Below are 51,766 nucleotides of genomic sequence, written 5' to 3'. Positions count from 1 at the left end.
TTACAAAATGTCCATCTTTGCAGGGCCGTGAAAATAATACCAGCGCACAAACGCAGCAATGCCATCAATCAGCTCCGTTTGGGGCTGCCAGCCCGTTAGCTGGCGGATGGCTGCAATATCGGCCCATGTTTTTTCCACATCGGCTGCGGGGCGAGGGAGAAGGTGGATATTGGCTTTGATCTCCAGCACCTCCTCCAGCACATCTATAAGCGTGCGCACGCTATGTGGCCGCTGGCTACCCACGTTGAGCACACGGGCGGTGCCTTGCCGGGGTGGTTTGTCAAACACGGCCAGCACGGCGGATACAACATCGGCAATATAGGTAAAATCGCGGGCAAGGGATTTGCCATCGTACAGGGTAACAGGCCGCCCCTCCATTATGGCGCGTGTAAAGCTGTAATACGCCATATCTGGCCGCCCCCACGGACCGTAAACGGTAAAAAACCGCAGGCCGGTCTGGGGAATGCCATAAAGGTAACTATAGGTGGCGGACGCAAGCTCCGCGCTGCGTTTGCTTACGGCATAGAACGAACCGGGCTGGTCTACGGGGTCTGTCTCGGTAAAAGGCAGCTTGTTGTTGCGGCCATACACGGAAGAGGATGAGGCATAGACCAGATGCTCCAGCCTTGGTTGCCTGCGGGCAAACTCCAGCACGCCAACATGGCCCTTCACATTGGTATCGGCAAAGGCATAAGGGTTCTGGAGCGAGTGGCCGACCCCGGCCTGCGCGGCAAAATGGAAAATACCGCGAATGTGCGGTTCCCTGGCTGCCAGTGCCATAAGCTGGTCTGGCTGGCAGATATCGACCCCATAGCAAAAAAATCCGGGGTATTGCTCCAGTAACAGCAGGCGGCTTTTTTTCAGGCGGGGGTCAAGGCAGGAGGTCAGGTTATCAATACCGACCACCCGCTCACCCCGCTCCAGCAGCGCGCGTGCAACATGAAAACCAATAAAACCGGCCGCACCGGTTACCAGAAATGCCAAAATTCCGCCCCGTACCCTAGGGGCACGCACGCTCCACCAGCCCTGTGCCCAACGGGGCCGTTCTAGCGGAGCTTGCGTGGCACGTCAGGGCGTTTTTGTGGTTGGCTGTTCTGTTCTGGGTTGGGTAACAGGCACAGGAGGGGCCAGCGTGGCTGATTCCACCTTATCCCCCACCACAATACCCAGCTTGGCGGTTACACCCCCTGCCAGCTCCAGCGTAGCCAGTGCCGGTCCATGGCTGCTGATATGGGCCAGACTCTGCGGTACTGCATTTTCCACAATAGCCTGCACCCGCCGGTCGGGACCAATAAAGACGATATCGAGCGGAACAAGAGTGTTTTCCATCCACATATCGCTCTGCTGGGGCACACCCCATGGGAACAACATGCCTCCATCGGCAGGCACCTGCGTGCGGAACATCTCGCCCACCTGCTGCTGGCGTGGGGTTTTGGCCAGTTCTACCGAAAAGACATGCGACCCCGTGGCAGAAACAATGGTCAGCGATTCCTTGGGCAGGACCGGCTGGGCCTGTGTGGGTTCCCCCGAATCTTCTGCCAGAGCGGGCAAACCCCATGCCACGCCCGCACTACCAAGCAGCGCGGCCATAAGCAGCCCGAACAGTTGTTTGTTCTTCACGTCCTGTTTTCTCCTGCACTCAAGACTCGTCTTGCAAGAACGGGTTAGCCGTCCGCTCCGCACCTAATGTGGACAGTCCACCATGACCGGGCACTATCACAATATCATCCCCTAGCGGCAGCAGCTTTTCGCGTATGCCCTGCACAAGCTGCGGGCCATTGCCATAGGCAAAATCCGTGCGGCCAATGGAACCACGGAACAGCACATCCCCCACAAAAGCAAACCGGGCCTGTTCGTCCACCAGCACAACATGGCCCGGCGTATGCCCCGGCACATGCACAACACGCAACTGGCAGCCCAAATAATCCAGCACCTCGCCATCGCGCACAAAACGATCGACCGAGGCATTCTCCAACCCTGAAAGGCCAAAATGCCGGGCCTGATCGGTTATGGAAGAAAGCAGAAAACCATCCCGCTCATCCGGTCCGATAACAGCAGGGCGCGGCTTGCCCTGTGCCTCCAGCCCACGGCACAGGGCCGCCACGCCGCCTGCGTGGTCCAGGTGCCCGTGGGTAAGCAGAATGGCCTCCAACGCCAGAGATTTGCGCTGCAAAAAGTCCAGCAGCATATCCGCATCCCCGCCCACATCGACCATGAGGCACCGCCCCGTATCCGCATTCCACAAGATGGAGCAGTTCTGCCGGAAAGGCGTAACCGGAACGATCCGTAACTGCATGCCGGGATAGGAAACCTGCATATGTGACCCCTTATTTGCGCCGTGTTTTGGCCAGTATGCCAAAAAAAAGCTGCCAGACGGAACCATTAAGGAACCATCTGGCAGCTCTGACTGATGGTGTTGTGGGCTTTATTTAGCCCGGCAGCACCCAGCCGGTAGCCGGAATATCAAAATGCTTGTGCAGTTCGTGGGCCGGAATGTTGGTCAGATCCTTGATCAGGGTCTTGATCACCTTGGCTTCCGCAGGCTTGCTCAGGTGTGCACGAATGTCGTGCATGATTGGTGCCGGAGCGGCAATAACAAAGCCTGCCACCTTGGCACCATGGGCCACCATGGCGTTAATCCGGTCAGCCACGTTACGGGCAAAACCTTCCTTGGCGGCCGTGCGGGGGTCCGTTTCGGGCGGGAGCTTGCCGGGGGTATCTTCGTGGCCATCAGCGTTAATGTCGCTCACGTCGCGCATTTCGCCCTGCGCATCATGCAAAAAGCGGACTTTGCCACCATCTGCCACAACGTAAACAACCTGGCCGTCTCTTTCTTCAGTCATAAAAATATGTCCTTTTTCAAAATCGTGCAGCCCGTCCCCATTGTGTGCTGTGCAGTCACGCGGCTTCTGGCCTGTTCTGCTGCCAATGGGCAGTCTGTGTGCACAGTGATATAGGCAACGATCATGACAGTTCCAGCCCCCCCTCCCCAACTCCTGACACCACTGGACCACGCACTGGCATGGGCACGGGCCGGAGAGCCGGTTGCCCTTGCCACCGTAACCGGCACATGGGGCAGCTCCCCCCGCCCTGCGGGAAGCTGCATGGCCATCAGTGCAAACGGAGCGGTTGAAGGCTCGGTCAGCGGGGGGTGTGTGGAAACAGATGTAATGACCCACGCGCAGGACATTATGGCCGGAAGCCCCGCACAAACGCTGGAATATGGCGTAAGCAGCGCCCGCGCGTGGGAGGTCGGGCTGGCCTGTGGCGGCAGGCTGGACGTGCAGGTCGAAGCCATAAAATCCACCGCCTGCCCCACCGGCACCCTGCCTCTGGCCCTGCTGGAACAGGCCTGTGCGTGCATGGCAAACCGGCAGGCGGCGGCTCTTGTACGCCTCCCCAATGGCGTGCAGCACGCACTTGTTGTGCAAACCGAGCAGGGCAGCACTGTGCAATCCGGCACCTGCCCGCCCGAAATCTGCCAGGCCGCACAGACCCGGATGCAGCATGGCCGCAGTGGAGAAGAATCGGATGCCCAGGGGCAGCTCTGGTTTGTGCAGCCACTGGTGCCTGCCCCGCGCCTGCTTATTGTTGGGGCTGTGCACATAGCCCAGTCCCTTGCCCGCATGGCCAGCATGGTCGGGCTGGCCCCCGTGGTCATTGACCCGCGCACGGCACTGGCCACGGTCCAGCGTTTTCCCGGCCTTGTACCCGGCCAGACCTTGCTGACCGACTGGCCGGATGAGGCCATGCAGGCTTTGGGCATAGACCGCATGACCGCCATTGCCACCCTGACGCACGATGCCAAGCTGGATGACCCCACGCTGGAGGTCGCGCTGCGCAGTCCCGCTTTTTATATTGGCGCGCTCGGGTCGCGCACAACACAGGCCAGCCGCATGGAACGCCTGAGCGGGCTGGGCTTTGGGGCGGAGGCACTGGCCCGCATCCGTGGCCCCATAGGGCTGGCCATTGGCGCAGTTGGGGCTGAGGAAATAGCCTTGTCCATTCTGGCCGACATTATTGCCGTGCGCAGGCAGGCCCCGCTGGCAGAGGCACGTGGATGGTAGCGGAACTGGCAGGCACGCTGGCCATTGTTCTGGCGGCTGGCCAGTCCTCCCGCACGGGGGCGCAGCATAAACTTCTAGCCCCGGATGCCACGGGTTGCCCCATGCTGGCCCGGACCCTGCACAATACCCTGTGCAGTGCCGCAGCCCATGTGCTGGTGCTACTCCCCCCCGACCGTTCTGACCTTGCCGCCATCCCCCATGCCATGGCCGCCTACGGCACACGCCTGAGCACCCGGCAGATGGACAATGCCGCCAGCGGCCTGTCCGCCTCGCTCCATGCGGGGGTGCGCGCTGCACAGGCCATGCAGGCCAGCAGCCTGCTTGTCTGCCTTGGGGATATGCCGCTCGTCCCCACCCATCTGCTCAACGCCCTGTTATACGAACAGCACACCACACAGGCCCCCGTTGTGGCTGCACAGCGGAACGGCAGGCCCGGCAACCCCGTAGTCTGGTCCAGCACCCTGTTTACGCAGTTGCTAACGGTTACGGGGGATCAAGGGGGGCGCCAGATCCTGCGCGCACTTGGCCCCGCCGTGCGCCTGCTCCCGGCCCCGGCAGACCTGCTGGAAGATTTTGATACGCCAGACAGGCTGGCCCAGTTTGCACGTATGGCACCACCCGCCTGTTGACCGCGGGCGCGTTCGCTCCGAAAACTAGCAGACCGCATGAACGCTGTGTTCGTGCGCCATAGGGCTGATGATCCCCAAGGACGTGTTTTATGAGCAAAATCCTGCGTACCAACCCCAACCCGATTCTGTCCGCCGCAGTGGAATACCATGGCTTTGTGTTCACTCAGGGTGTGGTTGCCCGTGATCTGGAACAGGACGTGGAAGGCCAGACCCGCGACGTACTGGAACAGCTGGACACCCTGCTGGAACAGCACGGCACGGACAAGACCCGCCTGCTTCAGGCCCAGATCTGGCTGAAGGACATTAACGACCGCGACAAGCTGAACAACCTGTGGAGCGTATGGCTGCCAGAAGGTCAGGCTCCGGCCCGCGCCTGTGTGCAGGGCATTCTGGCTGACCCGCGGATGCTGGTCGAAATCATGCTTGTGACCACAAAATAAACCCCACACCCCCGCCGGGCTGGCACTGCAACAGGCGTGGTTTTTTAGCCACAGATCCACCGAATCAGAATCAGCCCGGCTTTTCCTCCCCATTCCCTTACGCACGCCCCGCAACGCGGATTAAGGCAATCTGGTGACAGATGATAGGAATTTATTCCTATTTTTCATTTTCAACCGAGGTCTTTTTAGCAAACAGTCACTTTCGCGTTTTTGCTGCGCAATGAGCGCTTGCCTGATCTGCATGGTTGTTTATACCTGATTCCAGAACATGCAGCTGACCTAAACTAAAGCAAGCCAGGGAAAGGCAGACACGATGCGGGATGGACGGTCTAAAAAGCTAAAACTTACGCTGGCCGTCGTGTCCTTTGTTACTGCTTCCTTCCTGACCTGCGGCGCTCAGGCCCGCAGCAGCCACACCGCCCGGCACCATAGCCACGGTATCCGCCTTGCATCCTCCCACCATCACCACCGCAGCTCCGGCCATGTGATCCAGTGTGTAGCCTATGCCAAGTCCGCATCCGATGTGGTGCTGCGCGGCAATGCGCGGGACTGGTGGCACAATGCCGCAGGCGTTTACGAACGTGGGCTTGAACCCAAAGCTGGCAGCGTGCTCAACTTCCGCGCCACACGCCGTATGCCGCTTGGCCATGTTGCCGTTGTGCGCAACATTGTGGACAACCGCACCATTGTTATTGACCAGTCACACTGGGCGCAGGCTGGCATAAGCCATAATGTGTCCGTCATTGACGTGTCTCCCAACAACGACTGGTCCGCTGTGCGTGTTGCCCTTAACGGCAACAACGGCAGCTACGGCTCCATCTACCCCACCTACGGGTTTATTTACCCCCGTTCGGCTGGCAAGAACGCCGCCCCTGCCAGCCTGAGGCAGGAAGTTATGACCGCATGGGCCAACAAAACACCTGCCACTCAGCTGGCACAGGCCCCTGCAACAGCTCACCCCATTACGGCTGGTGCGCAGGACAACTCTGTGACTTTTCAGGAACAGAAGTAACCTCTACCTTGACCTGAATGATAAAGCATAAACCCCGGTCAGGTTGCCTGATCGGGGATTTTTTTGCACAATAACCCCGCATACCGCACCAGCAGACGTGTAGCAGCATGAGTATAGCGCCCATGATTGAGCATTTTGCCGCATTGGATATACGCATTGGCACCATACTGGCAGCAGAGGCTTTTCCGCAGGCCCGCAAACCAGCATGGAAATTAAAAATCGATTTTGGAGCAGAACTGGGGGTTAAAAACTCCAGCGCGCAGATCACCGCCCTTTACACCCCAGAGACGCTGGTAGGGCGGCAGGTGGTGTGCGTGGTCAACCTTGGTCCGCGCCAGATTGGTCCATTTATTTCCGAAGTGCTGGTGCTGGGTGCGCCGGATGCGCAAGGCCATATTGTGCTGCTTGCGCCCGAACGCAGCGTGCCCAACGGGCAAAAAATTTCCTGACCTGCCCACAACAACGGCCTTGAGAGCCGCTATGAGGGCGACCATGCAGGCGTTAAAAACCGCCCTTTGCCCCTTGCCCATTGCCCTAGGCTGGTGGGCCAGAAGCAATGCGGACCCGCACCGCACTGGCAAGCACGTTCCAGCTTGCTTCAAAAAAACGATCTTTGTCTTCATCCGACTTAAAGGGCTTATGCCCGCTCAGCATCTGGTGCAGGGGCCAGCCAGTAACCAGCCCGCGCAGGCTCATTTCCAGCATCGCAACCTCGGCCCGGTTTGCAGGAGTATCCGGCCAACCCAGCACCTGCCCCAGCAAATAGGTCATACGCTGGTGGAGCGGTTCTATAGCTCTGTCCAGATCTGCGGTTATGCTGGCAAACTGCTGGCAGTCCATAATAAGGATACGGTAGGTTTCCACCGTTTCAGGCACCAGCAAAAAGTCCAGAAAGCGGCGGAGCATATCCTTTATGGCATCCATGGGGTCCGCTATGCCCCCCGACTGGTTATGCAGAATGGCAACCATATGCTGGCACCGCTCGTGCACCACAGCCCGGAACAGTTCTTTTTTGGAAGGGTAACGCCGGTAAATGGTTGCCTTGGAGCACCCTATGACCTTGGCAATATGCTCCACGGAAGTTGCCGCGTATCCCCCCCGCATAAACTCTGCCGTGGCCACTGCAATAACCGTGCGATCCAGTTCCTCCGCCGCCTCGTGCGAGGGGCGACCGCCCGCATGTACAACTCCGTCTGCCATCAATCCCTGTAAACCCGTCCCTGTTTGTCCCAACACGCGATGCGCCAAGCATAGCCCCTTCCCCCCGAACAGGGAAATGACAACCACGCTGGCCTCTCCCCCACTCCGGGCGTGCAATGGGGGCAGGCTGGTGCTCAGTCGGGCAGGAGTTCCATATCCAACCGTGCAACCTGCCACGACATTAAAACACCCTGCGCCTGTTCGGACAGGTGAACATCCACGCCATGTGCGTTTTCCATCAGCAGCATACCGTGGCCATGCCCGGCCACGGCCGCACCACCAGTAGTCCAGTAGGTTCCGCTAAAATCCTCGGGGCGGGTAATGTTGCGCACACACCCCGTAGCCTGAAAAACCGCCTGCCCCACGGCCAGCATTCCCCCGCCGCGAGCAACAATCTGGTAAGTGTGACCGCCCAGTTCCAGCGTGCCGCGCCCCCACTGGTAGCCTACCATGGCCCCCAGTTCTTTGACCTTAAGGGTCAACCGCCCATCCTGCGCCCCACAAGGCAGGTTTTGCGGCCCGGATTGGGGCTGTTGGGGCTGTTGGGGCTGTTGGGGCTGTTGGGGCTGCGCATACACAGGGGTCATGCCCAGCCAAAGAGCGGCCCCAGCCACAACCATGCACCGGCCGTTCAGGGCGGAGCAACGCAAAGCCCAACGCCTCCAGCCCCCGCTCAACCGCTGTTGGGGCGCGTAAGTGGGCAGCGCACGCTGGGGGGTGGCACAACTGGATATATCAGCCAACACTGGCACGGAACCTTGCATCCTTTGGCATAGGGCAGGCTGCTCGGCAGAGCCCCCCGTAAATGGCCGAAATTTGAGAAACGGAACTGTTTCGTTTTATAAGAGCGCCCAGCCTCTGTCAAACTCCACATACACCTGCCCGGCCTCCCGCCATGCCGCGTGCTTCCCCCCCGCTTGAATGCACCAGAGCGCCACCCTTGCCCGCCCCAACCATGTGCGCCAGAAGGGCGCCGAGCAAAAAGGCGCGCAAAAACAAAGGGCGGCTGGAGCATCAACTCCAGCCGCCCTTGTGCAGCACCCGGATCAGGGGAATGGATTATTCCATCCACTCCGCAATATCGGGGCAGGAACAGACAAGGTTGCGGTCCCCGTAAACATTGTCGATCCGGGCAACGTTGGGCCAGTATTTGGTGGCCGGGTTAACACCGGGTGGAAAGCACGCCTGCCTGCGGGTGTACGGATGCGCCCATTCCTCGGCGGTCAGGGCTGTGCCCGTATGGGGGGCGTGGCGCAGCACGGACTGCTCTGCCGTAACCTGCCCGTCTTCCACGGCCTGCACTTCCGCACGAATAGCCAGCATGGCATCGCAAAAACGATCCAGCTCGGCTTTGCCCTCGGATTCCGTGGGTTCGATCATAAAGGTGCCAGCAACGGGAAAACTGACCGTAGGGGCATGGAAGCCGTAGTCCACCAGCCGCTTGGCCATATCGTCCACCGTAATCCCTGCACTCTCCTTGATCGGGCGCAGGTCCAGAATGCACTCGTGCGCCACGCGCCCCTTGGCGCCGCGGTACAGCACCGGATACGCAGCAGACAAACGGCTGACAATATAGTTGGCGTTGAGGATCGCCACCTGCGTTGCCCGCTTCAGCCCTTCATCCCCCATCAGGCGGATATAGGCCCACGAGATGGGCAGAATGGAAGCCGAACCAAACTGCGCAGCACTGACCGCCATGGCATCCGGGTCAGCCGGATTACCGGGCAGGAAGGGCGCAAGGTGGGCGCGCACACCAATTGGCCCCATGCCCGGCCCACCACCCCCGTGGGGAATGCAGAAGGTCTTGTGCAGGTTAAAGTGGCTGACATCCCCGCCGTAATCCGCCGGACGGGCAAGGCCGACCTGTGCGTTCATATTCGCGCCATCCACATACACCTGCCCGCCTGCATCGTGCACCAGATCGCAGATGGCGCGCATGTTCTCCTCGAACACACCGTGGGTGGAGGGATAGGTGATCATAACAGCGGACAGGTCAGCGGCATGGGCCGCCACCTTGTCCTGCATATCTGCCAGATCAATGTTCCCTTCCGCATCGCATTTGACCACCACAACGCGCATCCCCGCCATCTGGGCGGAGGCCGGGTTAGTGCCATGGGCGGAAGCGGGGATAAGGCACACATTGCGCCCACCCTCGCCACGGGCCTGATGGTAGGCCCTGATAGCCAGCAGCCCCGCGTATTCCCCCTGTGCGCCCGAATTGGGCTGGAAGGACACCGCATCATACCCGCTAATGGCGCAGAGCCAGCGCTCCAGATCCTTGAACAGGGTATGGTAACCCTGCGCCTGATCAGACGGAGCAAAAGGGTGCAGGTCACAAAAGCCGGGCCAGGTAATGGGCAGCATTTCCACCGTGGCATTCAGCTTCATGGTGCAGGAGCCAAGCGGGATCATCGTACGATCAAGCGCCAGATCCTTGTCGGCCAGACGGCGCAGGTAGCGCAGCATATCCGTTTCGGACCGGCAGGAGCCAAAAACCGCCTGCTGCATAAAGGCCGTCTGGCGCACCAGTGCATCCGGCACGGCGGCAGGGGCCTGCGCCAGCCTGAGCGCCATATGCCCGATACGGTCCTGATCATCACAGAACACGGACCAGACATCGAGCACCGTGCGCACGCTGCTGGTCTCGTCCAGACTTATGCCAATCCGGCCTTCTCCCGCGTTGCGCAGGTTTATGCCTTTGGCGCACGCGCGGGCCAGCAGGTCGGGTGCTGCGCTGCCTGCATCAACAGTCAGCGTATCAAAAAACGCCGTGGTTTCCACCACCACGCCCAGTTCGCGCAGACCTGCGGCCAGTGTGGCGGTCAGCCCATGCACTCGCCGGGCAATGGCCAGCAGCCCCTGCGGGCCGTGGTACACCGCATACATGCCCGCAATAATGGCCAGCAACACCTGCGCCGTGCAGATGTTGGATGTCGCTTTTTCGCGCCGGATGTGCTGTTCGCGCGTTTGCAGCGCCAGACGGTAAGCCGGACGCCCCTCACTATCGACCGAAACACCAACAAGGCGACCGGGCATACTGCGTTTGTACGCATCCCGCACAGCCATGTACGCCGCGTGGGGGCCACCAAACCCCATGGGAACACCAAAACGCTGGGTGGAGCCAATGGCAATATCCGCTCCCAGCTCGCCGGGGGCGGCCAGCATGGTCAAAGCCAGCAGGTCTGCCGCCATAACCGCAATGCCACCCGCGCCATGCAGCGCATCCACCACCGCACGGGGGTCCGTAATCTGCCCCGAAGAGCCGGGGTACTGGAGCAGGGCACCAAACACGTCCGCCGCATTCAGCTCCGTGGCCGGGTTACCCACCTGCACGGCAAAGCCCATGGGTTCGGCACGGGTTTTAAGCACGGCAATGGTTTGGGGGTGGCAGTCCGCATCCACAAAAAATGTGTTGGAGGTGGATTTGGCAACACGCTTGGCCAGAGCCATGGCCTCGGCTGCTGCCGTTGCCTCATCCAGCAGGGAGGCGTTGGCAATGTCCAGCCCGGTCAGTTCGGTCACCATGGTCTGGAAGTTCAGCAGGGCTTCCAGCCGCCCCTGGCTGATTTCTGGCTGGTAAGGCGTATAAGCCGTGTACCATGCCGGGTTTTCCAGAATATTGCGGCCAATTACGGCTGGCAGCACCGTGCCATAATACCCCTGACCGATCAGGCTGGTCAGGACCCGGTTCTGCCCTGCCAGTTCGCGCAGGCGGGCCAGCACGTCTGTTTCGGTCCAGCCTGCCCCAAGGCCCAGTGGCTTACCAACCCGGATGGCGGATGGCAGGGTCTGGTCCGTCAGCTCATCAAGGGAGCTGGCACCCACCGTTTGCAGCATGGCGGCCTGCTCGGCTGGTGTTGGGCCAATATGCCGGGCGGCAAAGGCCGCACCATCGGCTGTCAGCCCTGCAAAAGCGGGCAGGTTTTCAACTTGGGAGAACATGCAGGCACGATCCTGATTACAGGCGAAAGAACGCAGAACAGACAGGGTATGACCCGCCCCCAGACCACGCAGGCGCAAGCTAGGGAACACCCCTGCCCTGTAACAGGCCGGGGCAGTACGGGTCAGGCGTGGTTAATCAGCCAACAAACGCGGCGTAGGCAGCGGCGTCCATCAGACCTTCCAGCTGGGCGGGGTTGCTCAGGCGGAATTTAACAATCCAGCCAGCACCCTGCGGGTCGGTGCTGACAATGGAGGGGTCATCGCTCAGGGTTGCGTTGCCTTCCACAATCTCACCATCCACAGGGGCGTAAATGTCGGATGCGGCCTTGACCGATTCCACCACGGCTACGGCTTCCGTGGCCTTGACCTGCGTGCCTGCGGGCCGGGTTTCCACAAACACCAGTTCGCCCAGTTCGTCTGCTGCGTGCTGGGTAATGCCGACCACCGCCGTGTCACCATCCACGCGCAGCCATTCATGCTCGGTCGTAAAATACAGGGTCATTGCCGAATACTCCGTAAGGCTCCACGGCGGAGCCTGTTTGAAAAATATGTGAACCTGAAAGCTGGGAAAAACTCAGCGTTTAAAGCGGGCGGGCACCATAGGCATGCTGGCCACACGGGTGGGCACACCACGGCCGCGCAGTTCTGCCACAAGCTCTGTGCCAACGGCGGCATAGGGTGTTGCCACGTAACCCATGGCCACGGGGGCTGCCAGTGTGGGGCCAAATGCACCGGATGTAACCTCGCCCACAGGCTCGGCCAATGCTGCATCCGCATAAAGGGGGGCACCGTGGCGCACAGGGGCGCGGCCTTCTGGCAGCAGCCCCACGCGGCGGCGGGTTACGCCTTTTTCCAACTGCTCCAGAATAATATCCGCCCCCGGAAAACCACCAGCCCGCACACCCCCTGCACGGCGGGATTTTTGGATGGACCATTCCAGAGCCGCTTCCACGGGGGTTGTCGTCTGGTCAATATCCGCCCCGTACAGGCACAGTCCGGCTTCCAGCCGCAGGCTGTCACGCGCGCCAAGGCCGATCAGCCTGACCTGCTGGTGCTGGAGCAACTGGCGGGCCACCCGGTCCGCATCCTTGGCGGAGAGCGAAATTTCGTACCCATCTTCCCCCGTGTAACCGGAGCGGGAAACAAGGCAGCGTGCGCCATCAATTTCGAGCATACACACGTCCATAAAACGCATGGAGGCGGCATCGCCATCAAAGCTGCTCAGCACATCCTGCGCCAGCGGGCCTTGCAGGGCCAGCAAGGCGCGGTCTTCCAGCGGTTCCACCAGACAGTCGGCCAGATTGTCCTGCATATGGGCAAGGTCGGCCTGTTTGCACGCAGCGTTAACCACCAGCAGCAGGCAGTCCTCCTGCGCAATAACCATCAGGTCGTCCAGAATACCACCCGATGCGTTGGTGAACTGCGTATAGCGCTGCCGACCGGGCTTGAGCGCCACAATATCGGCCGGCACAAGGCGCTCCAGCGCGCGGGCTGCATCTTCCACACTGCCAGAACGTGCGCGAATGCGGACCTGCCCCATGTGGGACACATCAAACAGGCCCACCTGTTCGCGCACATGGCGGTGCTCGGCCATAATGCCATCTGCATATTGCAAAGGCATGGCATAGCCTGCAAACGGCACCATTTTGCCGCCAAAGTCCTGATGCAGAGTATAGAGTGGTGTGTAGAGGAGAGAAGAATCGGTGCCCATGCACGCCGCCTTACAAAAAAGGCCCAAACTCCGCGCACACCTTAAGCCGGGCATAAGGCAAAAACACGGAGCTTCGGACCGGACCGTCCGCTGCCCCTTCTGTGCTTTTGCCTGAGATCGCTATCCCGTCGGCGGGTGCGAACGCACCTCTCTCCAGAAGTTTTAGAGCGCAGGGTCCTTTTGCCTGAGAGTTTCCGGGGCGGTTGCTCCTTCGGCGCCAGCTTTTTACGGCTGGTCTCTCCCACTACGCGGCTGCGACCGTGACATTATTTCTCTTCCGAGTCAATCACGGTCGCGGGCGGGCCTTATGCTTTGGCGCCGGGCAGATGCTTGGCAATATAAGGCGGAAGATTGAAGGAACCTGTATGGATTTCTGGCGTCCAGTACTGGGTTTTTCCCAAAATTCCGGCCTGTTCGGCACGGGCGCGCACGGCGGCCGTATCCTGCCCGGCGGGGTTTGGCCCCTTGGAGGCGATGCCCAAAGTCATAAACCCGCCAACATAGGTTGGCACGGCTGCCACATAGGCGGACACATGGGGGAAGTATTTGGCACGGCGGGCGCTGGTTTCGTACAGTTCATCAGCCTGCATAAAGGGCACGCCACACTGGTTGACAATCAGCCCCTCGGCACTGAGCACGCGTGCGCAATGCTGGTAAAAACTGTCGGTAAACAGAACTTCGCCCACACCAATGGGGTCGGTGCTGTCCACAATAATGACGTCAAAAGCACCATCGGCGGCTTTGGCAACGTAATCAATCCCGTCCCCCACAATGACCTGCGCGCGCGGGTTGGTCCATGCGTCGCCCGCAATGGACGGCAGGTATTGTTTGGAAAGTTCGATGACTGCGCCGTCAATTTCCACCATCACGGCCTTTTCCACGCCGGGGTGTTCAAGCACGCGGCGCAGCACGCCACCATCGCCTGCGCCAATAATCAGCACATTGCGGGGGGCCTTGTGCGTAAACAGCGGCACGTGGGTTAGCATTTCCTGATAAACAAATTCATCACGCTCGGTAATCTGCACCACACCATCGAGCAGCAGAACACGGCCGTGAGAATCGCTTTCAAATACTACAATATCCTGAAACGGGCTGCGGGTCCGCGCCAGTTCCTTAACAACACGGAAGCGCTGGCCCCAGTTGTCGTACAGGGTTTCTTCAATCCAGTTTTCAGCCATATCAGCCATCCTTGCCGTACATGGTGCGGCAGGCCCAACCCACCAGCCAGTGGGGCAGACATGCCGTTCTATTACCGGGAAATCTATTACCGGAAAATAAGGCGCGTTCCGGTGCCATACATGCAGGGATTACCCCTGCACGCGGCCACGGCGTTCTTCGCTGACATCCAGTTGCTCGGCCTGAAACAGGCGCTGCATGACCGGAATGGCCAGATGCGGGTCACATGCCCCACACATGAAGATATCCACCGCAGCAAAGTCCCGCTCGGGCCATGTGTGGATGGAAATATGGCTTTCCGCCAGAACCACAACACCCGACACGCCGCCATTGGGTGTAAAATGGTGGAAATGGCTGTGCAGAATGGTTGCCCCTGCCGCCAGAGCCGCTTCACACAGGGTGCTGTCGATCTTTGCGGGATCGTCCAGATTTGTGGCACCCCACATGTCAACCAGCAGGTGTGTCCCTGCAAATTTTTCGCCGTCTTTTTCGACGAAATAATCTTTACGGTCTTCATCTTCGAATGAGACCGGAACAGAAATTGCCTGGTTATTGCTCGGGAGTTCCGAGACCATCCCCAGTTGAGCAAGTGCGTTCATTGACGTACCCCCAAACCAGTAGACAGCCTGTTGGGCGAAATTAATCGCCCCCTTGGGCCAAGAGCGCGCTAACTAGGGCTTTTTGCCCCCCCTATGCAAGAACTATTTTGGCTCTTTAACAGATTTGTCAAATCCGCCGGGTATGGCCACCACCCCTAAGGACACAACCGGCGCTTTTTGCACCTGCCTGAGAAGGGCCGCAAACAGCGCCTGCCGTTCCGCCCCCAGGGGGCGTTTGCCCACCCATGCCTGCAAGTTCCGCAGTGTGGCGGCATCCCCCGCAGCGGCGGCATCGGAGGCGAGGCGAATCACCAGATTGCGTTGTGTGGTGGTCAAATCTCCCTGTTCTGGCAAAGTGCGGCTGGCAAGGCGACCCACCACCAGCACGGCCTGCGCCCACTGCTGGTCCTGCTCGTACAAAGCCCCCCGCACGGACAGGCCCGCATCCGATTCATCATCGGCCAGAAGGGCCTGCGCCCCCTCCCGGTTGCCACTGGCTGCGGCAAGCTGGGCCTCATCATACCTCCGGCGGGCGGCCAGATCTTCGGGCAGATTGGGCAGCGCGCTCCGCTCCAGTGCACGCAGGGCCAGTGGGCGCTGGTTGCTCTGCAAGGCCGCCTGCGCAAGCTGCTCCTCAATATCTGCCCGCATAAGGGGCTCAATAGCCAGCACATCCGCCTGCTGCAAAACCGGAACGGCCTGTGCCGCCTGCCCCTGCGCCACAAGCTGCCGCCCCAACCCCGCCAGCAGCTTGGCCTTGAGCGGGTCATCGGGCACATGCTCCATATTCGCACGTGCCAGCGCAAGGAACTGGGTCCGAACCATAGCCGGAGCACTCTGCGGCCCGGATGGACCAGACACACGCGCCCCAGCCCCCACAGCGTGGGGGCCACGGGCTTTGGCACCATGGGCCGGAGCATCCGCCGTGCCCTGTGCCGGGCCAAAAACCAGCGCGGACAATACCGTGCGCCACGCGGCCTCCAGCCTGTCCCGCGGGGTCGCCTCGGACGGCACCAGTGCTGCCAGCACGCCTACCGCACGCACGGGCTGGCCTGCCTGTGCCAGCGCCTGCGCATAAGCCAGCCGCAGCGAAGCCAGCAGGCCACCCTGCGCACCCACAGCACCACCGGGCTGCGTGCCTTCTGCCCCGCCTTCCGCTCCGTTCGCCTGAGCGCCCTCCGGCGGAGCAGCCTTTGCGCTACCCTTGGGGGCCTGTGCGCCACCAGCACCTTGCGCTGCCAGCAACTGGCCGTAGGCATCCGCTGCCATGTCGGGGCCAATCTGGTCATGCGTCCGTAAAAAATCCACAAGCTGTGCCCGTGCCCGATCCGCCATCTGCTCATCACCCGAAGCGGTCAGGTTTTCCAGCGCTACCCGTGCGGTTTCGGCGTGGCCTGCGCGGGCCTGTAGCAGAATGCGGGGCAGATTATAGGCTGGGTCATCCGGCAGGGTGCCCATAACCGCGCGCTCATCCACCCCGCCAAACTGCGCCAGATACCAGCTGACCCGGGGCATCAGCACGGCCTGCACGGGGGCTGGGTACTGCTCCAGCCGTGCATAGCCCCGTGCAAGCAGAACGGACGTTGGGGCGCTGTCCGCCCCGCTGGCCATCAAATACGCCCCGCGCCACAAGACCATATCCGGCTCCATGGCCCAGTCTGCCGTACCCAGCGGCGCGGCCCCCGCCAGATCTCCGCTTAGTAACGCCGCGCAGGCTCGCAGGGCCAGCGCACCATTCTGTACGCCATGTTCGGGGGGCACCGGCAGGTCACGCAGCAACGCCCATGCCTGTTGTGGGGCACCCGCAGCAAAGGCCGCCTGCGCCGCTGCCACACGCCTGGTCCACAGGCTGGCCGGGTCCTGCCCTGCCTGCCCCAGTGCATCGCGCTGGGTGTGCCATGCCTGCACAAGCTGGAGGACTGATGCCGCTTTAAACCCCAGCCACAGCCAGTCCTGCCCCTGCTGCACGCTGGCGCTGGGGGGGCGTGCGGGCAAACCCACCGGCAATGGCTGGGCGGCTATGGCCTCCAGCACCGGGCCATCGGGCGTGGGCCGCAGGGCCAGTTGTGCGGAATCCGCCGCCACAACCACCCCCAGCACAGCCGGACGTACGGCATACCCCACAGCGGAATGGGGGTCGGGGCTGCCCTCCACCTGCCGGGTTGTGCCAACAAACAGCCTGCCGCCGGTTACGGGGTCCGGCAGGGTAATCACCTGCCCCGGCTGGCTCTGGGCAAACAGTACGCGGGCCGGTTGCGGGCGCACATGCACGGCAGGCTCCTGCACAGCGGGGGCGCACCGCCCCTGCGTGTGCGCCCCTGCAACACACAGTAACCAACCCGCCTTCTGCCGCGCAAAAACAACGTGGGGATGGTCCGGCAGGTAAAGCCGCAGCAGAGTGGCACCGTTAAGGGCCACACGCTCGCGCCGGTCAAATACGCCACCTTCTGCTGGCAGATGGAGCAATGCGGGCAGGGTGCGGTCCACCACCACCATCAGCTCCGCACCGGACCAGAATGCCGCCAGACCTACCGCCCCGTCGCATGGAATAAACAGGCTTGGTTCCGCCTCCGCCACACCCGGCAGGGCATCCACCTGCACATTGGTGACAGGCAGGGCGTGCAATCCATCCGAACGGGCAACATCCTGCACGGCGGGAGCGGTGTTGGCACTTCTGGCCCAAGCAGGCCCATGCGCCAGCACGCCGCAGGCCACACCTGCCAGCAACCCGGCAACCAGCACCCCACGGGTTTTGCGGGCCTGCCCCTGCATGGCACCGTACTGCCTGCCTATAACCCGCCGTTGCCAGTCCGTTACCCGCATGTGTGCCACGTTTGCCGTCTGCCCTTGCTGTGTTGCAGGTTGCCGCCAAGCCCCACAGAATGCGGAGTTACGGAGCAGGCACTGTTTACGGCACCCAACATGACAAAAACAGCCACGAACTGCTAGAACCGATCCACAGAAGACCCGGCACCACCACAGGGGCGGCACCATGCTCGACCGTTTTACCAGTATGCAGGTTTTTGTTAAGGTGGTGCAGCTTGGCAGCTTTAGCGCTGCTGCGCGCGCACTCAGCCTCTCGCCCACCATGGTCACCAAGCACGTTACCGCGCTGGAGGACCGGCTGGGCATTACCCTGTTCCGCCGCAGTACACGCCACCTTTCCCTGACCGAAGCGGGGCGGCTGTTTCTGGAAGGCAGCCAGCGTATTCTGGGGGATATGGAAGAGGTCGAGCTGGCCGTAAGCGAACAGCGGCGCGAACCGCGTGGCCACCTGCGGCTGAATGCCCCCGTCTCCTTTGCCATACGTTATGTGGCCCCTTACCTGCCCGAATTCAGCCGCCTGTACCCCCATGTTACCGTGGAACTCGGCCTGAATGACCGCACCGTGGACCTGATAGACGAAGGCTGGGACCTAACCCTGCGTATTCGCAAAATGCCTTCCAGCACCCTGCGCAGCCGCAGGCTGGCAACCATTCGCATGGTGGTGTGCGCAGCCCCTGCCTACCTGCACCATGCTGGCACCCCTACCCTTGTGGAAGAACTGAGCCAGCACCAGTGCCTTGGCTACACGCTCAGCGGTACCAACAGCGCCAGCCGCTGGAGCTTTGGCGAACGGGGCGAAAAGACCATTCCCGTATCCGGCCCGCTCAGCGCCAATAATGGCGATGTTCTGCGCGAGGCCGCCATAGCCGGTGCGGGCATTGTGTACCAGCCCGTTTTTGTTGTGAGCGAGGAGCTTAAATCTGGCCGCCTGCGCGCGCTGGCGCTGGACATGCCCCCAGCCCCCGGGCCAGACCTGCACGCAGTGTACGCACCGGGCATGACCCTGCCGCTCAAAACCCGCGCCATGATCGACTACCTGACCCAATGCTACACCCCCACCCCTCCGTGGGAGCAGGCTGTGGGCAATATTGCGTAAAAAGGCACATGCTTATGGATCTTGTTCTGGGGGCCAATGGCCATGTTGGCAGCGCCGTAGCCCAAAGGCTGCTGGCACAGGGCCGTGCAGTGACCGTAGCCCTGCGCACCCCGGCCCATGCACAGGCATGGGAACAGCGTGGTGCCCGAACAGCGGTGGTGGATGTGTGCAACACACAGGCACTGACCACCGTGCTGGCACAGGTCAGCCGCGCCTTTGTGCTAAACCCGCCAGCACCCCCCAATGTGGATACGGACAAGGCCGAACGCGCCAGTGCACGCGCCATTGTGGCAGCACTCCGCCAGGTGCGGCTGGAAAAAATTGTTGTGCAGTCCACCTATGGTGCCCAACCGGGGGAGCATTGCGCAGACCTTGGCGTGTTGTATGCCCTTGAGCAGGACGTGCAGAACCTGCCCACCCCCTGCTGCATTGTGCGCGCAGCATATTACATGAGCAACTGGCTGCCACAGGCCGCCACCGCACGCGCAAATGGCGTGCTGCAAAGCCTTATTCCCACCGATCTGGCCGTGCCTATGGTCGCCCCGCAGGACGTGGGGCATTTTGCCGCCAACCTGCTGTGCGCCCCCACAACGGACACTGGCCTTTACGCCATAGAAGGCCCGGCAACCTACACCCCCGCGCAGGTTGGAGCCTGTTTTGCCAGACTGTTCAACAGACCGGTCAGGGTTGAAGCCATACCCCGGAACACATGGAAAGAGCATTATCTGGCCAACGGGTTTTCACAGCAGGCTGCTACGTCCTACGCCAATATGACAGCCATTTTTACCAAGCAGCGCTACGACCAGCCCCAGCAACCACACAAAGGCCCAACGGGGCTTGCAGCCTATCTGGCCTCGGCTCTTGCAGAGTGGCCCCTGTTGGATCCGCCCCGTTAACCTGCGTCCTGCTCAGTCCCACGCAAATGCCACGCCCTGCCCATCCGTAATGACCTGCGGGTGCGGGCGACCCAGATAAAAACCCTGTGCTTCCGAGCAGCCCATTTTGCACACCATCTGTAACTGCGCGGCTGTTTCCACCCCCTCCACGGTTACGGTCATGGCGCGGATGCTGGCAATGCCCAGAATGGCCTGTATGATCTCCTTGGCAGTAGGGTCTGGCAGAGCCTGTATGAAGCTGCGGTCAATCTTGATTTTATCAAACGAGAATTTCCACAAATAGCTAAGCGAGGAATAGCCTGTTCCAAAATCGTCCATGCTGATCTTGCAGCCAAGGGCCTTGAGTTCGCTGAGAATGACGTTTTTGTGCTCGTATTCATCCATCAGCACGCTTTCGGTTATTTCCACCTCCAGCCGTTCGCCTGCCAGTCCGGTTTTTTGCAAAACATCTTTAACAATTTCGGGGAATTTACGATTTTTAAGCTGAAGGGGGGATACGTTGACCGAGACGTTAATATGCCCCGGCCAGTTCTGGGCCTCGCAGCAGGCGAGATGAAGAATACGCGCCCCCAGCTGGTGGATAAGCCCCGTTTCCTCCGCCAGACGGATAAACACATCGGGCGAGATCATCCCCCGTTCAGGGTGGTTCCAGCGGGCCAGTGCCTCGTAGGACTGCACCTTGCGGGCGCGAATGCCGTAAATGGGCTGGTAGTGTAGCAAAAGCCCATCCCCCTCCACCAAACGGTGCAGGGCGGAAACAAGCTCCGCGCGTTCCAGAATTTCGTAACTCAGGTCCGTATCAAACAGCTTGTGCTGGCAGCGGCCAAGGGCCTTGGCGCGGTAGAGCGCCATATCCGCATATTGCAACAGGGTGGTCACATCTGCCGCCTGGGAGGGAAAACCCGCAGCGCCAATGCTGGCACCGGATTTGGCCTCCGCCCCCTGAATGGTGTACGGCAGCCCCAGACTGGTCACCAGTTCCTCCAGCCGGCCTTCAATTTCGGTCAGGGCACCGCAATGCTGCCAGATAACCGCAAATTCATCGCCGCCCAGACGGGCTACAAAATCTTCCTCCCGGCAACAGGCCTTAAGCCGGGCGGCGGCGGCAATCAGCAGTTCATCCCCACCGCTGTGTCCGTACATGTCGTTGATGGATTTAAAATAGTCGAGGTCTATATACAGCAGCACAAACGGGTTGCCGGTATCTTGCGAAAGTTCGGCAAGGCGGATACCCAGATAATATCTGTTGGGCAGGCCGGTCAGGCTGTCATAATGTGCGAGCCGTTCAATCCTGCGCTGGGCCTCGCGGTATTCCGTAATATCGTCCGCCACGCACAGCTCCCAGCGCATATTGCCATCATCATCGGCAATCAGCAGATCATGGCGAGAGACAACGCGCGCACAGCCATCGCGGTCAACCAGCGTTTCCTCCACGGCTCCGGGCTTCTGGTATAGGAACGGGTCTTCCGCCAGCCTGCCATCAAGCTGCAATGGTGCATTGAACGAGGCACCCACATAAGAAGCAGTGGTATGGAGGCCATATTCCTCCGCCGCCTTGTTATGCACAATAATGTCGCCGGTTTTAATATCCCGCACCTGAATGGCTGTTGGAATATTATCCACAATTCCGGAAATAAAAGATTTATCGCGCATGATGGTTTTGTTGGCCTGCCGGAGTTCGCCCGCAATCTTGTTGAGCTCGTTAATGGTATCAATGGCCTGTGCGTGCAGGGAACGCGTAAGGCTTAGTGCGGAACCAAGCCCATAATACTGGCCACCTTCGGTTATAATAAATTCGTTAATCTGATTAAGGGATCGAATATTCAGGATTGTGGCAACAAAGTCGGGAACTTTTTCGTGAACATCCACCAAAATCGGCTCGCACTCCATAAGGAGGGAGATCGGGCGGTTGGCATAGACCTCGTAACCAAAACGCTGCCCCAGCCGCAAAAAAAAGTCCCGCCGCTGCACAATGCCTATGGGCCTGTTGCGCTCATCCACCACGGGAATGCCTGCCAGTTCGGCATTATCCTGAAAAATAGCAAGAACATGCGACCCCGCCTCCGTGGCGTGGACGGGGTCCACCCTGCTTGCAATATCGCGCATCTGGCGTTGGTTGGAATACGCGGGCACGTCCACCTCTAATACATGCAACGTCATGCTTTTTTTCGCCTTAACCCCGCCCGCAAGGTTAGGACAGGAAGATTCTTAACAACCGTTCGACGATACAACAACATGAAATATAACTGTTTTTTTATGAACTTATTATTATTTCCTAAATCAGCCCTTGACCCCCCAAGGTAATTTTTTCCACTCTCCCATAGTGGCCTTTTTCAACTTGTTGAATCTACCCTTCCCCCACGCACCCCCTTGGCCACCCCCACCCCAAAGGGGGGCCAACCGATCACAAGGGGCGGGCGTCCGGCTTTTTTTACTCCATTACCCGGCATGGGCGGCGGGCATCAGGCGGCTATGGCCTGTGCAAACAAGGCCGCGTTGCGTTGCGAGTCCGCAGCACCCAGCGGCGTATTATAAAATTGTTTATGATACGCACTTAAACCCACAGAATCAGTGCCCGCAGGCAAGGGGCTGGGCGCGCGTGCATACACCACGCGCGCCATGGCGCAGGCATACGCCAGATTCCCCACCAGCAAACCGGCGCTGCCCACCCCCGCATCCACCCCGCCAACCCTGCGCACCGCGGCCGCCAGAGCAGGCCGGAAGGCCAGAAAATTCCGCCAGCAGTCATCATGCGTGGCTGGCTCCATCTGCCACAGGCCCAGTGCGGGACCGCCACCATTCTGCCGGAGCCATACCAGCCCACTTTCCACCAGTGCCGTGCCGGTCACCAGCGGTACGGCGGCCGCCCCTGCCAGCCCGATCTGCGCCAGCACCGGGCGCACCAGCAGCGCTTTGAACTGCGCCAGATCAAGGCCCTGCATGGGGCACCCCCTGTTGCGGCATATCCCACGGTTCGCGCAGGTGCAGCCATTGCACCCATATGGTGCTGGCCACCTCCTGATCGGAAAGCAGGGTCGAACCAACCGCCGCCCCCACGGTGCACAAAAGCCCCGCCACCACCGCCAGCTTGCGCCACCGGCGCAGGCTATCTTCCGCAAGCTGGTTCTGCCGCTTTTGCGCGCCTGTGTGTTCGGCAAGCTGCTGGGTCAGGCGGGTCAGGGCGTTGCGCACATCCTGCGCCTGAGCCGCCCTGTTGCGCTCGCGCTCCTGCCCCTGCGCCTCAATCGAAATCAGCCGTTCCATCATGGCGGACTGGCCGGACTTGAGTGTATCCACATCGTCCTCCAGCCCATCAAGGCGGCGGGCGTGGCTGTCCACAATAACGCGCAGGTCATCCCCCGCCGCGCAGGCTCCCGCGCACTGTGTTTGGGTCATTCTTTTATCCGGGCATAAAAAAAACCGCCCTGCCGGGCGGCAAAAATAATCAGCACACTGGTGCGGAGCTAGGCCGTGGCCGTACTCCCCTGTGTGCTGGCTGATGTGCTGGTTGATGTGCCTTGCGCGGCCTCATCCGCTGGAAGCGCGTAGGTCTGCACCTTGCCATCCTTGATGATCTGGTTGACCAGACTACGCGCACTCCACGCGGCATCGGTCTGGGCAACCAGATCGGATGCAGCAGGAAGCCACGCCGGAGCGGAGGAGAACATGGCCACATCCACCCAGCCAACGGTTGGGTCACCCCCAAGTGTTACGGTGGTGTTGGCATAGGCATAGTAGCGGTCAGGGTAGCTTGTGGCCCACCATGGTTTTGAGTCCTGAGTTGTCATCTTACACACCCGTTACAGAAACAGTAATTGTGACCGGCCCGGACCCTACAATGTAAACCTGAAAACCCGTGGCCGTTACGTTATAGACCGCGTTATCCCTGTCCACCCGCTCTCCAATGGTAATCTGGGGTGGAACAGGCGTTGCGGAAAACGCTATGGGGAATGTGACCGTATTCTGGTCACTGACCGATACGGAGAAAGTCTGTGTCAGCACATTACCGATTTTTGTGTAATACCCACCCGCAAGCGTGCCGGATGTGGGCAGGTCGGACAGCACCGCCCCTGTTCCCGCCGGGCAAAGCAGACGCCCCCCATTGTATGCGGTCTGCGGCAGTTCGTAGATGGAAAAATTGGTGCCATCGTAAATATAATGCAGCATGGAATAATGCGACCCCGCATATTCCCGTAGGGCAATCTGGTAGATGGTACCGTTGGGGGATGTCCCCTTGATCAGATCCGTATCGTAGGTGCTGCCTGTAACTTCCGTATAAACACCCACAGTTGCATACTGGTTGCCAGTAATGGTCTGCTGGCCTGTTAGGGTGTTTCCCCCACTCAGGTTGGCTTTTGTGGTGTTCAGCGTATTGTCTGCTGCCTGCCGGGCGGTGGCTTCTGCCGCCACATGGGTTTGCAACGTGGCATCGGCACTGGTCCGGGCGGTTGCCTCGGCTGCCAGACTGCTGGTCAGGGTGGTTATGGCGGATGCACGTGCAGTGGCCTCATCATTAATCTGGCCATGCAAGGTATTATCCGCCAAAAGCCGTGTCTGGGCCTCGGTGTTTATGCTGGACTGCAATGTGGCATCGGCGTTGGTGCGTGCGGTGGTCTCGGCCTCCATCTGCGCGACTGTTGGCAGGGCGAGCCATACCAGACCGTTTGGCCCCACATACCCAAAAACCGGGTTCTCCTCACGCATGAACAGGGAGCGCCCCGCGTAATCGCTGGTTTGCGAAATACCATAGCTGGAGGAGATAAACGCCCCGCCCGCCCAGTCCTGCGTTGCATAACCTGCAAACAGGGACTGCCACGCAGCCCCTGCTGCACCGGGGGTGCTCACATTGGCATCCGCTGTGCTGACCCAAAAAGCACCGGGCGTGCTGCCCCCCACAAGGGCCCCCGCCGGATACCCGCCAATATTCTGGGCAAAGTTTGCATCAAATGGCCCCAGGTAGCCAGTCTGCAACACGCTTATGGCGGAGGAGAGCAGGTTGAGCAGGCCGTTCATATCCTGCCCGCGTGGGGGCTCGCCCCCTGCTGCGCGGGCAACAAAGGTTTCTGGGGGAAAACCAAGAGCAACCGAGGCCTTACCATCCCCCGCCGTTGCCTGTACTGGCGGAATGGTTGCAATATTCCCCGCAGCCGCGGCCGCGCCAATGGGCGTGCCAAACAGCTTGCGATCATCTGTGCTTTTCATGTTCAGTCACTTTGTATGGAGTAAGCCACGCTCACACCGGCAGGGCGGGGCAGAACACCGCTGTTCTGAATAATGCTGACCTGCACGGCAGTTGGCACAAATTTAAAAACGTAGGTTATGGTCATATCGCCATTATCGCGCACATAGGCATCGCCCTGCCCGGCAAACAGCGTGGTCAGGATTGTGTTAAGCGCAATAACCGACCCATCGGATATATTAGCCAGCGCCTTGGCATAAATAAGCTGGCGGTATCCATCGTCCGCCAGCCGGTAATTGTTGGTTGCATCCCCACCGCTGTACCACGGCACCTGCCCAAACCCTTCCTGCGTCAGATCCGAGGATTCAAAAAAACCAAGGTAGGACTGGGCCGATAAGCTCAACACGCGGGGAACACCAACAATACGCCCCCAGACATCCAGCCCGTAACCCTGTGCGGTTTGCAGGTTCCATACCAGCTGGTACCATTGTGCAATCAGGCTCGCGGGGTCCAGCATCTGGTTCCAGCCTGCAATAAGGGTCTGTATGCGTGGCGCATTGGCGTATTGGGAGAGCAGGGTTTGCCGGACATTCTGCATTAGCGCACCACCACACTCACAGTTGCGGCAGAAACAACGGCAATCTGATCCAGCCCCATCTGCACCGTAAACCCGGTAGGATTCTGGGCAAGACCTACGGTAACATCAACAATTTTTATCCACGCCCCCAAACCGGACAGGCTGGCGTAAAAGCGACTGGCATAAACCATGCCCCCAATAGGCACACGCTGTGCACCCACCGCCCCATTAAAGGCCGCCACAATGGCCGCCTGTGCATCCGCCCCGGCAGTGGAGGGCACGTCCGTGCCCGCAGCCAGCACAACCGCCACATACACCGGCACAGCCTGCGCGCGCGTAAACTGCACGGTATAGGCGGGTGGTGTGGCATAGCTGGCGTTCGGGTCCACCACCGTAACTCTGGTTGTGCCTGTGCTGGCGCAACCGGGTGGTTTTTTGCGCAATATGGCAAGGGCCACATCCGCATCCGCCCCACCGTTAACACACACATACAGACTGTGCGCGGGCAGGTTGACCCCACCCACAGTAACAGCCTGGGCCGTGCTGTTATCGGTCACATAAGCATCGCTCACACCTGTAACGGACAGGACCTCCCCCGCCAGTGCATCCAGCGGGCCAACAGCATTGCGGGCAACCGTCTGCTGCCGCCGCTGCTCAAAGGCCTGCCGCCCTTCCACCGCGACCCCGGTTACACCAGCCGCCGCATTGCTGATGCTGGTCAGCCCCACGACCGACTGGTACACTCCAATGCTCTGGGGCGGGCACTCCACAGCCCCCGTTACCGTGCACGAAAACGTGCCAACGCCAGAACCCGTAGCATCAAGCACAATGGCGCTATCGGCCGCATAGGTCCTGGCGCTGCCATCCTGCACCAGTGTGCCTTGCGGCACCGTTGTGCCCGCAGCCCCCAGACACTGGCAGGTCACAACCGTAGCGGTCGCGGGCTTACGGGTCATAAAATACAGATTTCCAATGGCATCCTGCATTCTGCCAGAGGCCCGCTCCGGGTCCACACCGTTGAACAGCGCCAGCATCTGGTCGTACGCATCGCCCACAATAGCGGTCAGCGACATGGCAAGCTGGCCCTGCGGGGTGGACAGGTCGGTGTTGAGCACATTGCCAAAAGCGGCGTTCATATCGGCCAGAACACCAGCCAGAACAGCGCTTTCCGCCGGGGCCACAAAGCCTGCATCGGTCATGGTGGGGGCTGGCACGGACGTAGTGCCCACACTAGCCACATCCAGACTGCTAGAACCCGACATGCTGCACATCCCCCGATGTTGTGGAAACCACAATAGCCCCCGAAAGCTGGCGGTTGGCGCCAAGGCCGGTCAGCACGCACCGGGCGGCGGCAACACCAGCCACGGCACTGGCGGCCTGCTCGGCCTGTAACCGAAAAACCGGAGCCGCCTGTGTGCGGGCCAGAATATGCTGCCGGTATGGCAGGCCAATACCAGTATTGTAGTAACACTCCCCCGCAAAAACCCTTATGGCAGAAGCAACATTCTGGCATATGGCATACGACCCGGTTGCAACGGCCATATTGCCGCTGGCATCGGGCAGCAGGTCCCATGTTGTGCGGTCAAGCAGCAGCGTGTTCATGGTGCCTCAACAAAAAAAGCCGCCCAAAAGGCGGCATGTTGTAAAAAATAAAGGAATAAACAGGTTTTTCCATTAGTGCGGCACACCCGTCTGACCAGACCCGGGCTGCACGCCTGTATGGGTATGGTTGTGCAGGCTGATCTGCCCAGCCTGCACATCCCCTTCGGCGGCAAGGCTGCCTGCTACCTGTGTGGCGCAGTTAATCTGGCACTGTGTGGCGTTTACAATAAAACGTCCGGCTGTGTGCACCACAAAGTCTTCCCCCACCCATCCGGCATATTCCTGCGGGGCGGCATTTAAAAACCCGCCAATATACAGGGAATCTGCGTAATCATGCTGGCGGTAGGAACCGGGGGCCGCGGGCTGGCGTGTGGCCTTTACACTTGCTATATCCCGCCCGCACACAATAATAGCCCCGATATCCCCCACCGCCGGATCACAGATCAGGGCGCGCCGCCCGCCCTGCAGGCGCAGGTAAGGTACATTGTGAATAAGACCATGCGGCACGGTGCGGCCTGCACCATCCTGCTGGTGTACCATGGGCTGCACATCCACCATGCCCACGGGGTCCAGCCCGCTGCCACGCACGGCGCGCACCTGCACCACCGCCGTAGCCCCCAGCATGGCCAGAATCCGCCGAATAGCCGCATTGGTGGCATTAAAGGCACTTGCCCCGTCCTCCGCCCGCAGGGAGCCTACCAGTTTATCTTGCAAAAGCCTGTCCGGCAAAGTCTGGCCTTGCCGCCTCTACTGTTGTGAACCACGCCCCACCCGGTCGCTCGGTTTGCAGGTCGTGGCGCACGTTCTGCACAACCCACAGGCCGCTGGCCGGGACCATAACGCCCGAAGCCCGTGCGCCCTGTGTGAGTGCCCCCTGTGCAGACTGCTGCCCTGCCACGGTCTGTGGGCTGGTAGGCTGGGCGGCCAAAGCTGCCGTGCCAGTTTGCAAACATACCGTATCGCGGTAGCGGATGGAGGGGTTGAACACGGTCTGGAACACCACCCCATACTGGCTGTAACTGGGGTAGCCTACCAGACCGGTCTGCACATTCACCCTTATCGCCTGTGCATCTGCCTGCGCCACCATGGCACCGGGCCATATGGCTAACGCCCCCACCCCAATCTGGTAGGCAATCCGTGCTGCGCGTGCGCAGCTATCCACCTGCTCGGCCACGGAGCCTTTGTAATACACGCCCCCGCGCAACAGGGTCTGCACACCGTAATTGGTAAAATCCAGCCCGGCCTTGGCCGCCAAAAGCTGCATAATGGTCACCACCGGCACATCCTGCGCGAACGATGTGGGGGCAACCGGCACAGCCGCTGGCAATGCGCCAGAAAAAGCCCGCAGCTCAAACGCCACATCCGGACTATTGGCGTAATCCACAAAAGCCTCGACCACACCACCATGGAACACAACCGGCTTTTGCTCCGCCCCCTGCCCCGTGCTTTGCCCGGCCAAAATGGTAACGGTGTTGCGCGTTTGGGCAGCCATACCCGTCTGCAGGACCGAAAGCTGGTTAAGCAATGGCTGGGCCAGCCCTTCCACCCGCAGGGTGCAGGCCATGCCACTTTCCAGACCTGTGCTTGTAATCTGGCAATGTATGCAATACCCGCTCAGGGTTATGGTCTCTGCTCCGTTCTGGCCAAAGCCGTCCTGCGCAAGGGTGAGCACCACATCCACCTGTTTAGCGCTTAATGTGGCATCCTGCGCGTTATCCAACATGGCTGCCCTCCGCATAAACAAGCACAAACCGGCTGCCCAGCCCGCTGTAATCCGGGTCCTGCGTGCCCTGTGTATCGGCAAAGGCCAGATCTCCGGGCAGGGCGCTGGGGGTTTTGCGCACAAGCCATGTGCGGTCCTGGCACAGCACACCAGCCAGCACGGGCTGGTCATCCAGCCAGAGGGAAGCATACAGCCCGGTTGCGCGCTGTTGCAGGTCCAGCCGCACGGCATAGCCAGAAAGGGGAACCCGCAGGCTCTGGTAAGCAACAGCGCTTAAAGGAATAACAACTGCCATTTACTGGTACCCCGTTACGTCCATATTGGACGCAAGTGCCTGCACATGCCCCCCATTGCGCACGGCCTGCCCCTGTGGGTAGGCCGTGCCCGCTACGGTAGCGCTGGCACCCAGCCGCACCTCCTGCACGCTCAGTTCGGCCAGCAGCAGGGTCACACCCTGATGGACCTCACGCCGGAGCCGGTAGCCGGTTACGTTCACATTGGCATAAACGGCTTCGGGCATAACAATGTGGTAAAGCCCAAGATCTGCAACCAGACTATCCAATGCCGCCATAAACAGCGAGCGTGTCTGCAATGTGCTGGAAAAACCATCAAACCCCAGACCACCCAGCAGGTCCCCCAGTGCGCTGGCACTCCCCAGTTCCATACTGGAACCATCGCACAGCATTTCCACCTCGTACAAACCCGGTACCCGCACCTTGTTGTAGGAGAGGAAGGATCCATCCTCCAGCGGTGCGTTGGCAATCTGGCACTGGCTCTGCACCCCCAGCGCGCGCACATGCCCCGATGTAAGGACGGGCCTGTTATCGTTTGTAAAAATGCCCCACTGGCGCTCGGCCTGTGCCAGAAGAGCGGCATCAAACGCGGAGGCAACCGCTGCGGACGCAGAGGCCACCTCCCCCGCTCTGGCGGACTGGCCCAGCAGGGCAGGCACCCCCACAGCCACGGGAACATCCCATACCGAAGGAAGACTGACGGGTAGCAATGGCATGATGGCAAACTCCATCCCTGTAATCATGTGTGGTAATCATGCGGGGTATTGTGCAGCGGGGCCGGGCACAAAAAACAGGCACAAAAAAAGCGGCCATAAGGCCGCGTGCTGTACGGTATGATCTGGCCATACAGGCCGCCTATGGCGCGGGCAGCCGCCACGCCTGCGCCTTGACCGGGTCCGAAACAGCGGGAAACGGGTCCACCCCCACATTGCGGATGAGGGTTTGCACCGTCACCTGGTCGCAATGGGGGTGAACAGGCACGTTCTTGCACACATAAACCCCTGCCCTGTTGCGCGCAGGCGCGTAAACCGCCTTCCAGACCGAACTGGGCACATACACATGGTCATGCCCCACAGTGGCAATGGGCCGTAAATGAAAAGCAGGCCCGGTCACCACGTATAAGGTGCCCTCCCTGCGGGCCAGCAGGCGCACGCGCTTTTCCAGCCGTGCCCATATTCCCTTGTTCAGCACGGAAGCCTGCGGAACAATGTTGGACAGGGCATAGGTCTGGGCCTGTGCCTGCGCGTTTGGCTGGTCGCCACTGGGGGCCATATGCCCGCGTTCGTAGGGTTTGGAGCGGCGGTAATCGCTCAGTTCCGCGCCACCGGGCCATCGGGGGTCTGCATAAAAATGCCCCGAACGCGGCACCTGAGCCGCCTGCGCCAGATCCTGCGCGCGCAAATGCTCCGCCACCCAGAGCGGACCGTGCGATACGGTCGAGGCAAGGGCCGCATACCCGCTATTGCACAACAGGGTTGTTCCCTGCTCCAGCGCAGGGCGGGTCAGTACGGGCAGGCGGTTACCAACCCCGAACGCATCGCACTGCTGTTCTTCCGCCAGAACGGGAGAAACACAAAAACACCATGCCACAAAAGCTAAAAACACACGCATGGGCAAACCATAAACCAGATTGCCCCGCACCAGAATAGCCATACCCCACAAACCCGCCCCAACCGGGCACAAAGCCTAGAACTGCCCCAGATTGGCCTGCCGCGCCTGCATACGCAGTGTGCCCATGCGCCGCTCCAGCTCATCCCCTATGGCCTGTGGCGTGCTGCCGCTGGCGTTAACGGTAATGTGGGCCTGCACGGCCGGGCCGGGCTGCACCTGTGCGGGGGCTGCTGCCATACTGGCGACCTGCACGGCATTTGCGGTCGCACGCAGGTAGTCCATCCCCCACGGAGCAGGCTGCGCCAGACCTGCGCCATTCATTCCCTGTGGCTTCTGCCCCGCAGAAGGTCTTTTTTCATTCAGGCTACGGGGGGGAAGGCCAGAGGCCCTGCCCTGCTCCGCACCGTAGGCCGCCACAAGAGCGGCCGCCAAAGTGGGCGCAAGCATAAACGCCGGAGCGGACGATAAGCCCTGCCGGGGCAAAGCGGCATAAGAAGCCAAAAATTGACGCATGGTTTTCTGCCCCCTCCGGTCTGGTTCATGCGCCACAGCCGCATGGCCAAACAGCATGGCCACGGCATGGTGCCCCGGATCGCCCCAAGGGCGTTGCACCATTCCCCCGGTGCCTGTTCCCCCAGCCCCCGTGTGCAAAACTCCGGGCCAGCGCCCTCCATGGCCCGCGGGCCCATATACGCGCCCACTGGTTGCCCCACTGGCGGCCCCATTGGCCTGCTCATGCGCATCCCCTGTGCCGGGTTGCAGCACCGCTGCCCATACCAAACCCTGCCGCGCCAGCCCCACGGGTAGCACACGTGCAGGCATGGTGCGCGCATGGCCCACAGCCCTACGGCGCAGCCGCCCTGCATGGGCCTGCCGGGGCAGCGGGGCTTCCCCCGTTTTTGCCACAGGCTCCGCTGCCTTCCCCCCAGCTGCGGGGGAACGCCCTGCTGCACCATCTTCCACACTCTGGTCGTCTGGTGCGTGGTCCCCTGCTGCTCTGGTGCGGGTTGGGTGGAGGGGTCTGGGCCTCCTCCGCCCCTCGGCCCCGGTCCGGGCTGGCGGGGCGGAACGGGGCCACAGATGTTGGGCTGATCCGCTGCCTTCCTCCGCCCTGTAGGGTGCATCCACCGCCGCACGCTGCCGCTGGTGGATGGGGGCTGTGGGCCCTGCACGCATAATGGGGCGCATAATCCGCCGCCCCACCACCCGTGCGGGCACACCCTCCACCGCAGGTGGGTCTGCCCGCAAACCAGCCAGAATGGCGGAAACAAGGGCTGCCAGCGCCGTATGCCCATCCGCCCCGCCGCCATGCAGCACAGGCGTAAAAGAAGCCCCCACCAGCACGGACAGCACGGCCCGCATACGGGCGACCTCCGCCATACCCCCTGCGTGACCCGCCTGCGCTCCCCCCTGTGTGGAAGCACGCGCCAACGTGGAGGCAAGCCATTGTGTAAGCGTTGCCATTGCATTTACCTGTTAAATCGTTTGACCAGAGCAAGCTCCAGCAGGTTTTCAAAATCCTCGCTGTCATACACACTCTGGAGGTCATGCAGGCTGGCCAGCCCTTCCATCATCACCAGCGCATATCGCTCGTTGATATTGGGGCATCGGGCAAGGGCACGCTGGTTCCGCTGTGCAGCAGCGCCGACAGAAGGGAAAACAACGGCCCGACGCCCTTGAAAAAATCCACATGCAGGGCAAATGCTTCCTTCTGGAGCCAGCCAACTGTGGGAATTTCTTCCAGATCGCTCTCATCAAGCGGGCGGCGCACCGCCGCGTTGCGGGGGTCTGGCTGCACCGTTACGCACTGCATAAGGCGGGCCAGCAGCCCATCCATCCGCGCGGGGTCCATGGCCCCAAAAATGCCAATGCCCACGGCGGCAAGGCCCGCAAGCCCCGCATCTTCCTCCAGGCCAGGAATATCCGCGCCCGAGGCAATGGCCGCCTGCAGGCAATGCCGCCCCCACTGGTCCGCCTCCATGGCGGACATACGGGTAATAACAAATGTTTTGCCCTTATCCGCCCCTTCCATGGGAACGGTCACGCTCACCTGCCGGATTGCCATTACAGCCCCGCCGGGTAAATAGCCTGCCACAGAATGGAAAAATGCCGGTCTCCCAGCATCCGCCCCGCACCGGGCATGGGCGCCATAGCCTGCAACACGCCATTGACCATGGTGTATTTGCGGCCTGTGGAGGTCAGGGTAATTTCTCCCCCCAAACGGTAGAGCGTGCGTGCGGTCTGCTGGGCGGTCATAATGGCCTCAAACACCAGAACGCTCTCGCTCGCAGCCGAGAGCACAATGGTCTGGTCCACAGGCTCGGGCACAAAACCCGCGTTCAGGTACCCATCGATCGACATCTGGGTCTGTGCGCAGTGTTGTGCCCCTACGTCCCACGCATGGTCGGTCGCAAAGTTCTTGAGTGTGACAGGCGCATTATAAAGCCCCGGCACCGTAATGGTAAAAATGGCATTGGCTGCCGAAATATCGAGCGCCATGGTTACTGCACCTCAACACTGTTCAGGGTAATGGCCTGCACGCTCTGCCCATCCGCGTACCACAGGCGGGCGGGGGGCGTTGTGCGTGCAACACGGTAGGACGCCGCAGCTGTGGCAACATTGGGCTGGAAGTACCACCCCCGCGTAGCCACGCTATCTGCCGCCGTAGCAACGGAAGATGCGTTGTTAATCTGCTGTTTTTGCGTTGTGCTCAACACCACACCGGGCTGGATGGCCCCAAAATCCAGCGCCTGTGTAATGGTTGCCTGCACACTGGCGGCCACCAGCGTATCGCCTTCCGTATTGTATGGAATTTGCCCGGTGTTGAGCAAAAGGGTGATCAGGTCCGATGTGAGGCTGGCATTGAGCCAGATCTGGTTGATGTAACTGTCCGCCCACAAAAACGGGCCAGATACACAACCGGGCCGCATAAACTGGAAGGTGCTGGTTGCATTGGCATAAGCACCATAAAAATTGTAGCCATTATCGAGCAATGTTGCGGCCATGCCACCATCGGCCACCGGCGGGATAACCTGGCCCGAGGCATCCTGCACCATGGCCAGTGTCTGCCGCCCACCCGTGGTGCCAAAGGAGAGGGACGCCATCCACCCCAGACACAAGGCAGCGGAGAGCGGGTCGTTGTACACAACGCTTACGCCGCTCAGGTTCTGGTTTTTAAGCCATACACCAAATGCGCTCCCGCTTTTCTGGGTTGTGGCCTGCACGTCTGTATCCCACAGCACGCCCCACAGGGTATTGTTCTGCAACGCCACCCATTCGGCCATGGCCTGCTTGTCGGCCAGAACCGGCTCAAACGCCGGGGCAAAGCCGTTCCATGTGGCATTGGCCGCCCGCAGTGCATCCATCTGCTCTGCCACGGTGGAGGTGGTTGTGGGGTTTGCATAACCGCCAAACAGCAGGCGGGCGGGGGTCATGACCGCATTGGTGTACCCTGCAAAATAGACGCAGGCCATCGTGTATTCTACGGACTCGGTGCCAAATGCCGCGCCCACATCGGCCGCAGTAGTAAAAGCCCGGACCGTGCCAGCCGGTACGGCAGCCACATTGATGCTGAGTACAAGGCCGGTCAGGGCGTTCAGGCTGCCTCCGGCGGCAAGTACACCGGGGGTGACCTTAACAATGGTGGAAATGGGAATGCCAGCCACAGCGTTACTCCTCTGGCGGGGCGGTCACATCTGCCGACAGGGCAGTGACCGAAAGGGTTGTTGCAAAATCCTGAGCAATGCTCAGCCGGAATGTGACCTGCATGTGCAGGTCCACGCTCCAGTTCTGTTCGTATTGGTGTTCGCCGTCCCGGAATTCGGACTGGCATGGTGGCCCCACATCCAGCGGCACAAGCTGGAACGGCAGGGGCGCAAAAAACGCAACGGCCTGCGGGTCGCGCCACAGGGCGGTAATGGCCTGCACGTATCCGCCAGCCTGTGGGCCAAACAGACCAAGCTGCAAGCCCAGTTCCACAGGTTCGCATACCTCCCGCGTGGTGGGGGTGTACGACCAGCTATTGGTGGCAAGCCGGGTACGCCGGGTAATGGTCAGGGTAACAAAAGGCACTGGGGGGGACGCCACACGGTTCTGCTGGCCCTGCACCACCTGCACACCGGCTGGGAGCAGGGCCAGCAGCCAGTTCCTTACCGCACTGTAAATCTGTGCATCTGTGGGGGTTGCTACGCAACCGGGCTGTTCTGGCGTGTTACCAGCACCTTCGACCATTCGCCCTCCCCCCACTGTTCAAGGGACTGGGTAACAAGCCAGTCCGCTCCATAAAACTGCAAAATATCGCCTCCGCACTGCAACGGTCTGTTCAGGGCGTGTACGGTGGCAGGCACGTACACCACGCGCCTGTCCGCCTGCCGGGCAAGCCCCTGCACCTGCTGAAGGTCCTCCCCTGCCAGTGCCTGCACTTCCACCTGCACGGGCAGGGGGGTGTAGGTCGGGGTTTGCGTGCCATCGGCATTGGTTACGCTGCCTGTGCTGGCCATAAGGGTTGCCGCAACACAGGGGTTGACTGCACGGGTCAGCCGGCCAGCCAGAGCAAAAATCTGCACAACGGAACTCCCGGTTATGGAAAAATCAGGGCCATATACGTGGCATTTGCGGTCCACCGGGCACATAGCGTGCCTGCCGCAGGCCCCGCGTAGCGGCCCAGAAGGAGGCTCCATACTGGGTTTGTGCAAACCACTCAGCCCGCTCTGGCTGGGAGCCATAATGGGTTGTTACCGACACACTCCCCCTGCTGGCCGCACTCACACGCCCGACCAGCCCCCCCATACCGCCCTGCTCCTGTGGCAGGCCAAGGGTTGCAATATGGGCCACCAGCAAGCCCAGCAGCACAGTCCGCCTGCCAACATCTGGCACCGGACCTGCGGGCGTGTTGGGCAGGTAAAGTGTTGCCTGCTCAAAACACGCCTGTGCCTGCGCCGCCCCTACATAGCCTGCCAGTTCGGCAAACCGTGCGGACCATGCCGTGTAGTCAAACACCACAACGCCCGGCACGGCAGGCGCGGTACCATCCATCAGGCCACATCCCTGGCAAAGGGGGTTACACCGGGCAGGCCCTGTGGTTCCAGCCCTTCCAGCCCGCTACGGTGCTGGCCACGCTCGGCCAGTTCCGCAGCGGCATCCTCCGCACGGGGCTGGGCAAAGATCAGTCCGTTTTTGAGGGGTAGAAAATGCGGGTTCTGCGCACACCATGCCTGCCAGAAGCTGGCATCCACCTCCGTGCGCCCGCCCATGCCCAGCAACAGGTTATCCCGCGCATGGTAGCGCGGGTCGGCCTTGGCCCCGTTCAGCCGCACACTGGCGACAGGTCTGGGCGGGGCCATAACCGGCGTGGATGCACTGGCCCGTGCAGCCAGTGCATCCACATCGTACAGGTCCAGCACAAGCCCTGCGGGCATACGGCAGATAACCGTAACCGTGGCACTGGTCCGGGGGGTATTGGGTGCTGCTGCCATATGCTTTAAATCCCTGCCATGGTCACACAGGCCTGCGGGTAGAACCAGATGGTCCCCCACGTACCCTGCGATTTTTTCTGCCGGAAGCTGGAAGAATACCGCTCCACGGCATGGGCGCGCAGTTTTTCGGTAAAGGCGGTGGTTACGGACTGCTGGCCTTCCACCTCGCGCACAAAAAGCTGCATTAACGTGGTTGTCGCCTGACCACCGCTTAATGTGGCCCCTGCTTCTGGCAGGGTTTGAATGCTCAGGTTGGGCAGGTTCTTCTTCAACAGATCACTCAGCGCGACCTGATAGCTGTTGGTGTACAGCAGGCACTGCTGCCGCTCGGTGGGAATAACCAGCGTGAGCGGTGCTTCAAGCGTGAGGTTCCCCCCCATCTGTGCGGACAGAACCCCAAAAGCCTTGAGAATATCAGCATAAATCTGAACCGGGTCTGTTGTATCCGCCCATGTGTTGCCTGCCGCTGCCGTGCCAGTGGCCGCAAATTTGGGTGTAGGGGCAATGGCGGGGGGCAGGTTGGGGTCGTTCAGTGCGCCATACAGTTCCAGCCCGGCAATACCAAACAGGTTGATCTGGTTCTGGTTCCTGTTCAGCACGGAGGCGGAGGCAAGGTTCTTCTGGTTCACCCAGTCAATTCTGGCAGCCCCCATGCGCTCGACCTCGCGTTCGCCCCAGCGCGTCCATGTCTGGTAATAAAACGACTGGCGCTGTACCCAGTTGGCGTTGGATTCTACCGTGCCAGCGGGGCTGTAATCATCATACGCTGCGGCATAACCGGAGAGTTCCACAACCGGGAACTGCGCGGTATCGGTTGTCCAGTCGCCTTTGCGGGCAGTGCCGTAAATGGCCTCCGAGCGGGTGGGTGTGACCAGCGCGCGAATAACCACCGGGTCCGTGTAGGTGGTAAACAGAGCGGGAATGCCGCTGTTGGGTGCGGTTACAGCACTACTGGCAGGCAAGGCTGCATCCTGCGCCAGTTCGGAAAAATACCGGCTGACACCACTCAGATGAATACCCCAGTCCCGTTCAAGGGCGGGTGCATCCTGGCGGAAAAATGTGTTCATGATCCCTTAGTTCCCTGTGCCAGATGATGTGGCGGTTGTGCTCCGCGCCCCTGCCAGCGGGCCTGTAATAATAATGGGCAGCCCGGCGGCCCCGCCCTGCGCCACGGACCAGCCCGTATCCACCGTGCCGGTTGGTGCGCTCCCCCCGGCAGCACACTGGAGCGTGCCGTTGATGGTGGAGGCATAAACAGCCTGCCCCACCGTGGCGTCCGTGCTGGCAAGGGCAAACACATCGCCCCCCTGCGCCAGACCAACCATAAAACCCTGTGCAATGGTCATGGTGTTTTGCTGGAGGTACTGCGTGGCCTGCCCCTGCTGCGCACGCACAACAAACCCGGTGGGAACAGCCTTGGGGCTGGCGGCATCGGGCGTGTTCAGCACGGTTGTGCCATCCGCCTGCACCCAGGCGAAGGCGGCAACCGCAACCCCACCCGCACCGGCGCAAAACCCGTTCTGCCCCGGCACAACCATGCGCTGGGGGTTCTGGCTGGCCCATGCACCGGGGAACCCGGCAGGCCAGCCATAATGGACTGTATTGGGAAAAGGCATTGCCTCTGCCTCCTTCTTTTAAAGTTTGCGTGGCGCATGAACGCCAAAGCGGGTTGCAACACAGGCCGCATGATCGGCCGCACCCACAACACCACCAGACACACCGCCACCCCCGGACACACCACCCGTTGCCCCGGCCCCAAGGCAGGCCAGCACCAGCGCTTTAAGCCCCGGCTCGTTCACACCTTCGGTCTGCACCCCCTGTTCGGTCAGGGCGTAGCGCAGAATATCGGCTGCACTGTCCATGCCCAGCACATCGCCCACCAGCGGGCGCACAAGGGTGCGGGCCTCCTGCGTGTGCTGGTTACGCTGCCGCTCGGCGGCAAGGGCTGCGGCCACCGCACTGTGCACTGCGGCATCCTGCGCGGTTGCGGGGGGCGGGGTTTGGCCCTCCCTGCCCGCGGGTGCGCCACAGGCGGGGGGGGCTGCGGTGGCACCTGTGGCCGCACCAGCAGCCGTGCCGCTTTTGGCCCCGGCCACCGGCTGGCTTGTGGGCAGGCGGGGCGGTTCTTCCGCGGGGTCCTGCGGCACGGGCGCAACCGGCACCCCATTGTGCTTAAACCATGCCCCCAGCTCGGCCATGCTGGCGGTCATGGCCAGTGCGCCAGAGGCAAACGCCGTGCCAAGGCGGGCAAAGACCTGCCCGGCCGTGGGGGCTGCGTGTTCTTGAACCATAGCAATATCCTTTGGTTTGGCATCCGCCACCAGCACATCCGGTCCGGCGCGCCCACTGGGCACAAGGGCCACATGGTTGCCGCGGATGTTGGTCATACGCCCGTCATACGGCTGGCCTTCAAATTGCCCTGCCTCCATGACCGGCGTGTAGCGGTACGCGCAGGAGAGTTCGCGCTGCGCGCCCGAGCGGATGTTGTGAATGGCCCCGGCATTCCAGATTGCCAGGGAATTGGTCAGATACGGGCTGGTAAAGGTGGCGTTTGTACCCGTGGTCCCCACCACCAGCTCCGCTCTTGGTGCCTGCGCGGTCACATGGGCATGTTCGGCCAGAACCGGCAGGGCGTTAAAGGTCGGGGCTGCACGCGCCAGTTCCTCCGGGTCGCGCAGCAGGTGGTAGAGCCTGTCCGGGTCAAGGCCAAGGCTCTGCGCCCCCGGTATTTCGCGCCCGTAATAGGCGTTGACCGTGGCCTTGCTTATGGGGGTGGCGGCCACGTACAGGCGACCATCCTCATCCGTCATGCGGACCGACCCCATGCGGTCCTGCGCCAATATGTTTTTCATGCTGTTCTGCTCTGTTTGCCCTTGCGCATTCTGCCCGGAACTGTTGGTGGCTATGCCGTGGTACGGCCCAGCATGGGCTGTGCCAGACCTGCGGTGCGGTACAGGCTGTGTGCATCCGCAGCCTCACGCGCGCGGGCCTCGTGCGGGGTTATTTTTCCAGACTGGATATTGGCTGTATCCATATCGGTTTTTGTTTTTTCCACCGCTGCGGCCTCCTGCTCGGACATCTGCCACAGGGGCACAAATTCGAAGTCCAGATCCGGGTCTATGCTTCCCCACAGGTTCAACTGCACAAGCTGGAACAGACTGCGCAGAACGGGGGCCATGTGCGCCTCCTGAAAAGCGGCGATCTCATCATAAAAAACCCTGATCTCCCCTTGCGAGGAGGCATTAAGCCCCTGCGGCTGGATGCCAAACAGCTTGACCAGCGGAATACCCGGAATACCGGCCATAAACTCCTGCGACTGGGCCTGTAGCTCGGCAAGGCCGCTGAGCGGGGCGGATTTAATGTCAAAATCCTCGCTCTCGCGGTCGAGCACAAACGTGCCATTGTTGCTCTGCCACGCGTTCATGGCGGCAACGCGGGCGGTAACACTTTGTGCGTCAATATCCCCATACTGTGCGCTACCATCGGACTGCATGGTGGCGCTCATGTCGGTTTTTAAAATCTTGGTGGCATAGTTGCTCACCATATCCGACACAGACTGCCGCGTGCGCAAAAAATTGTGCACATAGGTTTCCAGCATCTGCGGCAGGGCCAGACCACCAAAGTTAAATGCGGGTTTGAGAATGTCCGGCACCTCGTAAGGCACAATCCCCAAAAGTCTGGAACTGTTGACCAGCACCCCCTGCACCCACCAGTCCACCGGGCGGTAGTAATCCGCCCGGAGTGGATTATCCGCATTGTAGCTGTTGGGCGTGGTCCATATGGGGTCTATGTTCACCAGCCGTTCAAGCTGCCCACGCGCCAGACCATGCGGTGTTGCCCGCAGGGGCACCGCCTGCCCCGCATCGTTCAGTGGTACACCGCGCAGACCAATCCAGATATGGCCAATGCCAAAGCCCAGACCATGCACAATCTGCCGGCGCACCACATCGCGCACATGCAGGCGCAAAAATTCCGCCTCCACCGCACGCAGGCGCGCTGCGGTCTGCGCGGCATCCGCCCCCACACCATTGCAGCGGAAGCGCACCCACGCCCGCGTGGCCTCGCGCGCAATAATTTCCACGGGTTTTCTAAACTCGGCACGCAGCATCATGGCGGCCAGCGTGGGGTAGCCCTTAAAGGCAAGCCCCTGCTCCACAAAGCTGGAGGCCATGCCATACTGCCCGGCGGCATAGGCCCCCAAAGCCGCATCCATAGCCAGCGCGCTCCCCCCTGCCCCACGCACGCCACGCGGTGGCTGGTAAGGCTGGAACAGGTGGTCCGCCCGCTCCTGCATGGTGGAAGGCGCATAGGCCGCAGCCCCACCAGCCTGCACCGCCCAGCCAAAAACCGCACCCAGACCTGAACGTTTTTTACCCAGCCTGCCGGTTTTATGGTCCGTCTGCTGCAAAGTGCGCGGCAGAACCGGCTCCCTGCGTGCGCCCCCATGGGGGGTGAGAGTCCGCGCCACACCCCCGCCATGCAGCGTGGATGCGCCAAAACACCCGCGCAGGCGGGCCAACCAGTTTGTCATTGCGTGTTATCCGCCCTTACTGGGATAAAGAATGGTCCGAACAGTGCCCGCATTAAAACGGGGCATTCCGCGCCGGTGGTGAATAACGCCGTCCAGCGCATAGCGCAGGGCATCTATCCAGTGGTTGTGCGCATCCTCCACAATGGGCAGAACATCCCCCGTATCCTTATCAACCCTGTAGGAATACAAACGACATTCCTGCACCAGATGCTTGCAGCGCGGGTGCACCACAATGCGCTCGAACGCCTTGAGCCGGGCTATGCCATCTTCCACACTACCGGGCCATTTTTTGGCAGCACTCATGCGAAAACCATAAATGCGGGCCAAAAAACTTATGGTTTCCGGCCGTGCGCCATCGGCCTTCCACGGCCATTGTCTGGCCTGGGGGATCTGCTCCAGTATGGCGGGTATGGCATCCAGTTCCACGCCAACGCCCCCGGCCTCGTAATCCACATAAAGCACATTGCCCACAATGCAGCAGCGCAGGGCAGCCAGCGGGTCTTTGGCAAACCCCCAGTCCACACCATAATAAAACCGTGCATCCTCCGGCGCGGTAAATGCTGTGACCTCTACCTTGCCTTTAAGAATCTGGGCATCGGCAAAGTTCTGGTAATCTCCCTCCCACACATGGCCGTAATCTTCCGGGCGGCTGCGCTGGTCCTCCTGCCGTTCGGTGGGCAGGGGGCCCTGGTCAAACCACGGGTTATCCGACCAGTTGGCCCGCACGGCCACAAGGTCCGCCCGGTCGGACCCCACCCCCCGGAAAAACGCATCCACGGCATCCGTTGGGTTGCACGGGTTCCACGATGCCCAGATTTCCGCCCCTTTTTTCCGTAAGGTCGGGCGCAACATACGCCAGCTTGCCGCAGAAATGGACTGCGCCTCCTCCACCCATGCCCGGTCAAACCCTTCGAGCGATTTCAGGCTTTCCGCCGTATGGTTCTGCATCCCCTGAAAAACGATTAACCCGTCCCCCGGAGTGCGAATGGCCCGATCCTGCACATCAAAGTAGCGTTGCAGGTTAAACTGGTTGATTTTATCAATAATTAACTGGCGGGATGATAGCTGGGTGGATTTTTGCACCTCACGGATACACACCGTTCTATGCCCTGCAAGGCGCAGGTGCTCCTCCACCACACATTCACCAAAAAAGTGCGACTTGCCCGACCCACGCCCCCCATATGCCCCTTTGTAGCGGCATGGTGCCAGCAAGGGGGCAAAAACCCTTGCCGTGGGAATTTTAAGGCTTGGTCTGCTCATTTTTCCTTTTCCACCAGCGGGGTGGGGTCCACAATCACGCGGCGAATGGTGCGTGGCCTGCCCTGCTCCTGCGCGGGGGGTTCGGCCTGACTTTCGGTCCCGGTTTTTTCGCCGTAGCGGGCAGGCGCGCGTTTGGACATAATCCACTTGAGCGTATCAATCCGCAGGCGCATGGCCGCCGTATCATCCCCGCCAATACTGTGGACTTCCTGCAAAAGCCGGTCCTCAAATGCTTCGGCCGCCAGCATCCGGGCCCGGCCATACCGGCTGGCCAGTGCCGGGCTGGCCCGCAGGGTCTGGCGCATAAGCACCCATGTGGGCATGTCCGGCTGGGTGCTGATCTGGCGCAGGGTCTGCCCCTCCTCCACCAGAGCAAAAACCTGCTCCCACTGCTCAGGCGTAATGGATGGAACGGGGAGTTCTGCTGCGGAAACCGCTGTTTTTTTGCTGGCAGGCATGGGCGTGGCTCTTGTTGCGTGGGGTCATCTGGTGCGGCCAGCCCCCTTCCGCCGTCTGGCTGGTCTGCTCGCGCATGATCATAGTGCGGATACGCTGCATGGCCTCCGGGGGGAGCTGCCCCACAACCGGGCCACGCACGGACCGCTCCTGCACAACACAGCGCACACGCGCCTCTGGTGGCAGGTTGGCCTGTGCGCTTTCGCACCAGGAAAGGGAAATATCGGCCCTGTGGCGTGTTGTTTCGGCTGAAGGTACCAAAAAGCAGAGCAACGCCTGCCCTGCGTGTACACCAACGCACACGGCATCCGTGCGGTGCAGGCGCACCACATCGGCATAGCTGATTGATCTTGTCATGATTTTTCCAAAAAACATGGAAGTCGGTCTGTGCTGCGCACACCGCACGGGCCATAAAAAAAGCCGCCCGAATGGGGCGGCCTGACCGGGCTGGCGCAATAATTCCAATGTAGGTATTTACATACAAAAGCCGCGCGCACAGGGCAAGGAAAAAAATCAGACAAATCAGATTTTTTTTATAATATCCTTTTAACACACCACCCTATTTACCAACCTGTTCCGCAGGATTCCCTGCCTTGTGCGCTATTGTGCGTGCTTTGGCACTCCGGCGCATGGCAGCATAAAACCCCTCCAACTGCTCCAGAAGCATGGCGCACTGGGCCGAAACCTTGAGCCGCGCCCGCGCATCTGACAAATGCGGAAAAATAATTCGTCCGATCTGCATGAATGACATCTCATCCACTAACATCAGCTTCAATCTGACCTCCGCACAGGCCCCCAACGCGTGCCGCACATCCGCCAGCCGCCCGGCCGCATGTGCACGCGTGATCTGCCACGACACATCATCATGCCGGGTTGTGGTATTGGGGGTGTGATTTGCGGGGTATTCAATATGCCCCACGTAGGCAAACACCCAGTCCCTATACCAACGTTCTGCCGCATTGGCGGCATCTTGCGTTATGTCGCGCGCATTCAGTAACGCCTGCACCGTACCCAGCACGCGCAAAGGCGCACCGGCTATGGAATGTTCCTGTGCAAATACGGATTTTTCCATCCGCTCAGGCGTAGGCCCTTCCCCTACGGGTATGGGCAGCAATCCGGCGGGGAGTGCGTGACCCTGTTTTTTGGAAACCTGTGTGCAGGATGTGCTCATTTATATAAAATCCTTGCATGGGCCTGCTGCCACACCACAACGGGGAGCGGGCCAAAATTGCTCAATTATTTGTGATTATGGTCTGATTCAGGGCGGATTTTTGAATAATCCACATTATCCACAGAGTTGTACACAGGCCGCGTGGCGGAAAGCCGCTCCCACTGTGCCCAACGCACAGCCTGCGCCTGCGCGCGGGCCTGCCGGGTATCTGCTTCAGCCACAAGCAGCTTCAGCCGACCATAAGTCACACGGGCCAGACCACACTGCGCCTCCAGCAATGCAACCAGCTGCGCCGCAGATGGAAAAAACGTAAACGCCACCAGCGCGCGGTGCACCGCAGGGCCACGCCATGCCAGCGCAGGCACCCCAGCACAGGCGGCCACAAGGGCAACACACCGCAGTTGCAGCGCCACACCGGGCAGCGGGTTGGCAACGCCTGCATTCAGCATTTCGGCAAACTCCTCTATAACACGGGCGAGTTCTGCATGGGGTAAAGGGGCCAGCGCACGGGCATAGGCTGGCAACGCCGCGCGCGCCTCCTGCTCCAGACTGGGTGCAGGGGCAAACCCACCGGGGCGGAAGCCTTCCAGCATTCCGGCCAATGCCGGGCTGAGCGCGGGCACAGGGCTGGGTGCATGGTGCGGTGTGCTCATGCCTCTTCCCCCCCACCTTTGACCCCTGCCTGTATGGCCCGCCCCTGTGCGGCCTGTGGTGCCTGCGGTGCCTGTGCCTGTGCCTGTGCCTGTGAGTAATCCTGCACGGAGCCAGCCGCTCCGCCACCCTCCGCCGCATGGGTGTTTGCCGCACCACCGGGGGCCAGCCCTGCCGTGCGCTGGAGCAGACGCGCCGCCTGCTCCTCCAGCGGATGGGGGGCACGCCCCGCACCCCGGCCTGCACGCGGCTGACCCTTACCCCGCGTGGCAGATTTACGCACAAAGGGAGAACACTCCTCCTGCCGCGAACGCAGTGAGTGAGTCTCTCTCTCCCTCTCCCTTGCATGTGCGCTGGCAATGCCATGGCATGGTGTGGCCTGCCCTGCTGCGGGCTGGTCATCTGCTTCGGGCGCGCGCGCCCAGCGGCGGGCCGCACGCGCCCGCTGGGCCAGACGGGCCTTCCATGCCTGATTGGCTTTTTCGGCAATAACGGGGTGGTACAACCGCCCGTCCGAGCAGACCAGCCAGCCATGCAGCGCCACCGGCCGCAAAGCCGCCCAGCGCCCACCCGCACCAGACAAATGGGCCAGAACCCGGTCGTTATGTGGCAGGCTGCCCGCAGGCACCTGCTGCCATGCCTTGCACCACAACGCTACAGCACATTTGAACCCATCGCCCGTGCTCAGGGCAAACAGGTCACTATCGAGCAGGCGGCAGGTATCGAGCGGCATAAAGGGTAACCCCCGCAGGTCGCTCTGCGGCGGGGTTAATGGCGGGGGAAGCGCCCCGTACGGCTCTTGCGCCGCATCCGGCAGGCTGGTATGTGCGTTGTTCATGCACACAATGTGCGTACTAAAAACACAAACTGCAAGCGGTTTTTACGCACTGACATGCACGACACTTTTGCCCACAATGCAGGCATGACACAGAACATGGACCAGAATCGGATCACTGACAGGCTTAAAACCCTGCGCGAGCGCGCCGGTTACACGGTTCGCGAGTTCGCGCGCACACTGGGGTACGGAGAGAAGTTTTCCTCCTACCGCATGTACGAAACCACGTATAAAAAAGACGTGTTGCCCCTGCCCATGGTCAAGGCCATGGTGCCGCTGCTCAGTGGCCGGGGCGAGCCGCCCATTACCCCCAACGAGGTCTGGAACCTTGCCGGGGTCAGCGCGGGCGAATCCGGGCTGGTCGCCAGGGTCACACCCCGCCCGGCGCCCCCGCCGCCCAAGCCCGCAACGGAAGCCCTGCCCCCTGCTGGCTCCAACCGGATTGCCATACCTGAATACGATGTGATCACCTCCGCCGGGCCGGGCTGCGTGCCCATACTCTGCGCCCCGCAGGATGGCCTGCGCCCGGTAGAACACTGGACCCTGCCGCGCGGCTACGTTGCCGCTTTTTCCGAAACGCCAGACATGCTGGCCATTGTGCGCGTAGCGGGGGACAGCATGGAGCCGGACTACCAGTCCGGGGACCGGGTGCTGGTGGATACCGCACACCGCATTCCCTCCCCCCCCGGTGTTTATGTGCTGTGGGATGGGTTTGGCCTTGTGCTCAAACGGCTGGAGCTGATCCCCGGTATGGAAGAACCGCGCCGGGTGCGGATTATGAGCATTAACCCCGCCTATTCCACCTACGAGCTGACACTGGATGAAATCAGCATTAACGGCCGGGTTGTTGGAAAATGGACATGGAAGTAACCACACCCGCAACCTGAGCCCCCCTCCACCACACATCTGCGTGTAAGCAGAGCTTGCGTTGTGCGTTTATTATGCACATACTGGCCGCACGATGTTGAGGGAGAGCACTTTGGAACCGCATACGACCTGTTTTAACCCACCCCCAGCGCAGGCCGATGCCTACACCCAAGCTGCCCTGCGCGGCCTGTTCAGCACCGACACCCTGCCCAGCGCCACGGCAGAGGAACTCACCCGGTACGAACAGGCCATACGGCACCTGCGCGCTGCCAGCCACAGCCTGCAATGGCCCTGTTATTCCGATGCCGCCTTTGCCAGAACCCAACACCATTACTGCGAGGAAAGCATAGGCGAGATCGTCCAGACCGTGCGCGACCTGCTGGAGCGCCACATACAGGCACAACGGGCCGCCTTGCGCCCCTGAGCGCCAGCCGCCCGCCCCGGGAACGGGGGCTGTGTTTGCTTCAGTCCCCCGGCCAGCTCCCCTGGTGCCGGGCAAGCAGGCGCAGCGCCACAGCCAGCGCCACCCCTACAAGCCCAACCACACTCCCGCCCAGCACCATACCGCATTCAAAATCCACAGTCATAGCCGCGCGTATCCTACGGGGTCAGGCTGACTGAATGGCGGCATTGTCGGCCTGACATTTGGCAAAAATCGCGGCAATATCTGCATCGGTCGGGCCTGTGCCGTTTTTGCTCTGTTCAATCGCGTTCAAAACCGTGTCGTACGCCTGTGGTCCATATTTTTCGGCCAGCGAGACAACAGTCCCGACCACACCCAATATGGCGCTTATTTCTGCTGCGGTCATGGTTCAGTTCTTTCCAGTTGTTACGGATGCTGTTGTTGTGGTGGGCAGCGCAGATGGGGAGGCTGCCGCAGCAGACGGCACACTGGTGGATGCCGTGCAGCCTGCCGGTGCAGCACCCCCCGCCCTAAGCCCTGCCCAGCAGGTGGAAAACCGGGCAAAATCTGCCTGAAGTGCCGCCACAGCCGTTTCTGTTACCGTGCTGTTGGTCTGAATGGCGTGTTCAAGGTTGGTCAGGGCATCCAGCACGGTCTGGCTGGTTTGCCGGGCCAGATTTTTCTGCACGGTATTCAGGTGCACACCCGGCACACGGTCGGCCATAACATCGGGCATGGGGCTGGCAAGTAAATGGTACGCACTGGCCGTATCGTACACAGCCTGCCGCAATTTGCCCTGTGCGGTTTGCGCGCAGGAGCACAGCAGGCACAGTGCCGCAAGGCTGCCTGCTACAGCAGTTTTTTTCATATTATTTTATCCTGTCAGGAAGAATGATGAGCGTAGTGTGGTGCTGCGCCGCACAACACCAGCCCCGGTTGCCAAGGTACTGGCCGCGGCATCCGCCACACACACGCCAACTGGCATGGTGCCGGGGGGGAGCCATACCGATTGGTGCTTCTGGCTGATGCACCAAGCGATACGCCAGAGGATGCACCTGTAGATGCACCAGTGGAAATCCCTGTAGATATAAGCTTTGATGTACCGGAACAGACCTTGGCAGTTATGCCAGCGGAGCCCCCGGCGGCTGGCTTGTGGCCGGGGTAGCAGGCTGGCCCTCGGCCACACTGGCCGCACCACTGGTCGCTGCTCCAGCGCCAGCAAGACTACCCTTGGCCAGATGCGTTGCCATGTACGGCACTGCGTACTGCACCCCAAGCCCTGCAACACGCACAATCTGATACAGCACGACCAGAACCCGGCTATGTGCAGGGGCTGGTACGGCTGCCGTTATGGCGGCACAGGTTACCATACCAGCACAGATAGCCAGAGCCACGTTCTGGGGAAGCATGGCAAAGAACGAGGGAATAAAAGCAACAATAGCCGCAACCTTGGCAGTGTTACACGTTATGGCACCCGCAGCAGGTGCGTTCTGGCCTGTATTGGCCATACTCAAAACCTCCATTATTCATGGTTGAGCGTTTACCAGCCCCCACACTGCAAAACAGAAGCCCAGATCAGCCAATCCCCCGCCCGTGCAGGCACACCCCTGCACACGCTACGCACACACCCTGCAAAAAAAAATGCTCCCAAAAAAGGAGCATATTCAGGCTAGGGTTTTTAACAGAATGATCGGGAGGAAAAGCCGCAGCACTTCTGGCAGAAGGCGATGCACCACATCGGATTGGGTGCAACACTGGCGACGATACCTTCCCCCATGCCACAAACTGCGCGCAGGTACAAGGGATTTTTATACAGGGTTCAAGACTGGCACATCATGCACACGAACCACCGCAACACCCCCGCAGGGCCTATGCCATTTTACACCAGAAGCACCATGGGCCAGCAAACCTTAAAACGCGCTCCACGCACCACAAGCCACAGCCAGCACAAACGCCACAGGGGGTGTAAGGCTAAGGGAGATCCACGCAGCCCTAAGCCAGCGCCGCCCTTTACCCAGCAGTTTGCTGTTTTCCCCCGTAATAAAGAACACCGTATAGGCCAGCCACAGGCTGGCCTGTGCCTCATCCCGCGTGGGCACATCGGACAGAATGGTATCCACCCCTTCCGGCCCTACATTTTTGGACAGGAGCGGACCCGAATAAAGCCCCACGGCACACAGGCCACCCGTTATGGCAAACCCCAGCGCCAGAAACCCACAGACCAGAGAATACTCCCGCTGCGAACACGCCCCCGCCACAGAAGCGCTGGTCAGGGTAACAGTCAGAACAAGCGCCGATGCCAGGCACCCCTTAACCCTATGGAACGCACGGGCGACCTCGCGGTAACCTGCATCTGCCAGCGCCTTTTTTTCTTTGGCAAGCCATAGGGCAAAGTCTTTATCGTCAGTCATTCCTGCTGTCTCCACGCGGCGATATGCGGCGGTTCAACACAAATTGCAAGATCACGCGGTTCCGCCCACCCCACAGCAACGCACCCACCATCAACCAGCTCCCACCAAGGCCGGATGGGCAAGCGGCTTTCCGCCCCCATCGCAACGGTCGCACGCCACTGACCCGTTGTGGAAACAGCAGGTGACCCCCAGCAACCCTAACGGCAAAAACCCGCCGAAGATGCCAGAGCCATGCCACAGAGCAAAAATAATTATATAACTCTGTTTGATAACCCTGAGCGGATTGGCAGTTTTTAGCGATTTTCTGGAAGGAATGGTGAGCCGGGAGGGACTCGAACCCTCGACCATTCGATTAAAAGTCGAATGCTCTACCGACTGAGCTACCGGCTCACACACAAGATCACGCGGGATCAGTCATCCGTGCGCGATGGGGCTGTTCCTAACCGGATTAACCCCTTGCGTCAAGCGCAGAAAGGCATTTTTCCGCCCTGCCCATACAAAAACGGCCCGCCGGGTAGGGCGGGCCGCTTGTGCAATGCTTAGGCTTCCGCCTTGTCCGCAGGGACCATCTTGGCAATCCGGTCGGGGTCGTTCACCACGCCAGACATGCCCGAACCGCGTTTGATCTTGTCCACGTTCTCCATGCCCTCAATCACCTCACCCACAATGGTGTACTGCCCATCCAGATGGGGGGAGGGTTCGAACATAATAAAGAACTGGCTGTTTGCGCTGTTCGGGTCGGATGTACGGGCCATGCCAATGGTGCCGCGTTCAAACTTGGCCTTGTTGGTAAATTCGGCGGGCAGGTCCGGCAGGTCGGAACCGTGCATACCCGTGCCCGTGGGGTCGCCACCTTGGGCCATAAAGCCCGGAATAACGCGGTGGAAGGCCACGTTATCGTAAAAGCCCTGCTCGGCCAGCGTGCGCAGGCGTTCGGCGGCCTTGGGGGCCAGATCAGGGCGCAGGCGAATAACCACGCGGCCTGCGGGCACATCCATATAAATCAGGTCTTTTTTATCTTCTGTGGACATCAGAAACTCTCCTGTTAAGGCAACACCCAGGGCAAACGTGCGGTTCAGCCCGTGCGTTCAGCCAGACGGGCCAGCAGCCGCGCCTGCGTGTAGGGTGTTACAAACTCCGAAATATCGCCACTATAACTGGCAATTTCCTTCACCATCCGGGAAGAAATAAACTGCGTACGCTCGGATGCCATAAGGAACACGGTTTCTATCCCGCTATCAAGCCTGCGGTTCACGCCCGTCATCTGCACTTCGTAATCAAAGTCGGACAGAACGCGCAGACCACGGAAGATCAGTGTTGCACCATTGGCCCGCACAGCCTCCACCAGCAGGGAATGGAAAGAAACCACCGCCATGTCCCCCCCTGTGCGGGCCTTAATGGCAGGCAGCGCCTCGCGTACACACTCCATCCGCTCTTCCAGCGGCATAAGCGGGCTTTTGCCGGGGTTGTGCGCCACCCCGATAATCAGCCGGTCCACCAACCGGCTGGCCCGCTCAATAACATCCAGATGGCCGACTGTTACCGGGTCAAACGTGCCAGCATAAAGCCCGACACGTCTGGGAGCGGCAGCAGAGCTGCTCATAGAGCGGAACCGGCACCATCGGTGGGGGGCTGCGGTGCAGAATTGGCGGCATCTTCCGCCTCACCCGCATCATCCTCCCCATCGTCCATGACCGGGAACACACTGGTAATGCGCTCCGCATCATTGAGCCGCAGCAGGGTTACACCACTGGCCTGGCGGGCCATAATGCGCACCTGATCAACCGGCACACGGATCAGTCGGCCCGCATCGGTTACCAGCATAACATCCGTACCCGGCAGCACGGGCAGCGTTGCCGCCACCTCCGTACCCCGCTTGTTGGCAGAGAAGGTCATATTGGTAATCCCCTGCCCGCCACGCCCGCTTACGCGGTAGTCATAGGCGGAGGACCGGCGGCCAAACCCGCCATCGCTCACAATCAGCAGCACCTCTTCCGCCGCTTCAAGCTGGGCAAAGCGTTCGGGGGTCAGGGCTTCGGTGCCGGTTGCGGCTTCGTCCTCATCGGTGTCAACCACGGGTGTTTCTGCATCATCCTCGGTGTCGGCGGCGTTTTCGGCCCGGCGTTTGGCATTGGCCATGCGCAGGTAGGCCGCGCGCTCTTCCACCGTGGCCTCAACATGGTTCAGCACGGCAAGGCTGATCACCCGGTCGCCTTCGGCCAGACGGATCCCACGCACACCAGACGACCCGCGCCCGGCAAACACACGCACCGTATCATCCGTAATCTGGAAGCGGATGCAGCGGGCCTTGCGGGTTGCAAGGAACACATCCTGCCCTTCGCGGCAGGTGGCAACGCCAATCAGGCTATCGCCTTCATCAAGCTTCATGGCGATCATGCCGGATACGCGGATGTTGCGGAAGTCGCTCAGCCGGTTACGCCGCACCCCGCCACTGGCTGTGGCAAAGATCAGGTGCAGGCTTTCCCATAGTTCCTCATCCTGCGGCAGGGGGAGCACGGCGGTAATGGTATCCGTTCCAAGGTCGGGCAGCAGGTTGACCAGTGCGCGGCCCTTGGCGGCTGGCCCGGCCTCTGGCAGACGCCAGACCTTCTGGCGGTACACCTTACCCCCGGAGGAGAAGAACATGACCCACTGGTGCGTATGCGCATTAAAGGAGCGCACCACAATATCGTCCCCGCGTGTTCCTGCCCCGGTGCGGCCACGGCCACCCCGGTTCTGGGCACGGAACACATCAAGCGGGGTGCGCTTAATAAAGCCTTCACGCGTAATGGTCACAACCATCTGACCGGGTTCGATCAGGCTTTCATCATCCTGATCGCCGTCATAGTCGGTAATGTCGGTTACGCGGGGGGTTACCAGCTCGGCGCGGGCGCGGGAGAGTTCCTCGCACAGCACTTCCATACGGCGGGGGCGGCTGCTGATAATTTCCAGCAGTTCATTAATACGCACCGCCACTTCGGACAGTTCGGACTGGATTTTATCACGCTCAAGCCCGGTCAGGCGTTGCAGGCGCAGTTCCAGAATACCACGGGCCTGCGCTTCGGTCAGGCGGACCTTGCCGTCCACCACCACGTTGCCTTCATCATGGATCAAGGCCAGCAGCGGTT

At 60.8% G+C, this 51,766-nt stretch carries 60 protein-coding genes, 1 tRNA gene and 1 riboswitch (1 of these 62 cut by a window edge); of the genes, 9 read left to right on the top strand and 52 right to left on the bottom strand.

Annotation, left to right across the window (positions count from 1 at the left end; genetic code table 11):
* The 4 genes from Absy_RS03850 to Absy_RS03835 all read right to left on the bottom strand — a co-directional run bounded on the left by Absy_RS03850 (nt 1) and on the right by Absy_RS03835 (nt 2,843).
* Nucleotides 1-984, bottom strand: coding sequence for an NAD-dependent epimerase/dehydratase family protein (locus Absy_RS03850; protein ID WP_048853375.1), 984 nt, complete (start codon nt 982-984; stop codon nt 1-3).
* Nucleotides 985-1,068: 84 nt separating this feature from the next.
* Complete coding sequence (locus Absy_RS03845) at nt 1,069-1,590, bottom strand: DUF192 domain-containing protein (protein WP_048853424.1); 522 nt, start codon at nt 1,588-1,590, stop codon at nt 1,069-1,071.
* Between the two features lie 49 nt (nt 1,591-1,639).
* A complete protein-coding gene (locus tag Absy_RS03840; RefSeq protein WP_048853374.1) occupies nt 1,640-2,317 on the bottom strand; it encodes an MBL fold metallo-hydrolase in 678 nt (225 codons plus the stop codon).
* A gap of 112 nt (nt 2,318-2,429) precedes the next feature.
* The gene (locus Absy_RS03835) at nt 2,430-2,843 is read right to left on the bottom strand and encodes a host attachment protein (protein ID WP_048853373.1); all 414 of its coding nucleotides are present in this window, start codon (nt 2,841-2,843) and stop codon (nt 2,430-2,432) included.
* A 123-nt stretch (nt 2,844-2,966) separates the two neighbouring features.
* Here Absy_RS03835 and Absy_RS03830 point away from each other — a divergent pair, with 123 nt between their 5' ends.
* The 5 genes from Absy_RS03830 to Absy_RS03810 all read left to right on the top strand — a co-directional run bounded on the left by Absy_RS03830 (nt 2,967) and on the right by Absy_RS03810 (nt 6,597).
* The gene (locus Absy_RS03830) at nt 2,967-4,067 is read left to right on the top strand and encodes an XdhC family protein (RefSeq protein ID WP_048853372.1); all 1,101 of its coding nucleotides are present in this window, start codon (nt 2,967-2,969) and stop codon (nt 4,065-4,067) included.
* Nucleotides 4,061-4,696 (top strand): nucleotidyltransferase family protein, encoded by a 636-nt coding sequence (locus tag Absy_RS03825; RefSeq protein WP_084596853.1) that lies wholly within the window; start codon nt 4,061-4,063, stop codon nt 4,694-4,696. The genes Absy_RS03830 and Absy_RS03825 overlap by 7 nt, the downstream gene beginning before the upstream one ends.
* 89 nt (nt 4,697-4,785) lie before the next feature.
* Complete coding sequence (locus Absy_RS03820; RefSeq protein ID WP_048853371.1) at nt 4,786-5,136, top strand: RidA family protein; 351 nt, start codon at nt 4,786-4,788, stop codon at nt 5,134-5,136.
* A 313-nt stretch (nt 5,137-5,449) separates the two neighbouring features.
* Nucleotides 5,450-6,148 (top strand): CHAP domain-containing protein, encoded by a 699-nt coding sequence (locus tag Absy_RS03815; protein WP_048853370.1) that lies wholly within the window; start codon nt 5,450-5,452, stop codon nt 6,146-6,148.
* Between the two features lie 107 nt (nt 6,149-6,255).
* The gene (locus Absy_RS03810) at nt 6,256-6,597 is read left to right on the top strand and encodes a tRNA-binding protein (protein ID WP_048853369.1); all 342 of its coding nucleotides are present in this window, start codon (nt 6,256-6,258) and stop codon (nt 6,595-6,597) included.
* A gap of 85 nt (nt 6,598-6,682) precedes the next feature.
* Here Absy_RS03810 and Absy_RS03805 read toward each other — a convergent pair whose 3' ends face one another.
* From Absy_RS03805 to Absy_RS03770, 8 genes are all read right to left on the bottom strand, one after another.
* Entirely contained in the window at nt 6,683-7,525 is an 843-nt protein-coding gene (locus tag Absy_RS03805; protein ID WP_148315534.1) for a TetR/AcrR family transcriptional regulator, read from the bottom strand.
* Nucleotides 7,483-8,100 carry a hypothetical protein gene (locus Absy_RS03800; RefSeq protein WP_146802542.1) on the bottom strand — a complete coding sequence of 206 codons (618 nt, stop codon included), beginning with the start codon at nt 8,098-8,100 and terminating at the stop codon, nt 7,483-7,485. The genes Absy_RS03805 and Absy_RS03800 overlap by 43 nt, the downstream gene beginning before the upstream one ends.
* A gap of 307 nt (nt 8,101-8,407) precedes the next feature.
* Nucleotides 8,408-11,290, bottom strand: coding sequence for an aminomethyl-transferring glycine dehydrogenase (gcvP, locus tag Absy_RS03795; RefSeq protein ID WP_048853421.1), 2,883 nt, complete (start codon nt 11,288-11,290; stop codon nt 8,408-8,410).
* Nucleotides 11,291-11,426: 136 nt separating this feature from the next.
* Nucleotides 11,427-11,792, bottom strand: a complete 366-nt coding sequence (gene gcvH, locus Absy_RS03790) for a glycine cleavage system protein GcvH (protein ID WP_048853367.1) — start codon at nt 11,790-11,792, stop codon at nt 11,427-11,429.
* A 72-nt stretch (nt 11,793-11,864) separates the two neighbouring features.
* A complete protein-coding gene (gene gcvT, locus Absy_RS03785; RefSeq protein ID WP_048853366.1) occupies nt 11,865-13,001 on the bottom strand; it encodes a glycine cleavage system aminomethyltransferase GcvT in 1,137 nt (378 codons plus the stop codon).
* Between the two features lie 163 nt (nt 13,002-13,164).
* Nucleotides 13,165-13,255, bottom strand: a riboswitch (glycine riboswitch).
* A gap of 51 nt (nt 13,256-13,306) precedes the next feature.
* Nucleotides 13,307-14,179, bottom strand: a complete 873-nt coding sequence (gene speE, locus Absy_RS03780) for a polyamine aminopropyltransferase (protein WP_048853420.1) — start codon at nt 14,177-14,179, stop codon at nt 13,307-13,309.
* Between the two features lie 129 nt (nt 14,180-14,308).
* Nucleotides 14,309-14,776: an adenosylmethionine decarboxylase gene (speD, locus tag Absy_RS03775; protein ID WP_048853365.1), complete on the bottom strand. Its 468-nt coding sequence runs from the start codon at nt 14,774-14,776 to the stop codon at nt 14,309-14,311.
* A 102-nt stretch (nt 14,777-14,878) separates the two neighbouring features.
* Complete coding sequence (locus Absy_RS03770) at nt 14,879-17,608, bottom strand: hypothetical protein (RefSeq protein WP_146802544.1); 2,730 nt, start codon at nt 17,606-17,608, stop codon at nt 14,879-14,881.
* Between the two features lie 160 nt (nt 17,609-17,768).
* Between Absy_RS03770 and Absy_RS03765 the strand changes: the two genes are divergently transcribed.
* Nucleotides 17,769-18,698 carry a LysR family transcriptional regulator gene (locus tag Absy_RS03765; RefSeq protein ID WP_048853363.1) on the top strand — a complete coding sequence of 310 codons (930 nt, stop codon included), beginning with the start codon at nt 17,769-17,771 and terminating at the stop codon, nt 18,696-18,698.
* Nucleotides 18,699-18,712: 14 nt separating this feature from the next.
* Nucleotides 18,713-19,594 (top strand): NmrA family NAD(P)-binding protein, encoded by an 882-nt coding sequence (locus Absy_RS03760; protein ID WP_048853419.1) that lies wholly within the window; start codon nt 18,713-18,715, stop codon nt 19,592-19,594.
* Between the two features lie 12 nt (nt 19,595-19,606).
* Here the strand turns inward: Absy_RS03760 and Absy_RS03755 are convergent, their stop codons facing one another.
* From Absy_RS03755 to Absy_RS03605, 31 genes are all read right to left on the bottom strand, one after another.
* On the bottom strand, nt 19,607-21,754 hold the full coding sequence (locus tag Absy_RS03755) for an EAL domain-containing protein (RefSeq protein ID WP_048853362.1): 2,148 nt from the start codon (nt 21,752-21,754) through the stop codon (nt 19,607-19,609).
* Nucleotides 21,755-22,056: 302 nt separating this feature from the next.
* Nucleotides 22,057-22,536 carry a hypothetical protein gene (locus Absy_RS03750; protein WP_048853361.1) on the bottom strand — a complete coding sequence of 160 codons (480 nt, stop codon included), beginning with the start codon at nt 22,534-22,536 and terminating at the stop codon, nt 22,057-22,059.
* Nucleotides 22,523-22,990 (bottom strand): hypothetical protein, encoded by a 468-nt coding sequence (locus Absy_RS12715; RefSeq protein ID WP_048853360.1) that lies wholly within the window; start codon nt 22,988-22,990, stop codon nt 22,523-22,525. Before Absy_RS12715 ends, Absy_RS03750 begins: the two co-directional genes overlap by 14 nt.
* Before the next feature lie 68 nt (nt 22,991-23,058).
* Nucleotides 23,059-23,382, bottom strand: coding sequence for a hypothetical protein (locus Absy_RS03740; protein WP_048853359.1), 324 nt, complete (start codon nt 23,380-23,382; stop codon nt 23,059-23,061).
* Nucleotide 23,383: 1 nt separating this feature from the next.
* Nucleotides 23,384-24,796 carry a hypothetical protein gene (locus Absy_RS12710; protein ID WP_245614711.1) on the bottom strand — a complete coding sequence of 471 codons (1,413 nt, stop codon included), beginning with the start codon at nt 24,794-24,796 and terminating at the stop codon, nt 23,384-23,386.
* 2 nt (nt 24,797-24,798) lie between these two features.
* Nucleotides 24,799-25,371, bottom strand: a complete 573-nt coding sequence (locus Absy_RS03730) for a DUF2612 domain-containing protein (RefSeq protein ID WP_048853358.1) — start codon at nt 25,369-25,371, stop codon at nt 24,799-24,801.
* Nucleotides 25,371-26,612: a baseplate J/gp47 family protein gene (locus Absy_RS03725; RefSeq protein ID WP_048853357.1), complete on the bottom strand. Its 1,242-nt coding sequence runs from the start codon at nt 26,610-26,612 to the stop codon at nt 25,371-25,373. Before Absy_RS03725 ends, Absy_RS03730 begins: the two co-directional genes overlap by 1 nt.
* Nucleotides 26,599-26,952 carry a hypothetical protein gene (locus tag Absy_RS03720; RefSeq protein ID WP_048853356.1) on the bottom strand — a complete coding sequence of 118 codons (354 nt, stop codon included), beginning with the start codon at nt 26,950-26,952 and terminating at the stop codon, nt 26,599-26,601. The genes Absy_RS03725 and Absy_RS03720 overlap by 14 nt, the downstream gene beginning before the upstream one ends.
* 72 nt (nt 26,953-27,024) lie before the next feature.
* A complete protein-coding gene (locus Absy_RS03715; protein WP_052945695.1) occupies nt 27,025-27,666 on the bottom strand; it encodes a Gp138 family membrane-puncturing spike protein in 642 nt (213 codons plus the stop codon).
* Nucleotides 27,656-28,675 carry a baseplate hub protein gene (locus Absy_RS03710; protein ID WP_048853354.1) on the bottom strand — a complete coding sequence of 340 codons (1,020 nt, stop codon included), beginning with the start codon at nt 28,673-28,675 and terminating at the stop codon, nt 27,656-27,658. The genes Absy_RS03715 and Absy_RS03710 overlap by 11 nt, the downstream gene beginning before the upstream one ends.
* Nucleotides 28,665-28,970: a phage baseplate plug family protein gene (locus Absy_RS03705; protein ID WP_048853353.1), complete on the bottom strand. Its 306-nt coding sequence runs from the start codon at nt 28,968-28,970 to the stop codon at nt 28,665-28,667. The genes Absy_RS03710 and Absy_RS03705 overlap by 11 nt, the downstream gene beginning before the upstream one ends.
* The gene (locus tag Absy_RS03700; protein WP_084596868.1) at nt 28,971-29,684 is read right to left on the bottom strand and encodes a hypothetical protein; all 714 of its coding nucleotides are present in this window, start codon (nt 29,682-29,684) and stop codon (nt 28,971-28,973) included.
* A gap of 139 nt (nt 29,685-29,823) precedes the next feature.
* Nucleotides 29,824-30,621 carry a DNA/RNA non-specific endonuclease gene (locus Absy_RS03695; protein ID WP_245614710.1) on the bottom strand — a complete coding sequence of 266 codons (798 nt, stop codon included), beginning with the start codon at nt 30,619-30,621 and terminating at the stop codon, nt 29,824-29,826.
* 33 nt (nt 30,622-30,654) lie between these two features.
* Nucleotides 30,655-32,043 (bottom strand): hypothetical protein, encoded by a 1,389-nt coding sequence (locus tag Absy_RS03690; protein ID WP_048853351.1) that lies wholly within the window; start codon nt 32,041-32,043, stop codon nt 30,655-30,657.
* A 109-nt stretch (nt 32,044-32,152) separates the two neighbouring features.
* Complete coding sequence (locus tag Absy_RS03685; RefSeq protein ID WP_048853350.1) at nt 32,153-32,644, bottom strand: hypothetical protein; 492 nt, start codon at nt 32,642-32,644, stop codon at nt 32,153-32,155.
* On the bottom strand, nt 32,644-33,078 hold the full coding sequence (locus tag Absy_RS03680) for a phage tail fiber protein (RefSeq protein WP_048853349.1): 435 nt from the start codon (nt 33,076-33,078) through the stop codon (nt 32,644-32,646). Before Absy_RS03680 ends, Absy_RS03685 begins: the two co-directional genes overlap by 1 nt.
* A gap of 2 nt (nt 33,079-33,080) precedes the next feature.
* Entirely contained in the window at nt 33,081-34,244 is a 1,164-nt protein-coding gene (locus tag Absy_RS03675; protein ID WP_048853348.1) for a DUF3383 family protein, read from the bottom strand.
* Nucleotides 34,245-34,248: 4 nt separating this feature from the next.
* Entirely contained in the window at nt 34,249-34,809 is a 561-nt protein-coding gene (locus Absy_RS03670) for a phage neck terminator protein (RefSeq protein WP_048853347.1), read from the bottom strand.
* On the bottom strand, nt 34,764-35,144 hold the full coding sequence (locus tag Absy_RS03665) for a hypothetical protein (protein WP_148315532.1): 381 nt from the start codon (nt 35,142-35,144) through the stop codon (nt 34,764-34,766). Before Absy_RS03665 ends, Absy_RS03670 begins: the two co-directional genes overlap by 46 nt.
* Before the next feature lie 25 nt (nt 35,145-35,169).
* Nucleotides 35,170-35,613, bottom strand: a complete 444-nt coding sequence (locus Absy_RS03660) for a DUF4054 domain-containing protein (protein WP_048853345.1) — start codon at nt 35,611-35,613, stop codon at nt 35,170-35,172.
* Entirely contained in the window at nt 35,613-36,053 is a 441-nt protein-coding gene (locus Absy_RS03655) for a hypothetical protein (RefSeq protein WP_048853344.1), read from the bottom strand. Before Absy_RS03655 ends, Absy_RS03660 begins: the two co-directional genes overlap by 1 nt.
* A gap of 5 nt (nt 36,054-36,058) precedes the next feature.
* Nucleotides 36,059-37,120 (bottom strand): DUF2184 domain-containing protein, encoded by a 1,062-nt coding sequence (locus tag Absy_RS03650; protein WP_048853343.1) that lies wholly within the window; start codon nt 37,118-37,120, stop codon nt 36,059-36,061.
* A 6-nt stretch (nt 37,121-37,126) separates the two neighbouring features.
* Nucleotides 37,127-37,669 (bottom strand): structural cement protein Gp24, encoded by a 543-nt coding sequence (locus Absy_RS03645; protein ID WP_048853342.1) that lies wholly within the window; start codon nt 37,667-37,669, stop codon nt 37,127-37,129.
* Nucleotides 37,670-37,687: 18 nt separating this feature from the next.
* The gene (locus Absy_RS03640; protein ID WP_048853341.1) at nt 37,688-38,905 is read right to left on the bottom strand and encodes a DUF2213 domain-containing protein; all 1,218 of its coding nucleotides are present in this window, start codon (nt 38,903-38,905) and stop codon (nt 37,688-37,690) included.
* A gap of 50 nt (nt 38,906-38,955) precedes the next feature.
* Nucleotides 38,956-40,584 (bottom strand): phage portal protein, encoded by a 1,629-nt coding sequence (locus Absy_RS03635; RefSeq protein WP_048853340.1) that lies wholly within the window; start codon nt 40,582-40,584, stop codon nt 38,956-38,958.
* Between the two features lie 6 nt (nt 40,585-40,590).
* On the bottom strand, nt 40,591-41,844 hold the full coding sequence (locus Absy_RS03630; RefSeq protein ID WP_048853339.1) for a PBSX family phage terminase large subunit: 1,254 nt from the start codon (nt 41,842-41,844) through the stop codon (nt 40,591-40,593).
* A complete protein-coding gene (locus Absy_RS03625; protein WP_048853338.1) occupies nt 41,841-42,302 on the bottom strand; it encodes a terminase small subunit-like protein in 462 nt (153 codons plus the stop codon). The genes Absy_RS03630 and Absy_RS03625 overlap by 4 nt, the downstream gene beginning before the upstream one ends.
* Nucleotides 42,238-42,657 carry a hypothetical protein gene (locus Absy_RS03620; RefSeq protein ID WP_146802549.1) on the bottom strand — a complete coding sequence of 140 codons (420 nt, stop codon included), beginning with the start codon at nt 42,655-42,657 and terminating at the stop codon, nt 42,238-42,240. Before Absy_RS03620 ends, Absy_RS03625 begins: the two co-directional genes overlap by 65 nt.
* Nucleotides 42,658-42,859: 202 nt before the next feature.
* Nucleotides 42,860-43,471 carry a hypothetical protein gene (locus Absy_RS03615; protein WP_052945694.1) on the bottom strand — a complete coding sequence of 204 codons (612 nt, stop codon included), beginning with the start codon at nt 43,469-43,471 and terminating at the stop codon, nt 42,860-42,862.
* A gap of 65 nt (nt 43,472-43,536) precedes the next feature.
* A complete protein-coding gene (locus tag Absy_RS03610; RefSeq protein WP_048853336.1) occupies nt 43,537-44,124 on the bottom strand; it encodes a hypothetical protein in 588 nt (195 codons plus the stop codon).
* Nucleotides 44,121-44,960: a DUF1376 domain-containing protein gene (locus Absy_RS03605; RefSeq protein ID WP_052945693.1), complete on the bottom strand. Its 840-nt coding sequence runs from the start codon at nt 44,958-44,960 to the stop codon at nt 44,121-44,123. Before Absy_RS03605 ends, Absy_RS03610 begins: the two co-directional genes overlap by 4 nt.
* 54 nt (nt 44,961-45,014) lie before the next feature.
* On the opposite strand from Absy_RS03605, the gene Absy_RS03600 reads away from it, so the two are divergent.
* On the top strand, nt 45,015-45,827 hold the full coding sequence (locus Absy_RS03600; RefSeq protein ID WP_245614709.1) for a S24 family peptidase: 813 nt from the start codon (nt 45,015-45,017) through the stop codon (nt 45,825-45,827).
* Between the two features lie 109 nt (nt 45,828-45,936).
* Nucleotides 45,937-46,248 (top strand): hypothetical protein, encoded by a 312-nt coding sequence (locus Absy_RS03595; RefSeq protein ID WP_048853335.1) that lies wholly within the window; start codon nt 45,937-45,939, stop codon nt 46,246-46,248.
* Nucleotides 46,249-46,288: 40 nt separating this feature from the next.
* On the opposite strand, the gene Absy_RS12850 is transcribed toward Absy_RS03595, so the two are convergent.
* The 9 genes from Absy_RS12850 to gyrA all read right to left on the bottom strand — a co-directional run.
* Nucleotides 46,289-46,411, bottom strand: a complete 123-nt coding sequence (locus Absy_RS12850) for a hypothetical protein (protein WP_257006353.1) — start codon at nt 46,409-46,411, stop codon at nt 46,289-46,291.
* Nucleotides 46,412-46,432: 21 nt separating this feature from the next.
* Entirely contained in the window at nt 46,433-46,633 is a 201-nt protein-coding gene (locus tag Absy_RS03590) for a hypothetical protein (protein ID WP_048853334.1), read from the bottom strand.
* Between the two features lie 3 nt (nt 46,634-46,636).
* Nucleotides 46,637-47,095 (bottom strand): hypothetical protein, encoded by a 459-nt coding sequence (locus Absy_RS03585; RefSeq protein ID WP_245614707.1) that lies wholly within the window; start codon nt 47,093-47,095, stop codon nt 46,637-46,639.
* 253 nt (nt 47,096-47,348) lie between these two features.
* Entirely contained in the window at nt 47,349-47,735 is a 387-nt protein-coding gene (locus tag Absy_RS03580) for a hypothetical protein (RefSeq protein ID WP_146802551.1), read from the bottom strand.
* A gap of 402 nt (nt 47,736-48,137) precedes the next feature.
* Nucleotides 48,138-48,638, bottom strand: a complete 501-nt coding sequence (locus Absy_RS03575; RefSeq protein WP_048853332.1) for a hypothetical protein — start codon at nt 48,636-48,638, stop codon at nt 48,138-48,140.
* A gap of 314 nt (nt 48,639-48,952) precedes the next feature.
* Nucleotides 48,953-49,028: transfer RNA gene (locus Absy_RS03570), tRNA-Lys, on the bottom strand.
* A gap of 149 nt (nt 49,029-49,177) precedes the next feature.
* Entirely contained in the window at nt 49,178-49,669 is a 492-nt protein-coding gene (locus Absy_RS03565; RefSeq protein WP_048853331.1) for a peptidylprolyl isomerase, read from the bottom strand.
* Nucleotides 49,670-49,713: 44 nt separating this feature from the next.
* Nucleotides 49,714-50,241, bottom strand: coding sequence for a pantetheine-phosphate adenylyltransferase (coaD, locus tag Absy_RS03560; RefSeq protein ID WP_048853330.1), 528 nt, complete (start codon nt 50,239-50,241; stop codon nt 49,714-49,716).
* Nucleotides 50,238-51,766, bottom strand: partial view of a DNA gyrase subunit A gene (gyrA, locus tag Absy_RS03555; protein ID WP_048853329.1) — the 3' portion only. Its footprint extends 1,282 nt past the window's final position; only the last 1,529 of its 2,811 coding nucleotides appear in the window; its start codon lies beyond the right edge, outside the window — the gene reads right to left on this strand; the stop codon is at nt 50,238-50,240. The genes coaD and gyrA overlap by 4 nt, the downstream gene beginning before the upstream one ends.

The organism is Acetobacter syzygii, assembly GCF_000964225.1.
Classification (GTDB): domain Bacteria; phylum Pseudomonadota; class Alphaproteobacteria; order Acetobacterales; family Acetobacteraceae; genus Acetobacter; species Acetobacter syzygii.
Note: the sequence above shows the minus strand (reverse complement) of the source record. Positions and strands in the feature narration are given on the sequence as shown.

Bases quoted from the DNA above. Each gene is read 5' to 3' on its own strand.
- Absy_RS03590 (WP_048853334.1), bottom strand. From the start codon at position 46,633: ATGACCGCAGCAGAAATAAGCGCCATATTGGGTGTGGTCGGGACTGTT.
- Absy_RS03680 (WP_048853349.1), bottom strand. From the start codon at position 33,078: ATGGCGCTCGATATTTCGGCAGCCAATGCCATTTTTACCATTACGGTG.
- Absy_RS03655 (WP_048853344.1), bottom strand. From the start codon at position 36,053: ATGGCAGCAGCACCCAATACCCCCCGGACCAGTGCCACGGTTACGGTT.
- Absy_RS03830 (WP_048853372.1), top strand. From the start codon at position 2,967: ATGACAGTTCCAGCCCCCCCTCCCCAACTCCTGACACCACTGGACCAC.
- Absy_RS03620 (WP_146802549.1), bottom strand. From the start codon at position 42,657: ATGACAAGATCAATCAGCTATGCCGATGTGGTGCGCCTGCACCGCACG.
- speD (WP_048853365.1), bottom strand. From the start codon at position 14,776: ATGAACGCACTTGCTCAACTGGGGATGGTCTCGGAACTCCCGAGCAAT.
- Absy_RS03685 (WP_048853350.1), bottom strand. From the start codon at position 32,644: ATGGCAATCCGGCAGGTGAGCGTGACCGTTCCCATGGAAGGGGCGGAT.
- Absy_RS03765 (WP_048853363.1), top strand. From the start codon at position 17,769: ATGCTCGACCGTTTTACCAGTATGCAGGTTTTTGTTAAGGTGGTGCAG.
- Absy_RS03750 (WP_048853361.1), bottom strand. From the start codon at position 22,536: ATGCAGGGCCTTGATCTGGCGCAGTTCAAAGCGCTGCTGGTGCGCCCG.
- Absy_RS03825 (WP_084596853.1), top strand. From the start codon at position 4,061: ATGGTAGCGGAACTGGCAGGCACGCTGGCCATTGTTCTGGCGGCTGGC.
- speE (WP_048853420.1), bottom strand. From the start codon at position 14,179: ATGGCTGAAAACTGGATTGAAGAAACCCTGTACGACAACTGGGGCCAG.
- Absy_RS03835 (WP_048853373.1), bottom strand. From the start codon at position 2,843: ATGACTGAAGAAAGAGACGGCCAGGTTGTTTACGTTGTGGCAGATGGT.
- Absy_RS03700 (WP_084596868.1), bottom strand. From the start codon at position 29,684: ATGCCATTGCTACCCGTCAGTCTTCCTTCGGTATGGGATGTTCCCGTG.
- coaD (WP_048853330.1), bottom strand. From the start codon at position 50,241: ATGAGCAGCTCTGCTGCCGCTCCCAGACGTGTCGGGCTTTATGCTGGC.
- Absy_RS12850 (WP_257006353.1), bottom strand. From the start codon at position 46,411: ATGACTGTGGATTTTGAATGCGGTATGGTGCTGGGCGGGAGTGTGGTT.
- Absy_RS03725 (WP_048853357.1), bottom strand. From the start codon at position 26,612: ATGTCGGGTTCTAGCAGTCTGGATGTGGCTAGTGTGGGCACTACGTCC.
- Absy_RS03815 (WP_048853370.1), top strand. From the start codon at position 5,450: ATGCGGGATGGACGGTCTAAAAAGCTAAAACTTACGCTGGCCGTCGTG.
- Absy_RS03740 (WP_048853359.1), bottom strand. From the start codon at position 23,382: ATGACAACTCAGGACTCAAAACCATGGTGGGCCACAAGCTACCCTGAC.
- Absy_RS03605 (WP_052945693.1), bottom strand. From the start codon at position 44,960: ATGAACAACGCACATACCAGCCTGCCGGATGCGGCGCAAGAGCCGTAC.
- Absy_RS03730 (WP_048853358.1), bottom strand. From the start codon at position 25,371: ATGCAGAATGTCCGGCAAACCCTGCTCTCCCAATACGCCAATGCGCCA.
- Absy_RS03600 (WP_245614709.1), top strand. From the start codon at position 45,015: ATGCACGACACTTTTGCCCACAATGCAGGCATGACACAGAACATGGAC.
- Absy_RS03820 (WP_048853371.1), top strand. From the start codon at position 4,786: ATGAGCAAAATCCTGCGTACCAACCCCAACCCGATTCTGTCCGCCGCA.
- Absy_RS03710 (WP_048853354.1), bottom strand. From the start codon at position 28,675: ATGTTGGATAACGCGCAGGATGCCACATTAAGCGCTAAACAGGTGGAT.
- Absy_RS03565 (WP_048853331.1), bottom strand. From the start codon at position 49,669: ATGTCCACAGAAGATAAAAAAGACCTGATTTATATGGATGTGCCCGCA.
- Absy_RS03580 (WP_146802551.1), bottom strand. From the start codon at position 47,735: ATGGCCAATACAGGCCAGAACGCACCTGCTGCGGGTGCCATAACGTGT.
- Absy_RS03705 (WP_048853353.1), bottom strand. From the start codon at position 28,970: ATGGCAGTTGTTATTCCTTTAAGCGCTGTTGCTTACCAGAGCCTGCGG.
- Absy_RS03575 (WP_048853332.1), bottom strand. From the start codon at position 48,638: ATGACTGACGATAAAGACTTTGCCCTATGGCTTGCCAAAGAAAAAAAG.
- Absy_RS03845 (WP_048853424.1), bottom strand. From the start codon at position 1,590: ATGGCCGCGCTGCTTGGTAGTGCGGGCGTGGCATGGGGTTTGCCCGCT.
- Absy_RS03625 (WP_048853338.1), bottom strand. From the start codon at position 42,302: ATGCCTGCCAGCAAAAAAACAGCGGTTTCCGCAGCAGAACTCCCCGTT.
- gcvT (WP_048853366.1), bottom strand. From the start codon at position 13,001: ATGGGCACCGATTCTTCTCTCCTCTACACACCACTCTATACTCTGCAT.
- Absy_RS03755 (WP_048853362.1), bottom strand. From the start codon at position 21,754: ATGACGTTGCATGTATTAGAGGTGGACGTGCCCGCGTATTCCAACCAA.
- Absy_RS03645 (WP_048853342.1), bottom strand. From the start codon at position 37,669: ATGCCTTTTCCCAATACAGTCCATTATGGCTGGCCTGCCGGGTTCCCC.
- Absy_RS03615 (WP_052945694.1), bottom strand. From the start codon at position 43,471: ATGAGCACATCCTGCACACAGGTTTCCAAAAAACAGGGTCACGCACTC.
- Absy_RS03720 (WP_048853356.1), bottom strand. From the start codon at position 26,952: ATGAACACGCTGCTGCTTGACCGCACAACATGGGACCTGCTGCCCGAT.
- Absy_RS12715 (WP_048853360.1), bottom strand. From the start codon at position 22,990: ATGACCCAAACACAGTGCGCGGGAGCCTGCGCGGCGGGGGATGACCTG.
- Absy_RS12710 (WP_245614711.1), bottom strand. From the start codon at position 24,796: ATGAAAAGCACAGATGATCGCAAGCTGTTTGGCACGCCCATTGGCGCG.
- Absy_RS03630 (WP_048853339.1), bottom strand. From the start codon at position 41,844: ATGAGCAGACCAAGCCTTAAAATTCCCACGGCAAGGGTTTTTGCCCCC.
- Absy_RS03670 (WP_048853347.1), bottom strand. From the start codon at position 34,809: ATGGTCGAAGGTGCTGGTAACACGCCAGAACAGCCCGGTTGCGTAGCA.
- Absy_RS03840 (WP_048853374.1), bottom strand. From the start codon at position 2,317: ATGCAGGTTTCCTATCCCGGCATGCAGTTACGGATCGTTCCGGTTACG.
- gcvP (WP_048853421.1), bottom strand. From the start codon at position 11,290: ATGTTCTCCCAAGTTGAAAACCTGCCCGCTTTTGCAGGGCTGACAGCC.
- Absy_RS03585 (WP_245614707.1), bottom strand. From the start codon at position 47,095: ATGAAAAAAACTGCTGTAGCAGGCAGCCTTGCGGCACTGTGCCTGCTG.
- Absy_RS03610 (WP_048853336.1), bottom strand. From the start codon at position 44,124: ATGAGCACACCGCACCATGCACCCAGCCCTGTGCCCGCGCTCAGCCCG.
- Absy_RS03695 (WP_245614710.1), bottom strand. From the start codon at position 30,621: ATGGCTATTCTGGTGCGGGGCAATCTGGTTTATGGTTTGCCCATGCGT.
- Absy_RS03635 (WP_048853340.1), bottom strand. From the start codon at position 40,584: ATGACAAACTGGTTGGCCCGCCTGCGCGGGTGTTTTGGCGCATCCACG.
- Absy_RS03690 (WP_048853351.1), bottom strand. From the start codon at position 32,043: ATGGCAACGCTTACACAATGGCTTGCCTCCACGTTGGCGCGTGCTTCC.
- Absy_RS03660 (WP_048853345.1), bottom strand. From the start codon at position 35,613: ATGGATGGTACCGCGCCTGCCGTGCCGGGCGTTGTGGTGTTTGACTAC.
- Absy_RS03810 (WP_048853369.1), top strand. From the start codon at position 6,256: ATGAGTATAGCGCCCATGATTGAGCATTTTGCCGCATTGGATATACGC.
- Absy_RS03760 (WP_048853419.1), top strand. From the start codon at position 18,713: ATGGATCTTGTTCTGGGGGCCAATGGCCATGTTGGCAGCGCCGTAGCC.
- Absy_RS03650 (WP_048853343.1), bottom strand. From the start codon at position 37,120: ATGAACACATTTTTCCGCCAGGATGCACCCGCCCTTGAACGGGACTGG.
- gcvH (WP_048853367.1), bottom strand. From the start codon at position 11,792: ATGACCCTGTATTTTACGACCGAGCATGAATGGCTGCGCGTGGATGGT.
- Absy_RS03640 (WP_048853341.1), bottom strand. From the start codon at position 38,905: ATGAAAAACATATTGGCGCAGGACCGCATGGGGTCGGTCCGCATGACG.